Origin of the sequence: Aquimarina sp. AU119, from assembly GCF_900312735.1 — a bacterium.
Taxonomy (GTDB): domain Bacteria; phylum Bacteroidota; class Bacteroidia; order Flavobacteriales; family Flavobacteriaceae; genus Aquimarina; species Aquimarina algiphila.
The window spans coordinates 1-57,671 of the sequence record NZ_OMPF01000023.1 but is presented as its reverse complement, the minus strand read 5'-3'; the positions used below and the strand labels follow the sequence as shown (position 1 = coordinate 57,671).

Sequence of the window (57,671 nt, the reverse complement as noted above, 5' to 3'; positions counted from 1 at the left end):
GCTAGATTAGATATACAGGATTCTATGTCTGGATTAGATATAGGAACTCCAGAATTTGGTGCTGCAGGAGGTGCAGCTGTTCTTCCAGAAACAGAAGTGGATTTCACAAACCTCTCTTTTGATTTTTATGTCCCCGTATATAAAAATAGTATTGGTGTGTCTGCAGGTTATGGGACTACACTTGATGGAAGAAACTATAATAAAGAATCTGCAATCTCTTTTGGTTTAGTCTATACTGCAAGATAAATATCATATCTACACACATCATCTAATCATCGTCATAATCCATATGATGGTGATTAGATATTCATAGCACTACCATTCTTTGATGTTTATACTTTAAAAGTAAAAAAACTCGTATAGATAAAAAGGCTCACCTAGAGAAGAAAGCTACAGCTACCGTTAAACCTTAATGGTAAAACCGCACTTTATCGGTTAAATTTGTTTTTTGTGGATTTTTTTTATACTTTAAATTTTTACTTTCACATAATATTAACGCTTACAGTGTGCTAATTACGGGTTGATTTTCAGTCAGGCTAACCAATAACATAAATATTATGAACAACTTTACAAGCTTCAACAAGATGATTTTGATAGTATTTTTATTATCTGTTTCATCCATTACAGCCCAGACCATTATAAATGGTTTTTTTCCAAAAAAGAAGGATTTAACAATAGCCTCATCTTACTCCTATAAAAGTTATGACAACTTTTTTAGAGGAGAAACTGCTACCAAAAATAATCCTGCAAATATGGGTACAATATCATCCACGATCTATAGCGTTTATGGAGAATATGGAATTTTAGATTGGTTATCTACATCTGCGACCGTACCATATATATCTATTGAAAATGAAACAGGTGCCCTAGACCCGGTTCAGGGAACCAGTCAAGTTGAAGGTTTCCAGGATTTGAATGTCTTTCTTAAGGCTAAAGTTATCGATAAAAAATTCAACAATAATGCAAAAATTGCGCTGGGAGGTGCAACTGGTATCACTGTTCCTGTGGGAGGATATGAAGAAGCTGGGATTTTATCATTAGGTAGTGGTGCTACCGTTTTTGATGGTTGCGGATTTGTACAATTTACAACTCCGTCAAATCTATTTGTAGAGTTACAAGCAGTCTATAGCTTAAAAAACAATTCAGATTTTGAAGTTCCTAATGCTTTAATGTACAGTGCTAAACTTGGATATTACAATAAATGGTTTTATGCTCATGCCAAAATAGGTGTTCAAAATTCCTTAAGTGGATTTGACATAGGTTCTCAAGAATTTATAGCTGCCGGTGGTGCCAGAGCTTTACCCGAAACAGAAGTCGACTATACCAATCTTAATTTGGATCTATATGTTCCTGTATATAAAAATAACTTTGGGATTTCGACAGGATATGCTGTTAATATGGAAGGTAGAAATTATGATAGAGCATCTTCTTTTTCTGTAGGACTTGTTTATAAAGCTAATTAGAACATATAATATTACATTATAAAAACACGCTATCAAATCAGTATATTTGATAGCGTTTAATTTTATAAAAGATGTTTGTTATGAGTACAATACGAACTTCACTTATACCAAAACTATTTGGTTTTCTTATGCTAATAGTATCTATATCTTGCCAACAACAACCCAAAGAACAACACGTTCAAAAAACAGATACTATTCTAGATGATGTAGAATCAATAAAACATTCTGCAAGGGCTATTAAAGAACAGTTACTAAAAGATGGGTTTGAAATTTTTGATTATGTAGATGAGGAAAGTGGTGACACTGTGATTATGCAACAATATTTTATAGCCTTCCTAAAAAGAGGGCCTAATCGTTCTCAAAGTAAAGAAGAAGCAGATAGTCTACAAAAATTACATCTTGGACATTTAGGCAAAATGTATAAAGAAGGGTTTGCTGATATTTCTGGACCTTTTGGAGATGATGGTGATATTCGAGGTATTACTATTTATAATACTCCTACACAACAAATGGCAGATAGTCTTGCCAATATGGATCCAATGGTCAAATCAGGGCGTTTAATTATTGAAATACATCCCTGGTGGGCGGCAAAAGGTTTTCCTTTGAGGTAATGAAAAATTAAAAAAGAGTGAGATTCCTAATTAAATCTAAGAATCTTCACTCTCTATTATAGTATTTTATGTATTATCCAGCGAAAAAATAACTTTATTGCTTCACAAAACGTTTAGTATATTGTTTATTTCCATCAGTAAATTTCAAAAAATAAACTCCTTGTTTTAAACCTCCGACATCAATCGCAGATTTATTTTGATCGGTTATCGTAATGATTGTTTTTCCTACAACATCTATCACCGAATATGAAATTTCTTTTGATTGTGTTTCAAAAGAAACATTAAGTATATTTCTGGTCACTGGGTTTGGATAAATCGATACACTATTCGTTTGTTTAGCAGTAGATCCTCCAATAACCACAGTATAATCTTCTACTTCTCCATAATTAAATGATCCACATGAAGAAGGAACGGTATTATATCGCATAATAACTCTCATTCTTGTAGCTCCATTAGTAGCCGATGATGGTACTGTAAAACTTCCGCTGACTGAAGCATCCTGGGTTGATGACTGTGACCAAACTTGCTCTCCTGCATCTGCAAAATCACCATCCTGATTATAGTCTATCCATACGCGATAGGCTTCATTATATGTTGTTCCGGGCCACGTTGGGGTCACAGTAATCGTATTTGAACTTCCTTTAGATAAATTTGTGGATTCTGATGTAAAATCATTGTATCCCCCATTTCCGGCAGCAGAAGTTTTATCAATAGATCCTAGTTGAACTCTACTGATATATTCTTCTGTTGCATTATTTCCATTTGCAGAACAATACGTAACACCTCCACTTGTAGTTGTTACATTAACTGTATTACTAAAGCCAGAAATATTTCCTGCAGCATCTTTCGCTTTTATTTTAAACTGATATGCTGTACCCGATGTTAATCCTGCAATATTTGCTGACGTTCCTGTTACTGAAGTCGTAATCGAGTTACCTTGATATACATCATACCCAGTTACACCTATATTATCTGTAGAAGCATTCCATGATAATGATAATGTTGTGGCTGTTACATTAGATGCTGTCAATCCTGAAGGCGCAGATGGTGCTTGTGTATCTCCCCCACTACCAGGATTAAAACCGTTAACTATCTTTGTAGTACAGCCAGGAGCTAACCATTGACAGATGTTTGGATATGTAACTGATAAACGGCCATACCAATCTCCTCTGTCATTACCACAAGCAGCATATCCACCATGTAACTGACCAACAATCCTTTTGTTTTGATCAAAAAGAGCAGAACCAGATGATCCTCCTTCGGTAGTCCCGTCATTCCAATCTGTAACCTGCCAATGTGAGGTTCCTTGCCCTCCTAAATATCCAGAAATAGATGACGGGTCACTATCAAATGATATTTTCTTTACATCTCCGGCAGGGTGATGAATACCTGTGGTTTGAGTAGGAATACTTCCTGTAGCATCCCATCCTGAGTAATATACATTATAACTGGATGGTGGTGTAGAAGAAAGTCTTAATAATGCATAATCAGAACCAGAACCGCTATCCATCATCTGAGAACCAGATATAGATTGACTCGTTGAACCGTCAGAGCTACTACAACCAGGAGATTCATAATTAAATACAAAAACCCAGTTGGTCACATCACGACCAGCGGTACAATGATTCGCTGTTAAAAAATATGGCGTTTCATTATTTGCAGTATTATTGATTAAAGATCCTGAGCACCATCGGGTTCCGTTTCCTAATATTACTAATGCAACAGATCTAATTTGATCTCTCCATGGATCTCCTTCAGAGCAAACTACATTATTGTTACAAGACCCAGAACTACCAAAAGCCTTTGCCATTCCCATAATACCCCTATAGTCATGAGCGACTGTAGAAATATTTAAATCAGGAAGTCCCTTAATACGTGCCGGCTGAAAATATTCAACGATAAGTTTATCCCCTTTTACAGGAGCTAAACCTAATCTTTTTGAATTTTTATTATTTGCAGATGTAAAGGCTCCCCGAACATCTGATTTATCCTCATTATAGATAAATAACTTAGCTCCTTCAGGAATTTGAAAACTTGAAAATGTAAGGTTAAGTGACAAGGCCCCCTTTGATTCAATCTCAATTAACCAGTATCGATCACCTTTAGAATTAGTATACCATTTCCCAGAATTATTTGGATTTAGGTTTGTTTCATGAGGATAGGCAAAGCGCATTGGTACATCTTTACTCGACTCAAGTTCATCTTCTTTTAAAAGCTTTGCTATATCCAGCCCAGGTAATGTTACACTAGGAATTTGTCTAGATTTCGCAATATTTTCATTTGAGAACGCTGGTTCTCCTCCTTGACCTATTTGCGAATAGGCACTAATGCTTGAACATATAGCTATGCCAAGCAATACAATTGTTTTTCTCATTGGTTTTAAGAGTTAGGTTTGTGTAATAAATTAAAAATTAGCTGGTTAATTCATAAAATACACTACTTAAGGTAAGAAGATAATTGTTAAATATTTAACACATATTGCTTTTTAACACAAATTTTAGTACTAATTTTAATTTAATTAAGAAAAAAACAATAATTTATAATACTACAGATAAACACTATTCCTTGATTTCTATGCTCCTTTTCAATTCATTTCCTTTTTCATCCAAAACGGTAATGATATGCATTCCTGGATTAGCGAATACAGGCATTTCATGAAATTGTTTTGTAGCACCAATAAAATGATCATCGATATACCAGAATACTTGAGTTTCTGGATTAGTATGTGCAATTTTAAACACAACCTCATTTGTCTTACCATCAAAGCCTTTGGGAAGATACACGCTACTATTGGGTTTTGGAAAAATAAAATCCATTCGGTCCTGAGACTCTTTTGTACAATCAGATCTATATAACGGTAATGATTTATAATCCGCATTATTAGTCTTATAAAAGTACTCTTGTAAGGGAGGTAATACAAACCAGGGTGTATGAGTCATATTAGCTACGGGTTCACAAGAGGAATTTACTCTGTATTGTCTAGTTGCATCTAAATGAATTAATTGATGATAAGGACACGGATTCGTTCGATCTCCCGAAATTGGCACATACATTTCTTTAGTTGGGCAATTATTCCCTGCCAAAAACCCACTTTTAGAACAAACCTTTACTTGAACCAAATCATCATACGGAGTCAAAAACCACTTTGAATTGGGTAGCAGATTATACACATCAAATAACACTGGTGCAGCTGCATTTAGCCCTGTTAATTCAGGTCGTCCTTCTCCGTCGGCGTTACCAATCCAAACACCAACAACATACTTTTTGCTACTTCCTATCGCCCAAGCATCTCGATTACCAAAACTAGTTCCTGTTTTCCAGGCAATCTTTTTTGAGGAGTCATAAAATTCCCATGCTTCATCTCCCTCTGGCCTATTTACTTTTTTCATCGCCTCAAAAGTTAACCAGATACTTCCGGCACCAAATACAGATTTCTGTTGTGTTTTTTTACCAAAGTCAACCTTCTTTTCTGCTAAGATGATTGGTTCTGTAAATTCTTTGGTGAAATATTCACTAGAAGTATCCTGATAATGATTCAATGTTCCAGCAAAACCTGCATATGTTTTACATAAATCCCATAGGTTACCCTCGGCACCACCTACAATAAGAGATAATCCATAGTGATCTGCACTATACTTTAAATCCTTAATTTTAAAGGCATTCATTTCATCTCTGAATCGCTGCAATCCGTATTGTTGTAACAATCGAACTGCAGGAATATTTAATGACCGTGCCAATGCTCTATTGGCTGGGGCGGCACCGCTATAGCTTTCATCAAAATTCTTAGGGCTATACCCAGAAATTACAGTAGGTATATCTGAAACCAGTTGCTCTGGTAACAATTCACCCTTATCCATCATAGCTGCGTATAATAATGGTTTTAATGTACTTCCTGTACTTCGCCCTGCCTGAATAATATCTACGTCTTTCTGATGGGCTTTATCTGTAGAGGTATTACCCACATAGCTCAACACTTCTCTAGTATCAACATCCAATACCAAAACAGCCATATTATGTACTTCATTTTGTTTTAATACTTCGTAATGTTTTTGTACAACCTGATTAACTTGTTTTTGCAGTATTGGATCAATGGTTGTCTGGATTCGTTCTCCATTATATTTTTTTGCTAGTCTTTCTAATAAATGTTTAGCGGTTTGCGGTAGAAAATATGGTTTCTTAGGTAATTCTTCGCTTATGGATAGCTCATAGGTTAAAGAATCAATAGTACCTTCTTGCAATAGCGTATGTAATAATCGATTTCTCTTTTGTTGTAAACGAATTTGATTTTTTCCGGGATAGATTAATGAAGGGGCATTAGGCAAAACAGCCAATGTTGCACTTTCTGCCCATGATAATTGATGTGCTGGTAATCCAAAATACCTCCACGACGCCATATCAATTCCCACAACATTTCCTCCGAAAGGAGCGTGAGAAGCATATAGTTTTAGAATATTTTCTTTAGAAGTTCCTAATTCTAGACGCGTTGCCAATATTAACTCTTTTAACTTTTCAAAATAAGTACGTCTCTTACCTTTTCGAGCAAGTCGAATTACCTGTTGTGTAAGTGTACTTCCGCCTCGAACAACCCTACCTGCTCTAATATTCTCGCCAATAGCCTCAACCATGGCCACAGGATTAAACCCAAGGTGTAGGTAAAACTGTTGGTCTTCAAAAGCAATAATACATTTTTCGAATTTTATGGGAACACTATCGGTTTCGGGAAAACGCCATTGCCCATCATTAGCAATCTTGGCTCCTAGTAGTTCTCCATTTTTGGTTTCGATCACTGTTGCAGTTGGATCGCCAAATAAAGGTTTAGGTAATAAAAAATAATACCATACCAATACTACTCCCAGAAGAATGAAGCGTTTTGGATGTCTTTTTATATAGGTTTTTAATTTTTGAAGCAATATCAGTTTAGATTTTAAATTTAATCTTTAGAAATCACAAAATCTTCTAGTATCATTGCGTATCTATTATAATTTCTTTCAAAAAGAATTAAACTTCAATAGATTTTCCTTCAAAAGTCTTGCCTCCCGTACTATCAAAATAAAAATCAATTTGCCCAATATATACTCCACCCATACCACATTGATTCACTAACACTTTTTCTCCCAAAGCATTATCCACGATTGTAGGTTCAGGTAATAGTGTATGTGTATGGCCACCAATAATAAGGTCTATGTCTTTTGTTTTTTTTGCCAAATGCAAATCTGAAACTCTATTTGGATTACGTTTATAATCATATCCTATATGAGAAAGACATATAATAAGGTCGCAGTGTTCTTCTTCCTTTAAAATTCGGGACATATCCTGTGCTATTTCAATGGGGTCAAGGTATCCGGTTTCTTTATATAAATTCTTATTAACTAACCCCTCCAGCTCAACGCCTAATCCAAATACTCCAATACGAATTCCATCTCGAATCAGCACCTTATAAGGTTTTACAAGATCATTTAAAACCGTATTTGTAAAATCATAATTGGCAGAAACAAAATCAAAAGTAGCATTTGGTAGCTGGCTTAAAAATCCATCGATGCCGTTATCAAAATCATGATTTCCAATAGTAGCCAAATCATAGTCTAACTTAGACATTAATTTAAATTCTATTTCTCCTCCATAATAATTAAAATAGGGAGTTCCTTGAAATATATCTCCCGCATCTAACAAGATCGTATTGGGGTTTTGTTTTCGAACCTGCTCTATTACAGAAGCTCTTCTGGCAAATCCTCCTAAACCAGGGTATCTGGAGTGGTTATTTGGTAGTGGATCAATTTGACTATGTACGTCGTTACTATGCAGTACCGTAATCTTTTTTGATATCGGTTGGCTACAAGATGCTAAACTTAATCCTCCCAAACTGGCAAAAGCTGTTGCCGAAGCCATTTGCTGTATAAATCTTCTTCTATTTTGCATAATGCATTCTTTTATCCAGTTTTACCTGCAATGTATCTACTGATTTAAAATAATCTATCAGAGCATTTCTGAGTTTATAATCTATTTTATATAATTGGATTGGGTCTTTAAAGAAATTCATACTATCCCCTCCTTGCTGCAAATAATCTGTAGTAAGGACAATATAATTTTTCCCTTCTTGTAAAAGATGACCATTAATCGTTACCTCTTTACTTGTTTTTGCATCTTTTAGTATGCTTAATTGTATATTCGAGATTGGATGTGCCCTTTGTTTTTCTGCCAGATACGAAATTAATTCTTTTACTTTCTCATAAGATAATTCTACGGCTACTAGTTCATTTTCAAAAGGCATCAGCTCAAAAGCAGCCCTAGAGGTTACTGCTCCTTTAAGTATAGGTGCCCGCATACCACCATGATTGAACAACACAAAATCGATTTCTTTATGATATCTTTCTTTAAAAATAGGCTGTGCACGTTGTAATGAAATATCAGCCATAAGATTACCCAAAGTACTTTCTAACCCTCCATCATTTTTGGTAAAGGTAATTGTCGCAATACAAAGGGTAGAATCTAATGTTTTATTGAGGTGATTTCTAAACGGCTTTATAAATGAATCTATCGTTTTATCTGTAGCTATTGTAGAATCAATCTTTTTTTGCCTTGTCGAAACTTTACTAACCGTAATAGGTTCTTGTTTACAGGCAGAAATACTTGCTAAAAAGAAAAGACTGAGTATAGGTATATAAAACTTGGTATTCATTATCTTTTTGATGTTTTGACAATGGTACTAAAAAAAACAATACGTTAGGTTTATGGTTTGGTTAAAATAATGTCTCTTCAAAATGAAATCAACAAGAATTTGTAGAACTCTTTACAAAGGTTATGTTTTCTATGTATCACAGGAAACATCATCCCAATTCTGGTTTCTGTATTGTATTAACCAATTTAATGCATAATGTCTTTCATAAACAACTCCCGGATGCAGATTATCTAGTTCGATTCCATTGACCCTGGCATCAACACAAGTCCAATCTAATCTATAATATAAATCATTAGCATCTAGGATCTCTGTTTTCCCTCTAGAGGAATTAATGCCGTTAATAAAAATATTAGGGTCTTTTCCTTCTCCAATAGGATATTGCTCTGACGGAATATTATCCAAACTCGCCAAAGTATCAGGAAATCCAATTTCTTCTACAATTTCTAATGCCCACATCAGAACCCAAATACATTCGCATTTCCAGGTTTCATAACTTTTGGCTTCATCGGTCGGGTTATTTAAGAAACTTAGCTCTTTTTCAGTTACTTTTTCCAGAAGATCATAGTTTTTTAAATAATCGATAGCTTGTTCTCCGGTTATATTATTAAATGCAACCATATTAGTTGTTGCTAGTATGGCAACTCGTTCAGCGATCTCTTTTGGAGTTCGTAAAATTGTAGTATTCTCAGATGCTATACAGGGCAGATTACTGTTTAATTTAATCTGTCGTTCGTTTATAATAGACTCACTTTTAGATTTTCTGTTTTTTTGATCTTCTGTCACCTTTGTTTGTTCTTCATCAAAATAAGCAGCATTTATATTTACGTCTAGATGATCTATATCACAATTCCCATTAGTATCTAAAATTAGGTTTAAATCTTTATCCAAAAAATGTTGTGTTTCTGATCTACTAATATTGGTATCAGGTCGAATAAATAGTATCCCATCACAAGATTGACACATATTTTTGGTCAATATTTTTAATTCTTCATCCAGATTTCCTTCTGATAAAATCGGAAATTCACTATTTAGGGTCTGTATTTTTTGAAGTAATAGCTCTTTAACCTTTTCATTACTACTAGGTAAAGAATTTACAAAACCAGACATTCCTGATAAATTTTGCGTTAATGGGGAATCTATTTCAGAGATTTGATAAGAAGGTTGTGCTCTTTCCCGATACGAGATCTGAAATTCTTTTTTAGGTTTAAAAAGTCCTTCTTTAATAGATACATATATGATTTTTTGCCCATCTTGTTCTGAGACTGATACTTTTCCTTTTGGAAATACCTTTTGTATCTCTGGAACGATGTTATCAAAGTATAATTCATGAGAATATATCGTGCAGTAGTTGTCCATTTTTATATTATGATTGTTTTTATATTAATTCTCAATCCTAATTCATCCTAACTTTTATAATCGAGAATATTATATCATAAGAATCTTATTCTTTATCAGAATTTAGGGGTAAAATCATGTAAATTGATTGTTCTCCTTTGGTTATGTTTTTTGATAAAAATTCAAACGCTTCTCCTTCTTCGTCCTTCGGGTTCCAATCTACTCTACCCAAATTAAAATCGGTAAAGTATGCTTCCCAATTTTTATATTTTTCTCTTGCCAACGGAAGAATTTCTTTTATAATCTCAAGCACCTCATCTTTTGTTAAATAATTTGCAGCGTACCCCATACAAGCATTGTTTACAATTCTTGCATAATCCCATGATTTGTATTTATACTCTCTTGTTTTCAAATCTTCCAAAGTTTCAAGCAAAGTAGCTTTATTTGTAATCTCCCACATATTTCTAAACATACTCTTGATTCCTGATGCTTGTGATGATTCAAACGGAAATTCTAAAATCTCTTTGTAACCACTTACCAATTCTTCATTACTTGTATACCCTGCAGAACTCATCATTTCCTTCACCTCATCAATTCCACCGTATCCATTAAAAAAATAAATCCCTCCAAGCATAAAGCTACTTAACTGTTCGTCCTCTATTTTTTCTGCAGTCGAATTACAAGATGATACCATAACAAGCATAAACATTGCAGCCAAAACTTGTGTTGTCTTTTTTACCAATTTCATTGATTTTAATTTATTATTGTTTTTATTTATTTTGATACTGTACTCCTTTTTCTTCTGGGGTATTTAAATCAATCCAAAAGATTTGAGTTTCCTCATTATTTTCAATTTTTCCGTTTTCATTTTGATCCAGTTTTGCGAATACATACATGAAATCATTTGCAGGATCATATTCAGAACTCATCACCGAAAAATTCTTGGGAACTAATGGTTTTTTATTTTCTCCGTTTATGTCAAAATAATAAAAACGTCTAAGATCTTTTACATTTATAAATCCGTCTTTATTTGTATCCTCATCATATACTGAAATCATATGGAATTTTCGTGTAATTGGCACATCATTTAAAGTGTCTTTTGAAAATGCTGGGTAATATAACGTTTTAACTAAAACAGGTTTTTTAAAAAACTTATTCTCTATTTTGGTCTGATGATTATAATGAGAAACATTAACAAAATTATACCCATAAACGGCTTCAAATCCTGGCATATAATTGTGATTCCATTGATTCCCTTTACTTTCACCATATTCACTCCAATTGGTATGAAAACTATTTGATCCCGTAAATGGCTTTTTTGTTTTCTTAGTATAATTTACTTTATAAACAGGAGTCAATCTATGATTAGGATTAGCTGTTAATAGTACATTTCTTGGTCTGGTTTCAAATTTTAATGTATCTGTTTTTAATCCATCTATAGGCTTTCCTTCTTCATCCTCTGCAACCTCACTAACAGCAAATCCTTTGGATTCTAATTTCTTACCTTTCGAACAACTTAAAATTAGAAGAGCTAATCCTAAAATTAGTATTAATTTATTCTTTTGCATGTGTTTAATTTTTGCCAACTTATAGCATTAAAATGGTTGAATTAACACTCATAGTAATGCATAGACCATGTACCCCACTAAAGCTTCTATTTTACAACATCTACCCATTTTCCTTTACTTCGCACAACATAATCATTGTCGTACATCGCTTCACATTGAATGCCTGGCAGGTAATATTTCCCTAAATATGATGCATTAAGTAAGATAGTCATTGTTTTACTTTCTTTTGGCTTTAAATCAAAATAGAAATTCACCCGATCATCACGAATATCTGTATGTGTAACAGCATTTGCTTTAAACGATCCAAAATCGGTAAAACGAGTATTTACTACTTCCCATCCAGATGGAAAAATTTCGGTTAATGCAATATCCTTCACCTTAGAACCTGTTGTATTTGTAATTGTTACCTCTGCAACAAAATCGGTTCCCTGGGTCAGTAATATTGGGTTAATGATGTTTCCGTCCTTGGTTTTATAATCTACAATTGCTTTAAAGTTACTCTCAAGTACTTTCTCTTCTCCAACAGGCAAAATCCCACTTGTAGCTAATTGTACAAAAATAGTATTGTCTTTATTGTTTTTAAGTACTAATTTATTATCCTTTAAAATGGCAACTTCTCCAGAAGTTGCTAATGTTTTACCTGTATTAGCAGTAATTGATCTACCATTAAGAATATAATTTACATTCACACCTTTTCCTCCTACATATTTTGCATATTTTGCCATTCCCATTAATGCATATGAAGTTGTTTGTGTACTCATCCAATTTTTGGAAGACAACTCTTTGGCTAATTCTACTGCCACTTTCTGTGCTTTGGCTTTTTGATCTAATGTTACTAGCGTCTCTAAAGCCATTGCTCGATTACGATTTGTAGAACCATAAGTATAATGGTTATTCTTTCTTGGTTGGAAATCGATATTAGCAGAATTCAATAATTGAATTGCAGCATTCGACTGACCTATCAATCCATATCCCGCTGCTAATCTTAATTTGGCATCATTAGACAATCCCGATGTTTCTCTTAACCTATTCATAGAAGACAGATCTGGACTCCCTGCAAGAGCAAGTGTATATAATCTATAGGCTTGTGCCAAATCATTGTTACCACTTCTCCATCGTTTAGCCTGTTGCTGTTGATAATTAATCCAATTGCTTTTGAAACCAATAGGTAAGACATATCCTTGCTTATTTGCTTCTAATAAGAAGTGCCCTGCGTAGGTTGTTCCCCAATCATTAGGATTACTATAGCCAGGCCAATACGACATCCCACCACCAGGTTGAATAAAACGTTTCAATCTATAAATAGCTGCTTCTATATTTTTTTGGATTTTCTGCTTCTTTTCTGAGGATAAATTAAATACTTCTCCCAAATATAATTGTGGAAATGCTGCAGAAGTAGTTTGCTCTACACATCCATGTGGATACCGAATAAGATAGCTTAATCTACTTTCAAAATTCATTGGTGGTAATGATGATAGTTCTATGGTCGCACTATTACTCCCTTCAATTCCAAACGCAGCAAAACTAACTTCTTGTTCACTATTTGGTTCCAGAACAATTGAGGTTACCTCTGTTGTCATCGGATTTGGATTCACAATATTAATTGGCACCTTATATGAAGCTTTTTCTCCACCTCCACTGGCTACCACCTCAATATCTGTAATCGAAGCTCCTTCTAATACTTCGATATCAAAGTATGCCATTTTCTCATCGGGTTCTGGAAATGATAATTTCTGTTGTGTCTCGCCAATTACTTTAAACCCTTTATTTGGTTTTAAAGTAACGTTTACATTTTTCACTTTCTTTTCCATTGCAAAAACAGTAACCGGAATTGTCACTTTTTCACCCGGAGTAATTTTTCGAGGAATCGAAGTTAATACCATCAATGGTTTTCGAACCGGAGTAGTTTTATCAGCACTACCATACGCTGCATTACCTGCATCTGAAGCTACAATCATTGTACGCACGGATCCTATATATTTAGGGATTTTGATTTTATGCGCACGAGTTTCTCCTTTCTTTAATTCAAAAGGCCCTTCGAATACAACCATTGGTTTAAATCGATTTGCTTTTTTAGATTTACTTCCTCCTGCTTCGGCGTCACCACCAATACTAAATACTTGATTAATACTTCCGCCATAGGCCCCAATTACATCATCGTATACATCCCATGTTTTTACACCCAGCGCTTCACGTGCATAAAAACTAGTCCATGGATTTGGAGTTTTAAACCTTGTTAGATCCAATAATCCTTCATCTACAATTGCAATAGAATAGGTCATCGCTTTACCATTATTTTCTCCAACTTTGAGTGTAATTGTCTCTTCTGGCCTAAGCACATCTGGCATAGTTAGCTTAGGTTTTACCTTGGTATTTGGATTTTCGACAGAGATCGGCACTACGCCATATAATCGTATTGGTAAATCATTGGCAGTTGTGGCATGCGGTTGTAATAACGTAATATGAATATACACATTAGGCGTATGTAATTCTTCGATTGGAATTTCGAACTTGGTTTCTGTTTTTTGAGGAATCACCCATTGAGAAGATAATACTTCTGTGCCATTTTCTACAGTTACCAATGCTCTACCACCCTCACTTGATGGAAATGTTACTATTGCTTTCTCACCAACATTATAGGTGTTTTTATCTGTAGAAAACAAAAGCATAGTTGCTGCTGATGGGTCATTTTTTCTTGACTTCCCTGCCCAACCTGGCCAATCAATATACATTATTTTTCCTGTAGCATGACCTCCATTTGGATCTACAACCCTTACTAGGTATCTCCCCCATTCTGGATATTTTAATTCAAATTTGAAATTCGCTTTACCACTATTACTTGTTGTAACTTTTGTTTTGAATACTTCATTATGATATGAACCTCTGTTATACGAAGACAAATTATCTTCTGAAGAATCCCACCACCATCTCCAATCGACTTTATAGATAAAAACCTCAAGATCTTTTACTGCTTTAGGATTTCCTTTTTCATCTACTGAAACCACCTCAAAATTATGTTGGGTATCGGTGAGTAACATCCCACGAGCTTTATCTCCTTTAGGTGTATTTACTCCAATATACGTGCTATAAGGAGAGAAGTCTTTACTGATAACATCGGTACTAAAATCTCCTCCATTTTCATAAACTTTAGTAATAAAAGAAGCTTTTAACATCCCTGCTGCCTTATTTTCAAGTTTAGGGGTAAGGCTAAAGGAAGCTTTTCCTTCTCCAGAAATTTTTCCTTGAAACACTTCTTGTTCTTCTGTACCAAACCTTCGTGTTGGGTCATCAAAAACATAGCCCGGGAAGGTTTTAAATTTGGTTTGCGCAGGATTAAATCTTACATTAATATCAGTCTGTAAATTCTTTGCAATCGCACCATGCAACCATAGCACTTCTAGATTTCCTTTAATATTCTTATCAGCCACCAATACTTCATCATCGAATGTAGTTTTGATCTTAAGACGATTTGGTTTTATGGTCTCTATCTTAAGTATTTTACTAAAGCTGGCTCCACCAACCTTGACTTTTGCCTGCCAGTTCCCTGTAGGGGCTTCATCAGAAGTATTGACTATAAATTTATAGAAATTATTGGTTTCGTTTGTCTTTGTTTCCTGATGTGTTACTTTTCCGTAGGGGTCTCGCAATTCGAACTTTACAGGGTGTCCTTTTGGAAGTTTATTTGCATTATCATTAAGCATAAAAGATAAAAATAATGTATCTCCTGGGCGCCAAACACCTCGTTCTCCATAAATAAATCCTTTAATTCCTTTTTGAAGTCGTACTCCAGAAACATCAAATTTACTTACTGATAGTGCATTACCGTCATTTAATTTTACATAGGTTTGTTGTTTCCCTGATGTTACAATAGCAAAATATGCCGGGCGATCAGCATCAAATCCTGTCATTCCTTCTGCATCGGTTGTAGCCGATCCTATTTCTTGTTGCTGGTAATTATAGAAAACTACTTTGGCATTAGAAACCGGACTCGTGGTTACGATATCATTAACAGTAATCGCATAGGATTGATTTAATCCTTTCTTCACCACAACTCCTAAATTGGAAGCTAATATGTTCGCACTTATTTTTTTATCCCTAAAGTAAGAAGTGCTACATGGGTTCTCTCTTTCTTCCCAACTATAATCATAATAATCATCATAATAGTATTGAGAACTATCCCAAAAACTTGTTTCTTCTTCTTCATCATAATTATTGGTTAAATCTTTAATTGGTGTATCGTCTGCTCCTTCTCCTTCGCACTTGTATAGTGAATACGCTTTACGGTAATTAAGTTCTACCCTATAAATTGCTCCAGGGTCTGGAGAAATGAGTTCTTTTAAATCAATCGCAAACGCATTCCATTTACTAAGGTTTAACGAAGGGTTTTCTTTAAGGTTAATCAATTTCTTGGCGACTGGTCTTGCAACACTTCTCAAATTACTAGATCCATCAAGGTTATTGTTTTGTAAAAACTGAAGCATATTATTTTCAAATACTTTAACTACCTGCACTTCAACAGCACGAAGATTTATAGCTTCAAAATTAAACTTGAGGTTATCAGAAGTTGGTAAAATCACTCCACTTTGTAATAATCTTATCTCTGGATTTGGTTGTTGGAAAGATACATTTTCTGTATACTTATTTTTAAGTTTATAATTATCTGTACTTCGAATTCCTTCAAAAACAGTAACTTCTAATATTCCTTTAAGTTCAATTTTTGGGTATACTTTTAGAACATTTCCGTTTACAGTATATTTTAGATTTTTAGCCCCTGATATAGTAACCAGTCCATTAAAATTTTGATTTTTCTTAAGTGGATCAGAAAAATTAATCTCTACGTATTGATTATCCACATTTGCTACAGAAATGCTAATCACCGAGAAATTATTCTTTCCAGGTATTGATAACGTTGCTGAGCCTTCGGTCTCTATATTAAATGAGTCTCCTGACCATTTAATTTCTACCTCAGAGTCATCTTCAAAACGCTGAATACTATCAATTCTAAAACTAAACTGACGACTTTTATCTATTGATTCACTAAATTTTACAGCGACTTCCTTACCTTTTTGCATAGCAGTGACCAATTGCTTAGCAGTGTCAAACTTCATTTGATCACTAGAAGTAATTGTACCATCAATATATTGCCAATCTTTACTATAAGATTGTAAATTATCAGTGATTACAGAGAATTGCTGTTTTAATGTTTTTACGGTGAATACAAATTCTTCGTCTAAATCATCTTCAAAATCCTCTACTAACTCTTCTAAATCTAATGTAAATGTATATGCAGTATCTTCATCAAAACTTTCATCGGGTTGAAATGAAATTGTACGGTTGTTTACTGCAATTATTCTTCCATTAACTTTTGGGGATACTGATAGTAAATCCTTTGGTAATTCCTGATTATCACTCCATCCTTCTACCGGAGTTTGTAAGACAACATACACATTATCTAATACCGAAATAACTCCAGAAGATACATCTGAAATATAGTCCTGATATTTATTTAGCTCAGATGCATTTGCTTCAGCTATAGCTTGAGCGTCTTTTTTCTTACAAGAAAATACTAATGCTACAAAAAGTAGCATATAAAGAATTCGTAATGATTTCATATAGTTGATGTTTAGCTGATTAAAGGTAGTATAAATTTAATTCTATCCAATATTATCTTATTGTATATCCCTTGTTATGAATTTTAGTACCTATCAATATTTAAAAATATATTCTTTTTTAATTAGATCAACGATCTAATTTATATTCGTTTAGATTTTATCCATATTCGAGAATAATAAGACTATCTCCTCCTTCTCAGGATGAAGAATCTAATAACTTACATTTCTCTTACATCTATTTTCTTTTGAGCTGTTACTTTGCCAAATACACAAATGATTCATACAGAGATTAAGGTTTTAATCATAATCTATCTTTTCATATTATAATAGTACCGATTTTCGATCCAAGGAAGAGAATGTAGCATTACCTTGTTGCATTATCTTTTCTACTATTTCATTTCTTCCATTTGTACCATGGTCTGTAATATATTTTACTTCATCCGGGGTGATTAGTTTTACATTTACTAAAAGGATTGGTTCAATACTTAACTCTATTTGTTTAGGAATTCGATCACTTTGTAATCCCATAAGAACCCCTACACGACCATCTTCATTAACAAAATTATCTGGTACTTTTATATTATATAATTCTGTAGACAAGTATGTATACTGTTGAAACAGATTGATTAAATTTCCATTATCTGCTGCTAATAAGCCTGCTTGGTATAGCATATCAAACTGCCACGAATTTTTGACCGTATCTAGATTTTCCAGGTTTTCTGTTTCTACATACAATTCAAAACCTAATCCATTATATGCTTGATTTTTTTCATTGGTATCGTAATCACTATATGGATCACTTAATCCATCGGTTGCCAAAAATGTTGATCCAGGAGTATCTATTTTTATAAACGACTGTCTTAATGAAGGCCAGGTAGGCCCTCCCATAAAACTTGGATTTATTAAATGAGACAATACATCGCTTTCCAGATTTCCTATTTCTTTCCAGAAAGAATTGCGCTTCTCATAAGAAGCATCAAAATGTTTTTGATAATCCATGTTTTACTTTTTATTTTGAATTAGTTCTTGTACATTCTATGTGGTTTCCCCTCCACTTCACTACAAACATTTCTAAAAAACAAAAACACCATCCCCAAATATTGTTTTTATTTATCATTTAGAAAATACTACAATAGTTTGATAAAAGTAAAATGATTTTTGGTAGTACTACCCCCTGAAAATAGTGTTTTTTTTATTTGTTAAAAATACTTATTTCTAAAAAAACAAAAACCCCTCTTAACAGAGGGGTTTTTTATCTTTCTAATGTATAATCTATGTTATTATTGTTTATAGATTCCTAAAGTAAGTTCACCGGCAGCATTCATAGTAGCACGATACATTCCTGCAGTATTAAATTCCATAGCAATATTACCTTTATTATCTATGGCTACAATTCCTCCAGTGCCTCCCAGGTTTTTAAGTTTTTTTTGTATTACTATTTGAGCTGCTTCTTGAAGGGAAAGCTCTTTATATTCCATTAAAGCAGAAATATCGTGAGCAACCATCGCGCGAATAAAATATTCTCCCCATCCTGTACTTGATACAGCGCAAGTGGCATTATTTGCATATGTTCCAGCTCCTATAATTGGAGAATCACCTATACGATTCCATTTTTTATTGGTCATCCCGCCAGTTGAAGTTCCGGCAGCTAAATTTCCGTTTTTATCTAATGCCACACATCCTACAGTTCCAAATTTTGAGTCTTTGATATAAGGGTCGTAAAAAGCTGTTGTGGTATTGGCTTCCTTTGCTTTTTCCTTTTCTTTTACTCTTTCTAAAGATTTCATACGATCTTCTGTAAAAAAGTATGCTGGATCTACCATTTCAATATTTCTTTCTTTAGCAAATAACTCTGCTCCGCTTCCTGAAAGTAATACATGCGGGGAGTTAATCATAACTTCCCGAGCTAGATTTATAGGATTCTTAACTGTCTTTACTCCAGCTACTGCACCTGCATTTAGGGTACTTCCATCCATAATTGAAGCATCCAATTCATTAACTCCTTCACTATTAAAAACAGCACCTTTACCTGCATTAAAAAGAGGAGAATTCTCTAGAATATTTATTGTTTTTTCTACAGCTTCTAGGCTTGTTCCTCCATTTTTTAGAATCGTATGCCCCACTTTTATTGCTTCTTCTAACTTAGTTTTATATGCCAATTCTTTTTCGGGTGTCATATTCTTTTTCAAGATCGTTCCTGCTCCCCCATGAATAACAATTCCAAAACTATCTCCAGATTTTTGAAGTTCTTCTGTTGTAGTCTCAACAACTGGTACTTTGGCCGTTTCCTTGGACTGTTCTTTGCATGCCAGAAACAACACTAAGCTTAAAAATATGATTACTCTTTGCATAATTACTATGATTTGTGTTTACAATAATCTACTAAAGCGATCCTTCCTTGAAAGAATCTGAAGGTTAAATGTATGATATTTCCACCATTATCTTCTAGGCATATAGATTTATTTAACTCAAAATCATACGGTTGATGTACCCCTCCTTCGATCGCAATATTATCAGCATATAATGACAATACTTTATTTGATTTTACTACAGGTTTAATTCTTCCCGAAATTAAAGGGATTTCTCCTGACTTATTAAGAATTGTAGACCCTGATCCTTTTGTTTTTTCGATTGTGATTAATATATCTTCTTTAGGGTTTAAATCCTTAAACATAACACCTGGATATTCGGGATGTGCGATAAGCGCTGTATACAATTTACGCGTTCGAATAATAAAATGCGCAAGTCCTTTTTCATCAGTAAATCCTTCGAGGTATGTCAAATTATTAGCTACTAATACGATCTTTGCATTTTTAATGAGTTCTCCACTTTCGCTTTCTATTTTGATCGTAAATATGTAGGGTTTTGGATTAATCAAAGTAGAAATTTTGGACCATCTACTTTTTAAAAACGTTTGGTCTTTCTTTATTTTCTTTTCGATCAAACCAGCAAACTCATCTGGAGTTCTATCTGTAAGGTTTATATACCCCACTGTTTTTAAAATTCCCGGAATCTCTGTATCATCAAATCTTGCCGGAAGAATATACTCTCTACTTTCCTGAAATGCTCTTGCCTGCATCGAAACTCTTTCATGATTTGTCCATAGTTTTTGATTATAAAACCCTGAAATAAACAACACCGTATATTTTGCTCTATTTTGATAAATCTCTGATAAATATTCATAAAGATTTTTACCCCATAGGTTTGTTTCTTCAAACAGATCATAAAAGACCTTAATTCCTCTTATTTTTAAGCTATTAGCTACCTCTTCGACATATGCCCTATTCTCTCCAGCAAAAGAAAGCGCAACATCATATTCATAATTCTTGTTTTTCATCACTGACCACTTTTTCTTTTTAACCTAAAACTGACTTTATTCTTTTATTAAAAACCACTTATACAAAATTACTCTCTTTTGTTGGAATATTTCCATTTTTACTAGGAAATATTCCAACAAAAGTTTTACTTTTAAACCGTAAAAAAACTACACTCATGAAACCTAAAAAACATATAAAAGGCAGAGGTGCCCAGGAAAAAATCAACAATAGATTTCTTAAAAATCATCATGAAACAAGAGATGACTTTCTTAATTATTGTCTTGCACAAGGAGAAATAATAGATAAACCACAGACTACTTTTATTGAAACTTTTCCAAAAACTATTGTAAACAAAGTAACCAGTCCAGATGTGGGTATGATGTACTCTTTAAATCCTTATCAAGGTTGTGAACATGGTTGTGTATATTGTTATGCAAGAAATTCTCATGAATATTGGGGTTATGGAGCTGGTTTAGAATTTGAAAGTAAAATTTTGGTAAAGAAAAATGCTCCTGAATTGCTTGAGAAAAAACTTAAAAGTTCAACATGGAAAGCATACCCTATCTCACTTTCGGGAAACACAGATTGTTATCAACCCATCGAGAAGAAGCTTAAGATAACACGAAAATTACTTGAAGTTTTTTTAAAATACAGACATCCTGTTGGTATCATAACCAAAAACGCATTGATCCAAAGAGACTTGGATATTTTAACAGAATTAGCAAGACACAATCTTGTATCTGTATTTCTATCTATCACTTCCTTAAAAGAAGAAACCCGAAGAATTTTGGAACCCAGAACAGCCAGTATTAAGAAACGATTAGAAACTCTGGAACTCTTAAACACATCTGGAATTCCAACAAATGTAATGATGGCACCAATAATTCCATCCATTAATAGTCATGAAATATTACCACTCGCAAAGGAGATTTCTGAGCGAGGAGCAAAAAGTGTTGGATATACTATTGTAAGACTTAATGGTGCAATTGGGCAACTTTTTACCACCTGGTTAGAAAATACTCTCCCAGATCGTAAAGACAAAATTCTTCATCAAATTAAGGAGTGTCACGAAGGCAATTTAAATGACAGTGAATTTGGTAGAAGAATGAAAGGGTCTGGAAATATCGCTGATCAGATTCATCAACTATTCTCTTTAGCAAGAAAAAAATACTTTCCAGAGACACAAAAAGTGCATTTAAATTGTCACATGCATGAAGAGTATAAAAATGGACAATTACGATTATTCTAAAAGACTAGTTTCTCTATTTATATGACAATTAATTACAAAAACAATTTAAAAAAATATTTAACTTTATGATATTCTAATTAAATTAAAAAAGTGTAATTTTGGTTAACCAATTTAACGTAAAAATTACATAACCATCTTTCTAACTAACCCAAAACCTCTTAAAATGAAAAATCACCCCAACCCTCTTCTAGATTCTTTCTCAATTCTACGGATTGATTCTGTAGTTTTCTGAATTCTTGAATACAAATAGAAGTACTATCATCTGAATTGTAACCAAATTTCAGATTAAATATCATAAAGTACTTTAAGAAATTGTTGTACACTTTTTCATCCTAAAACACTGACCAAAAATGGTATAATGTCTTTTATTGATGATTTTGTGTTTGTATTATTATTTTTTCAAATCAGGTTCTCTATTCACAAGATTACCCCTGTGATACAATGAAAAAATACATGATTTTTAAATTCAACAACTTAACATAAATACAGTATTAAATCTTAAAACCTAAACTTATGAAACGTATTTTTACATTTCTCGTCATTTTATTGATGACAACATCTTTTTTTGCTCAATCCCAGAGCATTCAACCAAAACAACAAATTGCAGCGGCAAAACACTCAGGAAATTTTTTTAAAGAAGTCTCTTTGTTTCTTCTAAAGAATGAAAAATCTAATGCCTCTATTCCAAAAGAATTTAAAGATTTTTCAATTTTATCACTGAGCTCTTCTGCTATGAAAAGTTTTGAATCATCCCCTCCAGAGGCAATGAATCTTTCTTTACCTGGAAAAAAATCATCAATGCTTTTAGAATTAGTAAAAGTGGAAATTGCTACAGATGACTTTTCAATTGTAGAAATGCCTTCTGGAAAAGTTATTCAACCCAATATGAATATCGCACATTATCGTGGAATCGTAAAAAACAGTCCTAATTCAATTGCTGCCATTACCATCCAAGATGATCAAGTATCAGGAATAATTAGTCTTGATGGAGAAAGTGGTAATCTGGTACTTGGTAAACTAGACAATAGTAATCACCATATCCTATATGAAGATAAAGATATCAGTCATCTTAACGATTTTGTTTGTCAAACTGTAGATACACATACTGAAGAAATCCAAAAAAACGATTTTTCAAAACAAACTCCAGCAGCAAATCAAGTTAAATGTCCCGAAATATTTTTTGACATTGGCAATGATGTGGTAAGAGATAAAGGAGGAAGTCAGGCAGCCAGTAACTTTGTACAGGCTATGTTTAATCAAGTAGCTATATTGTATGCTAATGATGACATAAAAATAAAGCTTTCTGGCATTAAGGTTTGGACATCGTCCACTCCATTTAATGATTTAGATGGCTTTAGAAATTACAGAAATCGATATGGTTTTAACGGTGACCTTGCTCATTTTGTGACTTATAATTACTCTGGGGGAGTCGCTTGGGTAGATGCTCTTTGTGGTTCATATAAATATGGTTTATCGGGCATAAACCGCAGTTATCAAGATGTTCCAAGATATTCCTGGAATATCTCTACAATCGCGCATGAGTTAGGACATAATTTTGGGTCAAATCATACGCATTCTTGTGTATGGAATGGTAATAATACCGCAATTGATGGTTGTTACAATACCCAAGGAGGTTGCGGGCGCCCAGGAATTCCTTCGGATGGAGGAACAATCATGAGTTATTGCCACTTAACGAGTGTGGGAACAAACCTAAGAAAAGGTTTTGGATCTCAGCCCAGAAATGTAATTCGAAGAGCAATCAGCAGAGCGAGTTGTGTAGATACTTGTGAAGGCTCAGGAGGAGGAGGTGATGAAGTAAGCTGCGTAGGTATTAATGAATGGTCTGGTAATGTAACCTATGTAGCTGGAAATAAAGTAACCTACCAAGGTAGGCTATTTGAGAGAACAGCAAATAACGGTTGGAACGATTTAGGGAAATGTAGCTCGGATCCATGTTCTGTAGCCGTGCAATGGACCGAAAACACAATCTATTCACCTGGAGATGTTGTAATATATAATGGTAATGTATGGATAAGGACAGAAAATAACGATTGGGAATACGTAGATTGTGATAGCAACACCCTTGATCCGTGTTCTAGTGTAGATCCCTGGACAGAAGGTGTAAATTATCGCGTGGGTGATCAGGTTGTATTTGAAGGGAAAGTTTTTGAATGGAACGGAGCTAATTGGATTGAAATAGCAACTTGTGCAGGCACCCCTGCATCCGTACCCATAGTTTCAACTTCGCAGGCAGTAAAAGATTCTAATATCTTAGTTTATCCTAATCCGGCTAAAGATTTTATCACTTTTGAAATTGAGAATGTACATAGTAAAAATACGATCATTACTGTTAAGAATATACAGGGTAGGAATATTGTATCTAAAACTATCAATCAAACTTCTCCAATCGGAAATATAAAAGAAACTCTTAATATTCAGTCATTCAATAGCGGTATTTACTTTGTACAGATAATTAGCGGTGATGCAACACTCACCAAAAAGATTCATATCAAATAAACTCTTATAATCAATTTTTAGTGAGGGTATGTAATAAAAACACATACCCTTCTAATCAATTCTAAAAACAAAACCAATGACACAACTCAAAAAATTATCTCTACTTCAATGGAGATTACTTCTGGTTCTTTTCTTGTTAATCAACCCAATGAATTATACAGGTTCTGCTCAAGAATTATTTCAAATGATGCAAAACGAAAATAACCTCAGCATAAAAAAACTAGAACGCTTAGGAACCAAATACTACAAAAAAAATAAAAAAGGTAAAGGAAGTGGCTATAAATTGTATATGAGAAACTTATACTGGGCCAAACGAAATGCTGATGCTAACGGTCGTGTAATAAGTGATCGTCAAGTTGTGAATGAATATGATAGATTTTTGAAATCATGGAATCAAAACAATAGTCAAGCGGCAAGAAATGTACAAAGAAGCAGTAACTGGGAAGAATTAGGTCCTTTTAACTGGACCCGCACAAGAAGTTGGTCTCCAGGACTAGGAAGGATTACGGCCATAGCTGTAGAACCTACAAATCAAAAAATAATATACGCTGGATCTCCAGGAGGTGGCATCTGGAAATCTATAAATGCGGGTCAAAGTTGGAAACCTCTTGGTGACCGAATGACCAATATGTCCATTTGGGCTATAGCCATCGATCCAAATAATAGTAGTATTGTATATTTAGGAAACTCTGCTGGTCAGATTATGAAATCAACAAATGGAGGAGATTCATGGTCAGAAGTTTACAGAGTAAGTGGTACTCCAAGAAGAATTCTCATTCATCCAAACAGCACTCTCATATTTGTGGGTACTACAGAAGCATTATACAGATCGGTTAATTCAGGGAATTCTTTTAGTTCAGTATTAAATTCCAGAGCCGAGGATATTGAATTCAAGCCAGGGAATACTAATGTGGTTTATGCTTGCGGAAATAGTTTTTATCGATCGACTAACGGAGGTCGTTCTTTTAGTCGTATCACTAGTGGAATCTCCAGAACTGAGCGAATGAAAATGGCTGTAACTCCTGCAAATCCAGATATTGTATACTTAGTTCAAAAAAGACAAAGTAGTTTTGGATATTTATATAGATCAATAGACGGTGGATCAAGTTTTAGTACTCGTGCAAATTATAACAGTGTATCTACAAACCAGGTATATTTTACACAGGCATCTCGTGATATGGCCATTGCTGTATCAGATACCAATGCTAATGAAGTACATTTAGGAGGAATGAACTATTCAAGATCATTAGATGGCGGGTTAAGTTTTACAACACTAGCCGCTTGGAATGAACCCAATGACCGATCCTATGTACATGCAGATATAGAAGTTTTACAATATATAAAAGGCAATATATACATAGGTACAGATGGAGGTATTTTTAGAAGTAGAGATCGTGGAGCTAATACAACCGATTTAACACAAGGAGGATTAGCAGTAAGACAGTATTATCGTATTGGCGGCGCTGCTACAGATGCCAATATGATAGTAGGAGGAGCTCAAGATAATGGAACCAATATTATGAGAGGAGCAAACCGACAATTTAAAGAATGGCTAGGTGCCGATGGTATGGAATGTTTTATAGATCATAAAAATAGAAATATCGTATATGGAACCACTCAGTTTGGTTCTTTATATAAAAGTACAGATGGTGGAAATAGTATAGGAAACATTAGTAAACCTGGGAATTTCAGTGGAGAATGGGTAACACCTTTTATGATGGATCCTATTAATAACAACAATATTTACGTTGGATATAGAGATTTGTACCGAAGCAACAATGGTGGTAGTAGAGGTAGCTGGAGGAATTTAACAAGCAGTATAAATGTTGGTGGTAATCTTGATGAAATGGCAATCGCCGCTTCGGACAACAATTATATATACATAGCTCAAAAAGGTCGGGTATGGAGAACCAAAAATGGACAACGCAACAACCCAACCTGGACCGAAATAAGCAATTTTAGAGGTGATGTTAATTTTATTACTGTTGACCCTAATAATCCTGAACGAGTAGCTCTTGCTGCTACTGGGTCAAGAGTTTACCTATCAATAGATGCAGGAAGTACATGGACCAATATTAAAGGAAATCTCCCCAACATTTCTGCTCAATGTCTGGTTTTTGATGACACCGCAGCCAATGGGTTATATGTAGGTATGCAATCTGGAGTGTATTATACTAATGATAATCTTAGTTCCTGGGTTCCGTTTTCAACCAATTTGCCCGGAGTACAAACTACAGATTTAGAAATCCACTACCCTACACGAAAAATTCGTGTTGCAACGTATGGTAGAGGAATTTGGGAATCTGACCTTTATGATGAAAATAGTGAAGAAATAAATCCACCTACTGACCTGAGTATACAGGTAAGTGAAAAAGATGTCACATTGACGTGGAAAGATAATTCGACCAATGAAAATGGTTTTACAATTGAAAGAAGTGATGGAAATGCTTATGAAAGAATAGACTTTGTTGGGACAGGTATTCAAACGTATACGGACAAAGGTTTATCAAACGGCACGTACACTTATAGAGTTAGAGCATATGACAGTGATAGTTATTCAAGTTATTCTAATACTATTCAAGCAATTATAGAGGATATCGTAACTCCCCCGGATGTCATCGATAATTGCGAAGGTTGCACTGTTTATGACACCAATAGCGAGGAAATTAGTAATGCAGATCATTCAAAAGAAAAAGCTGCCGATGGAGATCCTAGTACATATTGGCATAGTAACTGGTATGATGATAATACTTCACATCCACATTTTATAGCTATCGATCTCGGTCAACAAAGAGATTTAGTCGGATTTTCTTATCAAGGAAGACAGACTGGTACAACTGGAATGGTAAAAGACTATATTATATTTGGTTGGGATGGTAATAGTTGGCAACAGTTATCAACAGGAACATTTCAAAAATCTACACTTAAACAAACTGTAGAATTTGACACTTTCAGATGTCGCTATATTTATTTTAGAGCACTCTCTGAAGTTGATGACAAAAGATGGGCATCGGTTGCAGAATTTACAGTAAGATACACTCCGTCACAAAATGCTGGCAGATTTGCTAGTAAAAAGATTTTAAATACTCCTCCTCCAGCTGTAGATCTTAGTGATTTTGATGGAATAAAAGTATTTCCTATTCCTTTTAACGATAAACTAACTATTAAAGGGATTACGTCTAAAAAAGCAGTTCGTTCTATACAGCTTATTGGCACAAATGGACGTACCCAACGAACTAAAACTGTAATAGATAAAGACATTATTACTATCGACACCCATAAGTTACTTAATGGTTTTTATGTTTTACATATAGAACAAAATGGAGTACAAAAAAGTATTAAGGTTTTCAAACAACAATGAATCTAACTGGTGAGAATATTTTATTTTTAAAGTTGTTCGGAAACAAAGACAAGGGTTTATGGATAAAACCCTTTAAAATATTGAATTTTTAGAAAAACATCATCTTCTCAAACCAAAGAAAGGGGTATTGTTAGATATTGAGCAATACCCCTTTTTATTAAAAAGCATCTATTGCTAAATTTTAATTACACATTGATTTATTTATAGAATTACTAAGGATTTATTCTGAATAATGCTAGTTATTATATTAAACTAAAGTTAATTAACTGTTAAATACAGTTAACTTCGATTGTATTACTTTTGGTTTTTTGTGTCAATTTCCTTCTTAAATTTTATTCCTTTTAGATGTCTTTCTTTTCTGTTCAACTCCTTGATCCTCAATAACGCAACAATGTTGCATTATTGAGGATCAAGATATACTTTGACTTATTTATAAGCAAATAACTCCCTAGAAACCAGCCGTTTGTTACGTTTTTACCGTATTTTTTTGTAAGAATTAATCTCTACTTTTGAACGACAAATTTTAATGAGAGCTCAACATTTTAATTTAAAACTAAAATTAAACTTTAACACAAAATTTGAAAAATAATGAAAACTCAACTAAAAATTTTAAGTGCTATAACGGTCTTTTCTTTTCTCTTTTATAGTTGTGAAAAAGATGAAAATGAGATTACTGAGATAGAAACAGGAATAGAAACTACTGACAATATAGGAGCAGATCAAGCAATACCTGGAGAGTATATTATAATTTACAAAGAGGATGAGTCTCTATTAGGTAAAAGTGCTGGTATGAAAGCTAAATCCATGCAAACGCTATCAAAATATGCGATAGCAGAGGATAATATAAAGCAAACTTATACTAATGCTATTCAAGGGTTTGCTGTTAAAAATCTATCTCAAAAACAAGCAGACATGCTTAAAAATGATCCTGAAGTAGCTTATATAGAACCTAATTATATTCATAAGTTGGATATAGATATGGGAAAACCTGTAAGCACGCTTCCTGCGACAGTACAAGGTAAAAATGCTACTAAGGATTCTCAACTTCCAAATGGAGATTTTTTACCCTGGGGTATAGAAAGAGTAGGAAGAGCTAACGGTAGTGGTAGAACCTGCTGGATTATCGATAGTGGTATAGCACCACATAGTGATCTAACTATTGATACTGGCCGAAGCAGAAGCTTTGTAGGTGGGTCATGGCAAGATCAAAATGGACATGGAACTCACGTAGCAGGAACAGTTGCTGCAAAAAATAATGGCTCTGGAGTTGTAGGTGTGGCTTTTGGGGCTACTGTAATTTCTGTTAGAGTACTAAATGCTGCAGGAAGTGGTGGTACCGCTGGTATTCTTGCTGGGGTAGACTATGTAGCAAATAATGCAAGAAATGGAGATACCTGGAACTATAGTGTAGGATTCCGTAATAGAGCTACTTCTCAGGCCATTGATAATGCCTTTAGAAATCTTGAAGCAAGAGCGATTGGAGCTATGGCAGCAGGAAATAGCAATGATGACACCCAATTTTACTCACCACAAAGATTACGTACGGGTAACTCTTGGTGTGTTGGTAACATGACTCGTTCAGGTGCAGCCGCAGGTACTTCAAACTTTGGAAGAAGTGTAGATCGTTGGGCTCCAGGTACCGCAGTATGGTCTACTTGGTTAAACGGTCAATTTAATAGAATCTCTGGTACGTCTATGGCATCACCACATGTAGCAGGTATACTATTACTAAGAGGTAACAGTACAGGAACAAATGGATCTGTAAGCAAAGGAGGATCAACTGCTCCTATTGCTACCCTTAATTAAAAATAGATAATTAAATATTTTGAATTTGTTAGAGGCTGGGTTGCACCCAGCCTCTTTTTTTCTATTCTATGTAAACATACTCTAGTTCATATACAATATTCTTGTGCTTTCACCTTGTTAAAAGAAATATCGATTCTTATAAAAGTTAATGATGTACAATAATATTCTTCTGATATAGCAATTATTTCATAATCAGAGTAATATAGTATTTTATACCGTTAGGGTTTAGACTTGCCCCTCCCATTCTTTATAAAACTGTTCTAAAAACCCTTCCATATATTGATGACGTTCATTAGCCAGTTTTTTACCGGCTTCAGTATTCATTCTATCCTTAAGCAGGAATAGTTTTTCATAAAAATGATTAATTGTTGGAGAGGTTGAAGACTTGTATTCTTCTTTCGTCATATTAAGGTTGGGAGAAATATCAGGGTCATATAGAACTCTGTTTTTAAACCCGCCATAATTAAAACATCTTGCAATTCCGATAGCACCTATGGCATCTAATCGATCTGCATCTTGAATAACATCCAGTTCTGGGGATTTAAATTTTTGATCTATGTTACCTCCTTTAAAGGAAATGTTTTCTATAATTTTGATTACATGAGTAACAACACTTTCTTCAACGCTGAGGCTTTCTAAAAAATCTGATGCGACTTTAGGCCCAACAGTTTCATCACCATCATGAAATTTTGAATCTGCAATATCGTGAAGCAATGCACCTAAGGATACCACAAAAAGATCTACATTTTCATCCTTAGCAATTAGCTTTGCATTATTATACACTCTTTGGATATGAAACCAGTCATGTCCTCCCTCTGCTCCAACAAGTTTTTCTTTTACAAAATCAATAGTTTTAGATACAATCTTATCTTCAATCATACCTATATCTACTATTTTACTATTGCAGGTTGTACCCACTTAAATTCAAAAATCTCATCAGGGATTACCAGTCGCTCACTAATTCGTTGCATTCTAGCAGGTAGTTTCATCACAAAATCCCGTGCTTTCTCGGCTTCATCGGTTAAATCTACCAGTTTATCAATTTCCCATTTATCAATTAAGCGTTGCATGATATCGATATAATCTTGAGAAGTATATACTCCTAAACGTTGAGCAGCATTTGAGAATTCTTCAAAGGCAGTACCTATAGCGTCTCCAGATTCTCTAAGAAAATGTGCAGGCATTACAATTTTATGCTTCATCATATGGCTAAAAGCAATCATCATCTGACTAGGGTCAACTTCAAAAATATTTTTTACAAACTCACTATATGCGTTATAATGACGCATCTCATCACCTGCGATAATTTTACACATTTTAGCTAGTGATTTATTTGAGTACTCCCTTGCCATTTTTGCCACTCGACTATGAGAAATATTGGTGGCTAACTCCTGAAAACTAGTGTATACAAAATTCTTATACGGATCTCTATCTGTACCAATATCAAATCCGTCATTAATTAAATGTTGAGTTGTTCTTTCTACCTCAATCATGTTTACTCTACCTGATAGGTATAAGTATTTATTCAGTGTATCTCCGTGGCGATTTTCTTCACTTGTCCAGTAACGTACCCAACGAGACCAGCCATTTCCTTTACCATCTTCATGCTGATTAATCCCTTCTACATCCATTAACCATGATTCATATGTAGGTAAAGCCTCTTCTGTAATAGTATCCCCTACAAGAACAACCCAAAAATCATAAGGAAGTTCTTTTGCCAACTCTCTTAATTCTTTTACTTCATCAAAAAACGTATCTTCATTCTGAGAATCGGGTAAGAAATCTGTTGGCTGCCACACCTTATCTATCGGAATCAAAAATTTATCTATAAAAGATTCTATTTTCTTCTCTAATAGTTGCATTACTTCTAGTCTAATATTATCTAAAGCCATTATAGTTGTATGTTACGTTCTAATTGCTAAAGTAACCCTTTCTTCAATTCTTTCGAGTAATATTTCGGGTTCTTTATCGATTGAAAGAGGTTCTTGCACCTCCAATGTCAAATGTACTCCAACGCCCATTGGAAAATTACCAAATCGAACTAGTTTCCAACTATTATTTATAGTTACAGGTACGACTAAAGCATAAGGTGCATTCTTAAACAAAATTTTTAATCCTGTAGGAGCAAATTCTTTTGGTTTTCCATCTCTACTTCTTGTGCCTTCAGGAAAAATTACTGCAGAAAATGTATGCTCAGCGATAAACCTTCCAAATTTAGATAAGGCCGGAATAGATTGTTTAGGATTTTTTCTATCGATTAAAACATGCCCTCCATGCCTTAGGTTAAACGATATACTCGGAATTCCTTTCCCTAATTCAATCTTGGAAATAAACTTTGGTCTGTGCTTTCTTAAATACCAAGATATCAGAGGAACATCAAACATACTTTGATGATTAGAAACAATGATCAAAGATTGATCCTTTGGCAATTTATGAATATTCTTAAAACTGATTCTTACTCCCAAAAAGTGTAGACATCGTAATAAACATAGATTCATGATATTTACTACCCCTCTGTGTCCCGATCTACCGCCCAGTTTTTTGCCAAGCCACTGCAGTGGTTGAAAAACTACTAATGTTAATCCAAAAGATAAATAGAAAATTATAGAAAGCGGATAACTAAGTATCCTTTTTACTGCCTCCATCCCTTCTGTTCAATTATTAAAATTTTGACTTGTGTAATTGTCTCGCAAGGTCTTACATTATTTCAAGTAAACCAATAGTTTTACTAAAATAAAAACCGCCTGTAACAACAAACGGTTTAGAACTCTTTTTTTAGCATATACGCTACTTACATTTTAGCAATGTTCGTTATATGCATCTTTAAGATTTTCTGCGATCATTTCTGCAGGTCGCCCTTCTATATGGTGACGCTCTAGCATATGAACTAACTCCCCGTTTCTAAATAAGGCCATAGAAGGAGATGATGGAGGAAACGGGATCATAAATCCACGTGCCTTATCCGTTGCTTCTCTGTCTACTCCTGCAAAAACGGTTACCAAATTGTCTGGTTTTTTATTATTATCTAAAGAAGCCTTTGCTCCCGGGCGTGCATTTGCCGCAGCGCAACCGCATACCGAATTAACAACTACCAACGTAGTTCCTTCTTTTGCTATTGCTGCTTCTACTGCTTCTCCTGTATGTAATTCTTCAAAACCAATATTGGTAAGATCTTCACGCATTGGTTTTACTAACTCTGGTGGATACATATTTCTGTTTTTTTTCGTACTACAATTTTATACAAAGGTACAAATTATGTACCATATAAAAGTAACTGACAAGTAGTCGTAGAAATATATCATCTCACAACATAATTCTATTTTATTTACAACGATCCCGTAACAAATATTGTATCTTATTGTCTAATATACTATAGAACAAAATATATTAAAAAATAATTTCAGTTATCTTTACAACCCAAAAAAAATTTGAATGATTAAATGGTTTGCTGCTATATTAGGAGCCGTGTTTTTTAGATTTCCGGGAGCAATTCTTGGTTTTATCCTAGGAAGCCTCTTGGATACTACCTCTGGTAAAAATGGCAGAGGGTTCAAAACTGTATTTTCACAACAGCAAAAAATTACTCCTGCAGATTTTGAACTTAATTTATTATCCCTTTCTTCAATTGTTATTAAAGCAGATGGCAAAGTAAATCAAACCGAGCTAGATTATGTTCGTCGATACTTTGTAAGTGCTTATGGAAAAGAACATGCAAATGCTACTTTTAGATCGTTTAATGAAATCATTAAAAGCAGGCAAATCTCTGCACAACGTATTTGCATGTATATTAATCAACACACCCGATACCCCTCTAGGCTACAAATTCTTCATTTTTTGTTCGGAATTGCAAATGCAGATGGTATAGTAAGTGATTCTGAAGCTAGTGAAATTGGCAAAATTGCAGGCTTTCTAAGAATCAATTTTAAAGATTTTGAAAGTATTAAAGCCATGTTTTTTAAAACTGGAGATCATGCATATAAGATTCTCGAAATTGAAAAATCGGCAACAGATGCCGAAGTAAAAAAAGCATTTAGAACAATGGCCAAAAAATATCATCCAGATAAAATACAGCATATGGATGAAATACACATCAAAGGTGCCGAAGATAAATTTAGAGAGGTACAAAAAGCCTATGACCAAATCAAAAAAGAACGAGGGATTGTTTAATTTCTTTGGTTTATACTCTGCATAGACATGAGTTTATCTTAAAATTCGTAGTATTCACAACATTTTTTCTACCATTCGCAAAATACACTATTAAAATTAGAGAGTATTGCTGTTCATTTAAGCATTATTTAATCAAAAAGAGATAGAATTATAATCAGTTCTAGACTCCTTTTTAAAAACCTTCATTCTATGAAAAAATTAATGCTATTGTTTATTTTAATCGGAAGTTTTAACAAAGGATTTTCAGTTTCCATTCCTTTTAGAACATCTGAAATTAAGAATTTGTCCATCCCTATTTCTGATGATCCTATCGGCGATATCAAGAACGTAGTTCAGGAACATCTAGATGGTTCTGCGACAAGAGATATTTCAAAAATGAGTTCAGTATTACATGATGATTTTAGAATTGTTGTAAATGATGCTAAAAAAGGAGTCACTGTATTAGATAGAGCAACCATGCTTAACTTCTATAAGCAGAAAAAATTTGGAGGAGAAGTAAAATTAATAGAGTTTATATCTATAGATGTGCAGGGTAACTTAAGCGCTATAGTCAAAGTAAAGGAGACCGGTAAAAAAGCCATATTCAATCTATACTTTTCTTTAATTAACACAAATGGAAACTGGAAAATCATTAATGAACTCGCTTATTTAGATTATTTAAAATAAATTAGAGAACATAAAGTGATCTTTTGAGATTTTTCTTTCAAAAGATGTGGTATCAAACTAATGAAAAGAAGATTCTATTTAAGTAAAGGAGAGATTATTCTATGCCTAATCGCAATGGCAATAATCTCTTCTATTATGCTTTATATTAAATCCGATTTAAATGGACAATCAATATCATTTTTTTGGATTCTATGTATAAAGACTACTACCTGGCTTTTTTGGGGGTGTTGGATTCCTTTTATTTTTTACCTCTCTCATAAAGTCCCAATTCATAAACACAATTATTATCTAGGGGTTTTATTACACTTACCAATCAGCATCATGATTGTTTGTTTCCATCTATTATTGTATGTGATAATCATCAAATTAAGTCCCATACCTGGTTTTCAGGAACAACCAATCGCTACTTTATTCATTGGTCTTTTGTTCTCTCAGTTTGAATGGTATTTTCTGACATATTGGGCATTAATGCTTGGGAGTTATGCCGTCGAATATTATCAAAAATTTAGAGAAAGTAATTTAAAGGCAGCTCAATTAGATTCCCGTCTTACAAAATCCCGACTAATGGCTCTTAAAATGCAGTTACATCCACATTTTCTTTTTAATACATTACATACAATTTCTTCTCTAGTAAGACAAGACGAAAAGAAAAAATCCATTTCGATGTTATCAGAAATGGGTGATTTATTAAGGATCGTATTAAGTCAAAATGAAGAACAATTCATAAAACTAACATCAGAACTTGAGTTCATCAAAAAGTATATCGCTTTAGAAGAGAAGAGATTTAAAAATAAAATGAACGTTCAAATAGAGGTTGGTGATGATTTATCTGAGACATTAATACCCTCTTTTTTATTACAACCTTTAATTGAAAATAGTATCTATCACGGATTATCAAAAAAGGTAGATGCGAGTATACTGAGTATTGATATTAAAAAAAAGGGAGATCAATTATGCATAGAAATGTATAATGATGGTCCCCCATTATCAGAAAACTTTAATGTCTTCAAAGTAGAAGGAATTGGATTAGCAAACACCATAGAACGGCTCAGTCAACTATATCAAGATCAGTACATTATTAAGTTTTTGAATATTAAAAATGGAGTGTTAGTCAAATTAAACATTCCATATCAAATCAAATAAATGCAAATAAAAGTAATCGCCATAGATGATGAACCCGAAGCTCTGGAAAATTTAAAGATTTTGCTTGATGAGCAAGATGATTATATATTAATTGATTCTTGCACTAATGGAAAAACAGCCATTGAGGCTATTATAGAACAAAAACCCGATTTGGTTTTTCTCGATATTCAAATGCCCGAGATATCCGGTTTTGATGTAATAAGCGCAGTACGCCCATACTTTGCCCCTGTTTATGTATTTATTACTGCCTATGATCAATACGCAATACATGCATTTGAAGTAAACGCTATTGACTATCTACTAAAACCTTTTGATGACGAACGTTTTTATGCAGCTCTTCATAAAGCAAAAAAACAGATTGAGCTCAAAACAAACGAAGACCTCAACTTCAAATTAGATGCATTACTTCAAAAAACGAATGCCAATAAAAAAGCAATGTATATCAAACGTATTTCTGTTAAGTTGGCTAATCGAGTTTATTTTTTAGAAATCGATAAAGTGATTTATTTAAAAGCAGAGAATCAATATATTAATGTATTTCTAAACAACGGCACTCAGCATTTGATCAGAGATACTCTTAATCGTCTTGAAAGTGAACTCAACCCAGAAATATTCTTTAGATGTCATCGTTCAAACATAGTCAACATTAATGAAATTAAGCAAATTGAACCTTTTTTTAGTGGGGATTATATAATGACGTTAAAAAATGGAGACAAATTGAAGTTATCAAAATCAAGAAAAGAAGGGCTAAAAAAATTAATGAATTGGTAATATATTAAAAGTACGGCTTCAAAAGATTTTATACATTTTGAATACTAAAACTGAAAAGTTTACAGAATCAGAAGAAATCTGATTTAAAAAACTCTACCCCATACCATTTTCAAAAATTTTCCTGCCGGAAGACTTGTTGTAATTTTAATATCTTCTAACAATGAAGTCTCTTCATCCAAAAACTTTAAAATCTTGATTACTTTATTCTTTTCAAATAATCTTGAAAACAAGGAAGCACCTATATGATTTTGTTGAAATAATAGATCGATAAACAATAAATCATAGTACCAAAACTTAGTTTTCCTACCAAATTTTGATAATTCTGTATTGTTTTTAAGGAATTTAGTAAGCTCGCGAACCTTTTTTGATGTCAAATTAAATGTATATCCTGTACTAGGTTTTGTCCACCCACCGGCAGTACCTATATGTATAATATTTTTAGAATTATGTTTTTCAAATTTATAACATGTCATCGGGATACATCCTTTTTCTTTTTCGGTGATTTCATATGAAATGATCCCTTTTTCTTCTAAGTACTTTATAATTTCATCTTCATATTCTTGTTCTTCCAAAAGATCTTCTGAAAACAAAGTATATTCAAACAATGCTTCAGTTTTAGAAATGGGTAATACATACATAAACCGAGTATTCTCTTTCTGAGCTACCGTAAAATCCATAAAAGTAGCAGTAGTACAATCAAATACAGGTTCTGAAGTTTTGACAAACCATCCCACAAAATGCTGGTTTAAAACTGGGTATTTTTTCTGACTCTCATATTCTCGCGATAGTAGTATACTATTAAAAACTTTATCTCCAAGGTAGATACTTTGATTTGTTTCAACTTTTACAATACTTCCTTCATCGGTTAAAGAAGTAATTTTTTCCTGAGTAATCGTGATATTTGGTTTTTGTTCTAAAGTTTCTAAAACAAAACTGTAAAAATCTTTACTTCTGATCAATTTATATTGATAAGGAGAAATATTTGTTTCAGACGAAAACGTTTCACTTCCGAAGTAAATTTTATTCCACTTTTTACTTATGATGGTATCCCAAATCCCTTCGCCTTGTTCCCAAAAACACCAGGTACGATCATTCTTATTCTTTATTTCTTTATCAATAAGTAGAATCTCCTTCTCATCAAAAAAAGGATCTAAGACCATATGATATGCCAGCATCAACCCTGAAGCACCTGAACCTGCAATGATGTAATCGTATTTTTGCATCTAAACAAATAAAAAGATGGTAAAAAAGACCAATATAGCGATAAAAATATGTAGTGAAATTTTGAAATGAAAAGCTTTTATAATTTTTTGTAAAAAAACATGTGCGACAAATCCTGTAAACAGCCAGCCAATATAATTTTGTAGCGGAATTACCCCACCTTCAAATTCCCAAAAATCAAATCGAGGGGCAGACATTTCGATACAAGTATCTAAGCCAACCATTAAAACAGCTCCAATTGCAGAAGTAATGAATAGGTTATCATGCACCTTTTGAGCTATAGCAGCAGAACTATAGGTTAAAATCACCCAATTTACACCAATGATTAAAGGCACTCCACAAATCTTATAGCCCAAGTTTTTTCCGTACTCATAGTTTCCAAAGATTAAATCATAATTCACACCTAGATACTCTGTAATCATTCCAATACCAAAAGGAATCATTAATGCTAAAATCAAAGTGCGATTGAAATTAGTATCCCAAAGGATCAAAAACAAATAAATTAAAAGGTGTAATGGCGTCAAAGGTAAAAACCAATCTTCATAACCTATTAGAATGCCTATAATTCCCGAAATATTAAATATCCAAATAATGGTTATTATGAAAAATTGTCTTTTTTTATCCGAATTCATTTGTGTTTATAATCTATTATCGTTTTGAATCAACTCTGAAACTATTTTTCCTGATAGTAAACATAACGGAATGCCTCCGCCAGGGTGTACACTTCCTCCACAGAAATATAGATTTCTAATACTTCGAGAAAAATTAGGATGTCTTAAAAAAGCTGCATACTTATTATTACTAGATGATCCATATAATGAACCTTGGTATGATTGCGTTTTACTTTCTATTGTTCTTGGGTCCAGAATTTCTTCAAATTCTATTAAATTTTTTATATCAACTCCCAGAATACGAGATATTTTTTTTGTTATATTTTCTCTTGATTTTGCAATAATATTATCCCAATCTTGCCCTTCATTACCTGGTACATTAATCATTACAAACCAGTTTTCGCAGCCTTGAGGAGCATCTTGACATTCGTTTTTGGAACTGATATTTATATATATTGTTGGGTCATCTGTGACCTGTTTTTTATCGAATATAAATTCGAATTCTTTTTTATAATCATTAGAAAAAAATATATTGTGTAAATCGAGTTCTGAACAAATCCTACGGATACCCCAGTAAAAAATTAATGCAGAGCTGGATCTTTGTTGTTTCAAAATTTTTCCTGGAGGTTTTTGATTAGGAAGAAGTTTACTATATGTTGATACAATATCCATATTAGAAATCACAACATCTGCCTTAATTTCTTTATCATTTACAAGAACACCTTCTACGTTATTATTCTTAACAATAATTTGCTCAACCTTTTCTCCAAAATGGAAACGCACTCCTAGATCTAATGCTAATCTATATAAACTTCTTGCAATACTGTACATTCCCCCTTTAGGAAAAAAAGTGCCATAATGTTGTTCTAAATGCGGAATCATCGACATAATTCCTGGAGTTCGATAAGGAGAAGATCCATTATAGGTAGCAAATCGATCAAAAAGTTGAATTAACTTGGGATCTTTAAACCTTTTTGTATTCACCTTATGCAATGAAGTATTAATCTCTAATGTGCTAATTCCTGCTATCGCTTTTAATGTATCTATGGATAGATAAGTTGATAATTTATGTAATGATTTTTCTAAAAACAGAGAAGTAGTCAGGTCATATTTCTTCTTGCTCTTTTCAAAATAATTAATAATATCAATAGCGTCAACATCAAAAGTCATTGCAGCTTTTTCAGCAAATTTTTCTTTATCGGCAAATGCTGTAAAACGAGTATTATCTTCATAAAAGTAATTACAAATAATTTCTTTCCTTTCGTACTCAAAATAATCTGATCTCTGTTTTTTAGAAACTGTAAAAAGCTCCTCTATCATTTGTGGCATAGTAAACAAAGATGGACCACAATCAAAACGATAACCATTTTCACTAATTTCAGTTAATTTACCTCCAGGGGTTTTGTTGATTTCAAAAACCTGAACATCAAAACCTTGATTTTTTAGACGTACTGCGGTTGCCAAACCAGCAATGCCAGAACCAATAATGAGAGCACTTTTTTTATTCATCATATGCCATAAATGGATATTCAAAATTGAACAATCTGCCGATATTTCATTGGATTTTAAAGCGTTTTTTGTATATATTTAACTTCTGTTATATCACAATGAAACCACTACTAACTCTTCTTTTATTCATTACTCCTCTTGTTTTGATTACAGCACAAGATTTAGCTCAATCCAATACACCTAAAATCATCACAAAACTTAATGTTGGAAATAGCATCAGTTTTAGTTCTAAAAGTATCAAGTTTATCAAAGTAATAGAGGATTCCCGATGCCCTACTGATATTAATTGTATCTGGCCTGGAGAAGTAAAAATAAGTATTGCCCTTTATGAAAAAGATGTTTTGTTAGAAGAACAGGAACTTATTTTTGGTCCTCAAAATATAAATCCAGATCATATTGTAGAAATACTAAACATTGAACAGAAAAGAATATATGGGTATAATATCAGTCCTTACCCTTCAGCAAATGATGCTATTAACCCTTCTGATTATCAATTAGAATTACTTATTAACTAAAGCATTACTTTCTAAATAAATCAACATCAGGTATATTCATTTCTGTAACCAAATTAATTCACTTACTATTTTAAAGTACGTTTTCAAACTTTTTGAAATATAGTTTCATTAAGTTTCCTTTTCTTTGCCTGATGATTTCCAATAAAACCAAAGCACACATAGCTTTATTGAGTGTAAATATGATTTATGGGGCAAACTATCTTATTGCCAAAGGGTTAATGCCAAATAAAATTGAAGCATCTGCATTGGTTTTTCTAAGAATTAGTGGAGCTGGCATTCTATTTTTTGTTTTAAAGTATTTTGTAAAAGAAAAAGTAGAAAGAAAAGATATAGCCCGTCTGGCACTATGTGGTTTATTAGGTGTTGCTACTAATCAGTTCTTTTCTATGAATGGATTGAGCCTTACTTCTCCTGTAGACGCTGCAATTATCATTACTGCAATGCCAATTTTTACTGTGATTATTAGTTATTTTTTACTTAAAGAACCTTTGACACTACAACGCATTCTAGGTATATCCATTGGCGGAGCTGGAGCGGTTCTATTAATTTATTTAGGTAATTCTGGTCTTGGAACAGGTTCTTTATTAGGAAATATCTTTGTTAGCATTAATGCACTGGCTTTTGCATTTTATTTAGTCATTGTAAAACCTCTTATGTCAAAATATAAACCGATTACCGTAATTGTATGGACTTTTTTGTTTGGCTTTATATTTATGTTCCCTTTTTGTATCCAAAAATTAATCCATACAGATTTTCAATCTTTTGATGCCTCTAGCTGGATCTCATTGACTTATGTAGTGATTGGCCCTACTTTTTTTGCCTATTTACTCAATATGTTTGCCTTACAATTTGTAAAACCTACCGTTTCCAGTAGTTATATTTATGTTCAACCCGCGGTTGCTATGATTCTTGTAGCTGTCGTATCATATTTTGTAGTAAACAGTCAATACCAGGGAGATATAACACTTCCTAAACTTTTATGTTGTGTTTTGATTTTTGTTGGTGTGTATTTAATTAGTAGCGGACCTCTAAAATGGATAAAAAAACTAAAAGATTAATGGCAGCCACACCCAGAACTCCCACAAGAGTTTGATGATTTTTTCTTTACAGAAGACAATGAAGGTTTCCAAAAGAACTTTTTAATTAAAAATCCTATTGCTCCTGCAAAAACTAAAATCACCGCTACATTTTGGATAAGAATATTCATAATACCTATAAAGTCGTATAAAGATACTGAAACTTATTTTTTTATTTTAAAATTTGGTACACAATCAATGCAATGCTATATGCTAAAGCACTCATCAATATAAGTTGAGCCATTGGCCATTTCCAACTATTAGTCTCGCGTTTTACAATAGCTAACGTACTCATACATTGCATTGCAAACGCATAAAATAATAATAAAGAGATTCCACTAGCCAAATTAAACAAGGGCCTACCCGTTACAGGGTGAACCTCTGCTGCCATTCTATTTTTTATGGTTTCTTCTTCATCACTCCCTACACTATAAATGGTTGCCAATGTTCCTACAAATACTTCTCTTGCGGCAAATGAGCTAATAATCCCTATTCCTATTTTCCAATCATACCCCAATGGTGCTACCACGGGTTCAATTGCCTTACCAGCATATCCAATAAAAGAATATTCGAGCTTATGTGATGCTATTTTTTGATCTAGTTCTTCCTGAGAAACATCAGGATATTGTGCTGTCACAATTTCTTCGGCTTTACTAAAATTTTCATTGGGTCCAAAACTAGCCAATACCCATAAAATAATTGAAATTGCCAAAATGATTTTTCCAGCTCCAAAAACAAAAGCCTTAGTTTTTTCAATTACATTAATAGCAACGTTTTTAAACAAAGGCACTTTATAGCCAGGCATTTCGATAACAAAATAAGATTTACTTTTTATCTTAAGCAACTTATTGAGCAACCAGGCAGACCCAACGGCAGACCCAAAACCAATAAAATATAAAAGCATTAAGGTAAGACTTTGATAACTGAATATCCAACCTACCTTTTCATCTGGAATAACCAATGCTATAATAATTAAATATACCGGTAATCTTGCCGAACACGTTGTAAAAGGAACAACAAGAATAGTAATTAATCGCTCTTTCCAATTCTCTATATTTCTAGTTGCCATTACTGCAGGAATTGCACACGCTGTCCCAGAAACTAATGGCACTACACTTTTACCACTTAATCCAAAGCGACGCATTACTCTATCCATAAGAAAAACTACACGACTCATGTAGCCACTTTCTTCTAAAATTGAAATAAAAAGAAATAAAAATGCAATCTGAGGAATAAAAATAACAATCCCCCCTAATCCCGGAATGATACCTTCTGTAATAAGATCTACAAATGGACCCGATGGTAATGTTGACTTTGCAGCTTCGCTAAGCCACGCAAAAGCTTCATCGATTAAATCCATTGGATATGAAGACCAATCATATATCGCTTGAAAGATCAACATTAATATCGCAAAGAAAATAAAATATCCCCAGAATTTATGAGTAAGCACTCTATCGAGTCTAGCTCGCATTCCGGTAGCAGCTTTTTCATCTATTGTAAGCCCTTGTTTAAGGACATTATTAATAAACTGATATCTTTTAATGGTTTCTTTTTGCTGTAGTCTTTTGAGTTCACTTTCTGATTTGATTTTAAAATCAGGAGCAATATCCAAGTCTTGTTTATCAAATTTCCTAAAGTTTACATCCTGAGTAATAACTAACCAAAGTTTATACAAGGATTGATTAGGAAATGCTTTTTGTAATCTGTCAAAATACTCTGGAGCAAAAGATAGGGCATTTAAGCAGGATGTTTTGGGTAATGTAGAGTATGATTCTATAAGTTTTTTAAGCTCATCAATTCCTTGACTTTTTCTGGCACTTACTAAAGCTATTTTGGTATTTAGTTCTTTTTCTAATAGCGGAATATCTAGTGAAATTCCTTTTCTACTCATTCGATCTGCCATATTAATCACCAAAATCGTAGGGATTTCAAGATCTTTAATTTGTGTGAACAGCAGTAAATTTCGTTTTAGATTTTCTACATCGCTTACTACAACAGCAACATCTGGAAAATCTTTATCCTTTTTATTTAGAAGGAGTTCTATAACTACATTTTCATCCAGAGAAGACGCATTTAGACTATAGGTTCCTGGTAAATCTAAAATATGAGCTTTTACACCTCGAGATAGTTTACATATTCCTTCTTTTTTCTCTACAGTAATACCAGGGTAATTACCTACTTGCTGATTAAGGCCAGTAAGCAAATTAAAAACAGATGTTTTTCCGGTATTTGGATTTCCAATAAGTGAAACTTTAATTTGCTTAGCCATAAAAAAGAATTGCTACTAAATAATTTGAACTTCTATCTGGGCTGCAATTTCTTTACGGATCGCAAGATGACTACCATTTATATTAAGATACATTGGGCATTGAAAAGGAGCTGTATGCAATAATTCGACCTCATTTCCTGGCAAGCATCCCATTTCTAATAATTTAAGTGGAATAACATCAGACATGATTTCTTTTATCAATGCACGTTGACCTCTTTTGAGAGTAGCAATTGTAGTCTTCAAATGTTTATTTAGATTAATTTTAAACAAGGCAAAAGTAATGTAAATAATCTTATTGAAAAAGCTAAATTTTTCAAAATACAATAATCCAAAAATATGAAGTGTATAATTTTACTTAGTTTCGTTTTTCAGAACAGCTATATCTTCAATCAGCTTATCAATATCTTCTGGATTGGTCCCGTCATAAAATCCACGAATTCGTTTCTTTTTATCTACAAGAACAAAATTTTCTGTATGCACCATATCATAAGCTCCTCCATCGCCATCTGATTTGGCTGCCAAATAAGATTTTCTAGCAAGATCATAGATCTGTTTTTTATCACCGGTAACCAAATTCCATTTTGCATCATTTACTCCTTTCTCTATAGCATATTTTTTTAATCTGGCTACACTATCAATCTGGGGTGTAACAGAATGAGAAAGCAGCAAAACCTCATTATCATCCTTTAATCGTTCTTGTATTTCTTTCATATGTCCTGTCATAATCGGACAAATGGTTTGGCAAGTTGTAAAGAAAAAATCGGCAACATAAATCTTATTCTCATAATTTTGTTGAGTGATCTCTTCTCCGTTTTGATTGGTAAGTTTAAAATCTGCAATTTTATGATACTTGCGAATATATTGCACTGTACTATCCACTAATTCTGCATTTACCATATCTGGTTCATACACAGGCAAAACCTTATTGGGCTTAAGAATAGAATAGATAATAGAAATTATAATAGCTGATAATACAAAAAGTACAACTGCAAAAAATTTATATTTAGAGAAAAACTGAAGCATTGCGAATTATTATGCTGCAAAATTACAAGGATTCTACTTTATTAAAACATTGTTTTTCATTAAAAAAATACTAAATATACCTAACTGCATAGCAGATTTTTTTTATATACCCTTCTAAAAGGTTACTTTTGCGTGATTTAATTTTGAAGAACGACCTATGAGTCCATTTTTTGTAAAAGCTATACAATTACTATTAAGTTTATCTATTCTAATCGTTTTACACGAATTAGGACACTTTATTCCTGCTAAACTATTTAAAACGAGAGTAGAGAAATTTTACTTATTCTTTGATGTAAAATTTTCATTATTCAAGAAAAAAATAGGGGAAACCGTATATGGTATTGGCTGGCTGCCTCTAGGAGGTTATGTAAAGATAGCTGGTATGATAGATGAGAGTATGGATAAAGAGCAAATGGCTGGTCCTCCTCAACCTTGGGAATTTAGATCTAAACCAGCTTGGCAACGATTGATTATTATGCTCGGTGGTGTTACTGTTAATATCATTCTTGGGTTTTTGATTTATATGGCAATAATATTCACTTGGGGAACTAATCATGTAGGTTTTGATGATATGCCAAATGGATTTGCCATCGAAGACTCATTTAAAAAAATGGGGTTTGAAGATGGGGATCGCATCATGAGTGTTAATGGCAAACCTCTTGAAGATGTTACCCAAATTAACCATCACTTATTCATGCGTGATGTAAAAAACATTAGTGTTTTACATCAAAACGGAAGTGAAGAAACTATTCAAATTCCTGAAAATATTGGTACTACAATGTTTGAATCTGGTGTATTAAGGCCTTTCTCCCCTATTAATAAGCCTATTGTAGATAGTACATATCTTGATGTTGCTGTTAAAGCAGGATTTAAAAAAGGAGATAAAATAACACAGGTAGAAGGAAAACCAATACAATATTGGCACGAGTTTAGAAAAACAATCCAAGAAAATAAAGGAAAAACAATCTCTATAGATTATTCAAGAAATGGTGAAACTCATACAACTTCGATAACTCCCAATGAAGATGGGCTCATAGGAATTGTTGTTAGGAATGGATATAAAATTCAGGAAAAACAATATTCTTTTGGAGCGAGTATTACCAAAGGTTTTGATTTTGGATACTGGACATTGCACGATTATATTGCTCAATTTAAATATGTTTTTACAAAAAAGGGAGCTAGTCAGGTAGGAGGATTTGGAGCCATAGGAAATCTATTCCCAGACGCATGGAACTGGAGAGCTTTTTGGGGCACAACTGCTTTTATTTCGATTATATTAGCCTTTATGAACATTTTACCTATTCCTGCATTAGATGGTGGTCATGTAATGTTTTTATTGTATGAAATTATTGCGGGTAGAAAACCAAATGACAAATTTATGGAGTATGCTCAACTAGCAGGGTTTATTCTATTAATTGCATTATTATTATTTGCTAACGGTAATGACATTTATAGGGCAATTTTTAAATAATACCCATTCATCAAAAAAATAGAACTTTCAACAAAGCTTCTATAATTTGATTCTATAAAAATTAAAAAAAGCTATTTCCTATAAAATGGAAATAGCTTTTTTGCATCACTTTGTTTTCTAACGACTAAGAGTATCCGATAGCCCCATCATCCCAACTAAGAACACTGCTACTGTTTAATCTTGCAAAGTTAATTCCACCCCACAGTTCTACCCAGAAACCACCATTTGCATTTTTGGTTTCATTAAAATTCAATTCTTGTACTCCAAAATCTTTTACATCTTTCATAAAATTTATTTTTATTATTAAACATTATTTTTTCTGAAAAATCACATTGCGCACTATCATTTCTCATGGTGCTAAAGTAGAATGGCAATGTCTCAAATCCCGGGATTGCTATTTAAAATTTAATTTAACGTGTGCCTGTATCATAAATTATCTTAACTACACCTTCATTTTTTAACAGCGTCTCAGCATTTGAGATCAACCAGCATTAGATTTACACCAGTTATCCGCAAAGCGGTAAACGTAGTAAGATAATATAAACAGTAAATCAATTAAAAGATGAAAAATTCAACAAATGTAACCGAGTTAACAAGTGTAGAAGTTAAGCATATTAACGGTGGAACAGAACCATATACAACAAGTGTATATGATGATGGATCTCAAAATGGTTGTACAAAACCGGGGCACTTTCCTATTCCTTACCCTACAACACCTATTTTATACTAAGAGATTTTATTTCCTAAAAAAACAAGAGGTAGGCAATCTTTAATTAGGAGATATGATCTTATATAAACCTTCGGCTAAAAATAATTAGTCGGAGGTTTTTGAATTGTAATCATTCTTGAACAAAATGCCATTTTTACATGATGATATCCCTTATTTTATCCAATAGAGGAAAAATAATTCTAAAAAATCGAAAAAATCTTTTCGAGATATAAAAAATAGTATATATTTGCACTCGCAAAAAGAGAAAAACGCTCTATATTTGCAAAAATAAATTCCTCCTTAGCTCAGTTGGTTAGAGCATTTGACTGTTAATCAAAGGGTCCTTGGTTCGAGCCCAAGAGGGGGAGCAAAAGTCCGGCAGCAATGTTGGACTTTTTTGTTTTTAAACCCTATTATTATTGGATTTCTGTACTTCTTAAATAATCCATCTATAATCTAAATTTATTTTCTTATCTAAACAAAAAAGAGACCAATTAGATCCCCTAGCTGGCACAAGTTTGCAACTTGTGCCTTTATAATATGCATCTCATCCTGAAAAAGTTTAAATATTTACTAATATCCTGACAAACTTTGAGGGCACCAGAAACATTCTGGCGGCAGCGGGGAAGAGCAGGTTTAAACATTATAAAAAATTAACCAATCTGTTTCGTAACAACGGATAAGTATTTTGCTTCACTATCTAAATAATTTTGTTCCAAATTTTCTAGAAAACCATTCAAGTTTTTGTATTCTTTTTCTAGAGTAAATTCATCTGTTCCTAAGCCGTCATAACCATTCCAATGAATATGCTCATCATAAACCCAAATTTCATTTTCATTATATATTGAAATATCCATTGATAAAGTATGGATTTGGTTGTTTATAAGATTAGGTAATTCACAACTAAAATAAATCTCAAGTGCCGGTTTCTTTAATTGAACATCAATAAAATATATCCTATAACTATAGTCTGTAGATTTGAAATAATCTTTGCTATGGATGTAATTATTTAATTTTAAAAGATGGCTATCAATGATTGCTATATTTTTTAAAAAACCTAAAGTATAATCTATATTTTTTTCCATTAAATTTATTGTTTGGGAAATTTTCCTGATCGCGCGGATTTGCAACCGTGCTAATATTATCTATAAGCAAATGTAAAACTAACTAGTTTCGTTTTTAGGAATTGACAAATTTTATTAAAACCCAAATTAATCAAAAAAGACAGTCACTAGAATGCGACTGCCTTTTTATTATCTGTATAACTGTTACTGCTTACTCATACTTGACACGGATTACAAATCCTAGCTATCTGGTTTAGAAACAATCCTCTTTTAAAATTTAAAAAACCAGCCACAAATTAATGTAACTGATCTTTACTTTTATTTATTACTCATACCCAGCACAGAAAACATTTCTGCGCTATCATATCCGAGCGATCGGGTTTCTAACCATTAGTTATTTCGATATTCACTACAGAATCGCTTTCAAATTTAATTGTCATTGTTCCTGTATTTATTCCTTTTCCTGTAACACCTAACTGGTAATAATATTTATTATTTGTTTCAGAGTCAGGTTTGCCAAGTAAATTCAAGATATAACCTTTACTAACACCTTCTAATTCATATTTACTTAATAAATCTTTATGCATTAACCACCTTGTATTCGGTGTTGTTTCTGTTTCTTCCCAATTCTTCCACTCGGTAGAATTAAAATCTTTTTGCTTACCACAACCAACTGCAAAAAGCAGTATAGCTACAAATGACAATATTTTAACTCGGTTCATAATTCTAATTTTTCTTTTCTTTTTCTAAGGATTTTCTATCAGCACTATTCATACCGTATCGATTTAACGTTTTTAGAGTCTTTATGGCTGTATTATATTGCTCCTGTGTTATTTTTGTTCTTGATATAGTGATATTTCCATCTTTATCAGTAGTAGCTGTAAAAAGGCCTTCATTTAATTGAACACCCAATGCTGCAACTGTTGCTTCATATTCAGTAGCTCCTTCTCCTAAATCCGTTCCAATTTGACGCCCTATCTCATTATTTAAGAAGTCTACAACACTATCAGCTCCTGAAAGATTATCTGGCGCAGGTTGTGTAAAATCTACAAAAGCAGTTGCACCCATTTCTACTCCTTCGTGTGCATTCCCAATATTATTAGCAGCTTCTTCTCCGTAATTACTGGTAATTGTAGCAATCCAAGTTGCGTGCCTCAATGCGTTTCTTTCAGAACCTTCTCCTACTGATAGATTACCATTAGATGCTGCGTGTCGTGCTATTCTTCCTGTTACAGAAGATATATTTGTTCCTCCCCGTTCAACAGAACCTACATTACTTGTAGCAATTGGGTGTCTAGCAACAACTGTAGCAGTAGCTGCATTCATTTGCAAACCAGTTGGGTGGTTATTTCTAATTACTGGCTTTCCATAAACTCTATTTGGTGTATGTATAGATAACCTTTCGGCACCCTCTAATTCAATTCCGTCAATAACTCTATTCTCAGAAAAGTTGTATTGCGACTGGTAAGCATACTCTTGAGCTAAAGGGTCAATATTATGAAATCTCGCTAAAGTAGGATTGTAAAAACGATATTTAAATTCTAACCAGTTTAAATCAAGGTCTTCGTGAAGTTCTTGCCCTTGGAAAGTTTTATGGTTATTCTCTGTACCAATAATCACATTATTATATCCTTTGTGTTCGAGCCCAAAAGGATAATAATTCGATTCTTCGATGATTTCTACATTTCCTGTAGCATCATTTTTGGTATAACTTAAACGTACATTATTAAGATGATCTTTGTATTGGTATACATATCGATACCCCTCGACTCCGCTCAGGGTGACAGTCGGTGTTGCATATCCTTCAGGCGTAGACATATACTGTAATTGGTCATTCTTATAGATATAATTCCCAACATACTCCGTTTCTGTTAAAGAACTTCCATCATTCACAATCTTTTTCATTTTTGATCCTGTGGCATTGTAAATATAAGTAATATTTCCTGTTCCTTGTCCATTGGAAATAGAAACTGTTTTGGGTAGATTCAAATGGTTATACGTAATCCCTGTAATATCTTTGTTACGATCTATGACCATATTACCATTGTCATCATAGGTAAAATCATCATTGGTATTGGTACCATCCTTAAATCCAAATGAAGTATTTCCTGTATCTGCAACTTTTAGGAGTCTGTTTCCTGCATCATAGGTATATCCTAAATTATCCATCATTCCAAAATGCTCTAATTTTGTAGGATCTATATTTTCTACAATAGCTCCTGTTCTTTGTAAGGATAGAATATTCCCCATTTTGTCATAGGAGATATTACTTAAGTTGTACCTACCATCATTACTAATACCACTTGTGATTCTATTTAGAGCATCATACGTATAATTATAGCTTCTAGTTACATTATCATTAGCCGTTTGCCATGATGTTGTAGCGATATTACCATTGTATAAGGGATTTATTCCTGTGTTATACTCTAGAGCAAAACCAAACAAATCTCCATTGGCTGTTGTGCCCTCGTTTATGGTTTTTAGCCAACCTCTTATGTTATAGGTGTAATCTACGGTTTGTAACCCTTCGACTACGCTCAGGGTTCCATCGCCTGCACTGAGCGGAGTCGAAGTGCCACCCACGTTCTTTTGTTTCAGTTGTCCAAGGGCATCATAGACATTACTTACAATCTGCTCGGTATCCTGGGTATTGATCTGTTGGGTTTGAGTAAGGAGTCTCCCCATATGATCATAGGTAAACTTATCTACTGTTACTATAGGAGCATTACTTCCTTTAGTATGTGTGGTTTTGGTTTCTTCTACTTTACCCACAAAATCCAGTTTGCTTTCTATAACATCGGTTGTGTTTAGATATGTATTCTTGCTCGCTACATATATGGGCCTAGATTTATCATCATAATAGGTTACAGTAGTAATCCAATCATTGGTGTCTAATATCCTCACTTTGCTTCCTGTAGGTAAAGATTTGATATTGGTATCAATCGTTTTTCCGTATACAGTTCCCGGATTTGTTAATCCATCTACGTCAAAGGTGTAATCATCATAGTAATTAATGGTAAGTACTTTATAAATACTTATCGGATATGCATCTTTGGTATAATATACCGGTGTACCTGCAATGGTAATTGGGCTTGTTGTTTTGGTTTCGTAAGTTTCATAAGTAGATGAACTGGTTTTGTTGCGTAGCAAAGCCTCTGTACTTCCATTCTCTATAAGACCTGTATACGCTACTCTACCAAAAGCATCATATTTAGTGAACAACCATCTACTTTTTGCTCTTAGATTTGCATCCTGGGTAAGTACGGGTTGATCTAATGTGTTGTAAATAATATACTCCCATCCTTTTCCCGGGATTTTCTTTTCTATTAATCTATTTCTGTGATCGTATGTGTATTGGTAACACAATTCGGAAAGCTCTGTGGTACTTACTCCATCTGCGGTGTTCACTTTTGGTGGAATCACATAGGTAAGATTACCATAGCGATCATAGACATAATAGGCATCATGTGCTTGACCCCCTCCGGCTGCGCCACCTCCACCTGAAGAGGTGGAGGAGTTATTGTAGGTTCTCTTCAGGATTACTCTACCTTGTTTGTCTTTATATTCTTTGGTCGTATGTAAATCTCCATCTGCGGGTGTCCAATTCTCGTCTTTGGTGATGGTTACCACTAATTGATTGGGAGCATAATGATTGTTTTGTACCAGTTCTGGCTTTTCGGTATCACCTCCTGTAAAGGTTACAGTAAAATTCACTACTTCGTTAACTATATTAGTACCCCAGTCAAATTTGATCGTATGATCGGTATCGCTGTTGGGATCAGCTTTCCATGCTTTTCATGGGGCACCTTGTTCTGTAACTCTATTTAGAGGAGAAGCCTCAAACACACTTTCACTATAAGCATTAACATCTCCCAGATTGGTCGTGATCCCTGGAAAGTCATCTGGATACGTATTCTTATAATACGCATTGATATCAATATTGACATCTACGGTTTTATAACTCCCCACGGTATTGTTCGCCTCAAAAGGAAGATATTGCTTGGCTTGTCTACCATAGGCGTCATACTGCATATGGGTAACGATATCTTTACCATCGGGAGAGGCTTTAATCGCTCTTTGTTGTATGGGTCTTCCCAGACCATCATAGTAGGTAACACTCTCGATGGTGTTATCTACATCATTGGCATTGGCACAACTCACATTTTCCATATCAGCTATCGTTACTGCAGTTTGAGGAACCGTGGTATGGACATAATTCTTATCGGATAATACTACCTGGGCCTGTATCTGCAATCCCATAAGTAGTCCTATGATACTATATATAATTTTATTGTTTATCATCTTACTTGTACTATAATTTGTTTTCCTGTTACAATAATAGAAGATGCCAGTTTCATTTTTCGGGACTGGGAAAATTTTATGTCATTTTTTTTGAATCCGAAAACAGGTGTCAGAAGTTCTATGCTTTTAGGCTCTCGAACCTCAGGTTTCTGACACTTGATTATTTTGTAACAAGTTCTGGAAACATGACTGATGAAATTATAATGGAGTATATCAAGAATCAAAATTTAGAGTGAGAAGATGGTAATTTCGAGATTGGCGGATCTTAAGCCGACTTAAAGTCGGTTTCCAAATCTACCGGCTTCAAGCCGATAGTAATTTTATTTTTTTACTACTTTATCGAGTTGTAATTTAGTCTTACTTCCATCGATATTTGTATACAATAATTCAATAAAACCATATTCAGTATTAAAAAGTGAAGTTAATTTGGTTTCACCTAGCCTACTTGTTGCTGTGGCATCAATAGTATAACACTCTAATGTACCAAAAACCGTATGTATCTTCTTTTTATCCGTTATTTCATAAACATACTTATTTTCAATTCCTCCCTTCCAGGTTAACCATCTTTTGTCTGCCCAAGAATCTCCTATCTCCAAATTCCATTTCCATGTATTTCCAACTTCAAAAGGAGTTTGTATGTACGGAAATGGATTTAACTCAAGAATCCTAAAATATTTATCCCTTGGTGGATGCATCCATACGTTTTTTTCATTTTCTATAATACCCGAAATTGAATTAAAAGCTGATAATTCACCCTTTGTTACGTAGCTATATTGAGCAACTGTTTGATTATAATCTGGATCGTATTGTATCATAGCTTTCAACCCCTCTTTTATCTCAATTTTAACCTCTTGAATGGTGTTTTCATCTATTGAGTCAGCAGAAACAAACTTCCAGGAATGCCTCCAGTCGCCTATTGATGGATCTTCTTTAAAATAGTATTTGCTATTATTTTTTGTAATATGTTCATAAGAATATATAAATGATGTGTTTTTTGTGTAGATAGTATTGTTATCTGTATACCTAGTAAGTTTAACATTTGTAGCATCAAATACTTCAACAAATACACCTTCTTCCTTAACAAGTTTATAATCCTTATGATTTTTTTCAAAATCTGATTTACAACTTGTCATTACAATGGTTAAGATGAATAATCTTAATACTATTTTCATGACTAGTTTTTTTATTTCTTAATTAGTTTTTATAAGGGTCGTATGTGCAACTTTCTTCAAAATAATACGTTTTACCATCTCGTTTTAAAGGGATACGAGCGTCATTACAAACATATCTAAATTCGCAATCCTTACAAACTTCTATTTTGTCTTTGGGTATATCCCAATATTCCTGAAACGTTTGATTTGAAATAATTGATAGTAAAGATTTTGTTCCTACGTTACCAAAAACTTTATCGGTAAAAGGTGATTGTTGGATATCTCCATTCGGGTTGATCTAATAATGAAATCACTTTAATGACTTCTTTATCTATTTGAAGTCTTTACTCATATTCGACACGGATTACAACCTTAAATCCGCTATTGGGTTTCAACACTATTTAGAGATTGACATGTTTTAACCCTGTAACTTCCTTCTTCTGACTCTTTTCACTCTTCACTTTAAACTTTTATCTTTTCACTCCTAACCTCAAGATTACAAATCCAATAATAATAGGTGATCAGTAACTATATCCCTTTTTGTGACACGATGGTTGTTAAGAAATTCTCTTACATTTTGTTCCTTGGATTTACCTTCTAAGCTTTCTTGCAAATTTTTTCTAGTCAGTTTTCTCAATTCTAAAGGAGCGTATACAGTTTTATAATAGTATGTTCTAAAAATTGGCCAATCAGGTAAAAATCGATTATTCTCTTGATAAACTTGTAACCATTTATTTGATCCTATAAATTCACATGGGTTACCATTAGGAAGAAAAGTAAAGTGAAAAGGATCAATCCAATCTACCTTTTCTATATCAGATAAAATAATTTGTTTGAGATTCTCGGTATTTATAGGACTTGAAGCATAATATAATACTACTTCCATTTTTTGCAGAATGTCAAAAGCCTCAAGTTTGTTAAGACCTGAAAAATGTTTTATCACCTTACGTATGATATGATACTCTTTACTCATTTATTTATTCTTTTTGCATTACAAGAATACAATATCAGCGTACCATTTTCCGGAACGCAATTTTTTTTTGAATAAAATAGTACCATAAAAAACCAATATTGATTGGTTTTAAATCTTTTGCAAAAATATTGTGTTTATTTTATAATGTGTTGTGATTCGTTATACTCAAAGCCTAGAAAGAAGAAAAACGAAAAAAGGACAACCGTAATAAACAACAGCCATAACATGGTAGCTGGTGTAACGGGTCTCAATTCATCTAAAATGTCTTTTAAAAAAGTAGTCATAGTATATTATTTGATAGCAGTTTTTATTCGTTTCATATAAAAAAGGGATGTGAAATTCACATCCCTTTTATTATTCTCAATCCATATTAATGGATTAAATTATAATAAGTATAACCAGCATGGAATGCTACAATAGGTAAAGTCAATAGACCGAACCCACCACTAATATTTGTTAGTTCATTATTACTTAATTCTTCAATTTTATGATTTTTCATTTTTTGAAATTTTAAAATTGAGTTTTCAAATCTTTTACAAGATAAATAATTGTTATTTTAAACTATGTTGTGCCTCGCTATATTGAAATCCTAAGTAAAAGAAAAATATAAAAAGTAAAATACTAATAACAACCAGCCATATAATTTTAGCAGGGGTAATTGTACCTATTGCTTCTGAAAGATTTTTAAGAAAACTCATAATTTATAATATTTTTATTTTAATAAAAACTACTGTGCAGCAGCGTATTGGTATCCGGCATTAAAAAAGAAAGATCCAATAGCAACAGTAAGTGCTAATGCTGGAATAAGACCACCGCCATTAGTGTTAGTTAATTCTTCCGTATTAAGTTCCTGTAAATTTAATTTTTTTGTATTCATTTTGAAAATTTTTAATAATTAATAATTTGATTTTAATTTCTTAAACCTGATTTCGTCAAATCATTTTTAAACTCTGTTTGTTGTCGCAACAACGATAAAAAGAACTGCGCCATTCCTTTTATGCTACAATACTACAAACTCTCCGTACCATTTTCTGGTACGCTGTTGTAAATATGGTATTTTTTAAATATGTTCCGCCATAGGTTGATATGGCTTCTCTTTGGCTTAACTCTCTAGTTACAAATCCAAAACTAAACTTTACTTCTTTTTCATAAACAAAACTCTGCATACCATGATTATACTCTACAGGAGCATTTAAATCTCTCATGGTATCAATAAGTCGGTAAACATTGGTTCTAGAAATCCCTAACCTTGCTGCCAATGCTCCTGGTGATCCCGTTGCCTGTAAGCGAACGAGTTGATCAATTCTTTCTATAAGTTCTATTTGTTTAATAATAACTTTCATATCCCTTTACTTTTATGATGTGTTAATACTTATGATGCGGTCGGGTGTCCGAAATCTGATGCTTGATGTTTTTTAATTTATTAACACCTGACTTCTAAATTCTTACACTTTTTAACTTCTTCCCACCTTTACATTTTATATTTTTCAGTTTTACATTTCTTACTTCTACCCCTGACTTCTTTCTACACTTTTCATTATTCGTTTTACGTTTTTCACTTTTCACAACTAATTCCATTACTTCTAGCTTTTGACTTCCAAATTCTTAAAACTGTCTTCGTCAGTATCTGTCCTGAGCTTGTCGAAGTGCTCAGACTTACAACAGCTACATTTTCACTTTTCACTCTTCACTTATCATTTCCAGCAACTGACTTCAGTCTTCTGACTTTTTTACACTTCAAACTTCTAACACCCGACTTCTAACACCTGACTCCATATTTCTGACTTTTTGTGGCATTTGTTTTTGCCATAGTTCATAGTACTTTTCCTTTTGAGCATATAATACTTTATGGTTTCCTTCTTCGATTACTTCCCCTTTTTCTATGACCACTATTTTATCGGCATTGACTACGGTACTAAGTCTATGAGCGATAATGATGATGGTTTTATCCTGATCTCGTAGGCTTTGCACAGCTCTTTGAATGTAGTTTTCTGATGTGCTATCTAGTGAAGATGTAGCTTCGTCTAATACCAGAACTTCTGGATTTTTATATAATGCTCTGGCGATGGCGATACGTTGCTTTTGTCCTCCTGATAAAGTAGCACCGTTTTCTCCCAAATAGGTGGCAAAACTATTAGGTAAATTTTCTATAAACTCTAAAATTCCGATGGCTTTGCAGACGTCCATAACCCGTTCCATATCAGGTGCAAACTCTCCTACAGCAATATTTTCGATAACATTACCTGCAAAAAGATCTATCTTTTGAGGAACTACACTTACTACATCTCTTAAACTACTATTCTCAATATGTTTTAAATCCTGATCACCAATAGATATTTGTCCTTTTTGGATTGGGTAAATATTTTGTAGTAAAGACATTAAAGTAGATTTTCCAGAACCACTTTCTCCAATAATTGCTGTGATTTTCCCCTTCGGAATATTAAGACTGAAATCTTTAAAAACCTCTACTCTGGATCCATATCTAAATCCTACGTGAGTAAAGTTAATATCACCAACATTCTCTTTTGTGAAGGTTATTTTTTGTGCATCTTCTTCACGCTCCAGATCCATAATCTCAAACAAACGATCAGCTGCGATGAGTGCATTCTGAATTTGTTTGTTAGCACTAATTAACCCAGCAACCGGACTGGTGAAATATCCAATAATCGCATAAAATGCCATGAGTTCTCCAGCGGTAATTTCTTTTTCGATCACAAAATATGAACCACTCCATAATAAAATAATAGTAAACAATTGTGCTATTGTCCCTGTACTCGAAGCTGAAAATACTGTGTTTAAAGCAGATTTATATCCTGTTTTTAATAACCCGATAAAGCGCGTCTCGGTTTTAATATTAGCAAAGTCTTCCAGACCAAATCTCTTGATTGTTCCTACAGAATTTAAAGACTCTACCAGTTGACTCTCCAGATCAGCAGATTTTTCCATGATACCCCGTTCGGTACGTTTATTTAGTTTATTTGTGATGATGTATATGATCGCATACACCGGGATAATGGCCAGCATGATTAATGCTAGTTTCCAATAATAGGTAAACATCAGTCCGAAGGAAAACACAAGAATTAGTACATTAACGGTTAGATTTAAGGCTACTCCATTAATAAAAGCTCTAATTTTTACAGCATCATTAATCCTGGATATAATTTCTCCCACTCTCATAGTATCAAAGAATTGTTGAGGGAGTTTTAGTAAGTGTTTGTAGTACCCCAGAATCAGACGTGAATCAATTTGCTGGCCAGTTTTGATTAGAAAAACATCTTTGTATGCTCCAACGATTAATTGTAAAATTAATAACACAATCATCGTAATCCCCAACAGATTGAGTAACTTGGTACTCGTACCCATGAATACGTGGTCGGTGAGTTTTTGAATATAGATGGAAGTCGAAAATCCAAGTAATGTATAGATAATAGCTCCTACAAAAGCCTGTATAAGTACTCCTTTGTGAGGTTTGAGTAAAAACCAAAAGCGTTTAAAAACAGATACTTTTTCATTAC

The 57,671-nt window shown here is 33.4% G+C and carries 49 protein-coding genes and 1 tRNA gene (1 of these 50 running past the window's edge); 16 read left to right on the top strand and 34 right to left on the bottom strand.

The genetic code is table 11. The features are described 5' to 3' along the window. The 3 genes from DK442_RS21205 to DK442_RS21195 form a co-directional block, all read left to right on the top strand. Window positions 1-246, top strand: the final stretch of a protein-coding gene (locus tag DK442_RS21205) for a hypothetical protein (RefSeq protein WP_109437922.1). The gene continues 660 nt to the left of window position 1, outside the view; 246 of the gene's 906 nt are visible here — the last part of the coding sequence; its start codon lies off the left edge, out of view; its stop codon occupies window positions 244-246. A gap of 338 nt (window positions 247-584) precedes the next feature. Continuing rightward, a complete protein-coding gene (locus tag DK442_RS21200) occupies window positions 585-1,463 on the top strand; it encodes a hypothetical protein (RefSeq protein WP_109437921.1) in 879 nt (292 codons plus the stop codon). A gap of 80 nt (window positions 1,464-1,543) precedes the next feature. Then, window positions 1,544-2,074: a YciI family protein gene (locus tag DK442_RS21195; protein ID WP_370444674.1), complete on the top strand. Its 531-nt coding sequence runs from the start codon at window positions 1,544-1,546 to the stop codon at window positions 2,072-2,074. 94 nt (window positions 2,075-2,168) lie between these two features. Here DK442_RS21195 and DK442_RS21190 read toward each other — a convergent pair whose 3' ends face one another. From DK442_RS21190 to DK442_RS21140, 11 genes are all read right to left on the bottom strand, one after another. Beyond that, on the bottom strand, window positions 2,169-4,448 hold the full coding sequence (locus DK442_RS21190; protein WP_109437919.1) for a GEVED domain-containing protein: 2,280 nt from the start codon (window positions 4,446-4,448) through the stop codon (window positions 2,169-2,171). Between the two features lie 184 nt (window positions 4,449-4,632). Beyond that, on the bottom strand, window positions 4,633-6,984 hold the full coding sequence (pbpC, locus tag DK442_RS21185; protein WP_109437918.1) for a penicillin-binding protein 1C: 2,352 nt from the start codon (window positions 6,982-6,984) through the stop codon (window positions 4,633-4,635). A gap of 88 nt (window positions 6,985-7,072) precedes the next feature. Then, window positions 7,073-7,990, bottom strand: a complete 918-nt coding sequence (locus tag DK442_RS21180; protein ID WP_109437917.1) for a bifunctional UDP-sugar hydrolase/5'-nucleotidase — start codon at window positions 7,988-7,990, stop codon at window positions 7,073-7,075. Further along, a complete protein-coding gene (locus tag DK442_RS21175; protein WP_109437916.1) occupies window positions 7,980-8,750 on the bottom strand; it encodes a 5'-nucleotidase C-terminal domain-containing protein in 771 nt (256 codons plus the stop codon). Before DK442_RS21175 ends, DK442_RS21180 begins: the two co-directional genes overlap by 11 nt. A gap of 129 nt (window positions 8,751-8,879) precedes the next feature. Further along, window positions 8,880-10,106 (bottom strand): DUF4272 domain-containing protein, encoded by a 1,227-nt coding sequence (locus DK442_RS21170; RefSeq protein ID WP_109437915.1) that lies wholly within the window; start codon window positions 10,104-10,106, stop codon window positions 8,880-8,882. Window positions 10,107-10,191: 85 nt separating this feature from the next. Beyond that, entirely contained in the window at window positions 10,192-10,833 is a 642-nt protein-coding gene (locus DK442_RS21165) for a DUF1266 domain-containing protein (RefSeq protein WP_109437914.1), read from the bottom strand. Window positions 10,834-10,855: 22 nt separating this feature from the next. Next, window positions 10,856-11,653, bottom strand: a complete 798-nt coding sequence (locus DK442_RS21160; protein ID WP_109437913.1) for an EF-hand domain-containing protein — start codon at window positions 11,651-11,653, stop codon at window positions 10,856-10,858. Between the two features lie 86 nt (window positions 11,654-11,739). Beyond that, the gene (locus DK442_RS21155; protein WP_109437912.1) at window positions 11,740-17,265 is read right to left on the bottom strand and encodes an alpha-2-macroglobulin; all 5,526 of its coding nucleotides are present in this window, start codon (window positions 17,263-17,265) and stop codon (window positions 11,740-11,742) included. Window positions 17,266-17,586: 321 nt separating this feature from the next. Then, the gene (locus tag DK442_RS21150; protein WP_109437911.1) at window positions 17,587-18,264 is read right to left on the bottom strand and encodes a suppressor of fused domain protein; all 678 of its coding nucleotides are present in this window, start codon (window positions 18,262-18,264) and stop codon (window positions 17,587-17,589) included. A 281-nt stretch (window positions 18,265-18,545) separates the two neighbouring features. Then, window positions 18,546-19,616 carry an isoaspartyl peptidase/L-asparaginase family protein gene (locus DK442_RS21145; RefSeq protein WP_109437910.1) on the bottom strand — a complete coding sequence of 357 codons (1,071 nt, stop codon included), beginning with the start codon at window positions 19,614-19,616 and terminating at the stop codon, window positions 18,546-18,548. A gap of 5 nt (window positions 19,617-19,621) precedes the next feature. Next, window positions 19,622-20,602, bottom strand: a complete 981-nt coding sequence (locus DK442_RS21140) for a toll/interleukin-1 receptor domain-containing protein (RefSeq protein WP_109437909.1) — start codon at window positions 20,600-20,602, stop codon at window positions 19,622-19,624. 155 nt (window positions 20,603-20,757) lie between these two features. Between DK442_RS21140 and DK442_RS21135 the strand changes: the two genes are divergently transcribed. The 4 genes from DK442_RS21135 to DK442_RS21120 all read left to right on the top strand — a co-directional run bounded on the left by DK442_RS21135 (window position 20,758) and on the right by DK442_RS21120 (window position 29,515). Then, window positions 20,758-21,831 carry a PA0069 family radical SAM protein gene (locus tag DK442_RS21135; protein ID WP_109437908.1) on the top strand — a complete coding sequence of 358 codons (1,074 nt, stop codon included), beginning with the start codon at window positions 20,758-20,760 and terminating at the stop codon, window positions 21,829-21,831. Window positions 21,832-22,344: 513 nt separating this feature from the next. Beyond that, window positions 22,345-24,348, top strand: a complete 2,004-nt coding sequence (locus DK442_RS21130) for a M12 family metallo-peptidase (protein WP_109437907.1) — start codon at window positions 22,345-22,347, stop codon at window positions 24,346-24,348. A gap of 76 nt (window positions 24,349-24,424) precedes the next feature. After that, window positions 24,425-27,709, top strand: coding sequence for a discoidin domain-containing protein (locus DK442_RS21125; protein WP_109437906.1), 3,285 nt, complete (start codon window positions 24,425-24,427; stop codon window positions 27,707-27,709). Between the two features lie 588 nt (window positions 27,710-28,297). Continuing rightward, a complete protein-coding gene (locus tag DK442_RS21120; RefSeq protein ID WP_109437905.1) occupies window positions 28,298-29,515 on the top strand; it encodes a S8 family serine peptidase in 1,218 nt (405 codons plus the stop codon). 225 nt (window positions 29,516-29,740) lie between these two features. Here the strand turns inward: DK442_RS21120 and DK442_RS21115 are convergent, their stop codons facing one another. From DK442_RS21115 to DK442_RS21100, 4 genes are all read right to left on the bottom strand, one after another. Then, complete coding sequence (locus DK442_RS21115; RefSeq protein WP_109437961.1) at window positions 29,741-30,394, bottom strand: HD domain-containing protein; 654 nt, start codon at window positions 30,392-30,394, stop codon at window positions 29,741-29,743. Between the two features lie 11 nt (window positions 30,395-30,405). After that, window positions 30,406-31,407, bottom strand: coding sequence for an acyl-ACP desaturase (locus tag DK442_RS21110; RefSeq protein ID WP_109437904.1), 1,002 nt, complete (start codon window positions 31,405-31,407; stop codon window positions 30,406-30,408). A gap of 12 nt (window positions 31,408-31,419) precedes the next feature. Next, the gene (locus DK442_RS21105; RefSeq protein ID WP_109437903.1) at window positions 31,420-32,160 is read right to left on the bottom strand and encodes a 1-acyl-sn-glycerol-3-phosphate acyltransferase; all 741 of its coding nucleotides are present in this window, start codon (window positions 32,158-32,160) and stop codon (window positions 31,420-31,422) included. 153 nt (window positions 32,161-32,313) lie between these two features. Beyond that, window positions 32,314-32,724 carry a BrxA/BrxB family bacilliredoxin gene (locus DK442_RS21100; RefSeq protein ID WP_109437902.1) on the bottom strand — a complete coding sequence of 137 codons (411 nt, stop codon included), beginning with the start codon at window positions 32,722-32,724 and terminating at the stop codon, window positions 32,314-32,316. Window positions 32,725-32,947: 223 nt separating this feature from the next. Here DK442_RS21100 and DK442_RS21095 point away from each other — a divergent pair, with 223 nt between their 5' ends. The 4 genes from DK442_RS21095 (at window position 32,948) to DK442_RS21080 (ending at window position 36,262) form a co-directional block, all read left to right on the top strand. Beyond that, window positions 32,948-33,682 (top strand): TerB family tellurite resistance protein, encoded by a 735-nt coding sequence (locus tag DK442_RS21095; protein ID WP_109437901.1) that lies wholly within the window; start codon window positions 32,948-32,950, stop codon window positions 33,680-33,682. Window positions 33,683-33,871: 189 nt separating this feature from the next. Then, a complete protein-coding gene (locus DK442_RS21090; protein ID WP_109437900.1) occupies window positions 33,872-34,348 on the top strand; it encodes a nuclear transport factor 2 family protein in 477 nt (158 codons plus the stop codon). 321 nt (window positions 34,349-34,669) lie between these two features. After that, on the top strand, window positions 34,670-35,491 hold the full coding sequence (locus DK442_RS21085; protein ID WP_160114281.1) for a sensor histidine kinase: 822 nt from the start codon (window positions 34,670-34,672) through the stop codon (window positions 35,489-35,491). Further along, window positions 35,492-36,262, top strand: coding sequence for a LytTR family DNA-binding domain-containing protein (locus DK442_RS21080; protein WP_109437898.1), 771 nt, complete (start codon window positions 35,492-35,494; stop codon window positions 36,260-36,262). 83 nt (window positions 36,263-36,345) lie between these two features. Here DK442_RS21080 and DK442_RS21075 read toward each other — a convergent pair whose 3' ends face one another. Genes DK442_RS21075 through crtD form a run of 3 tightly spaced genes read right to left on the bottom strand, consistent with a single transcriptional unit; the run spans window position 36,346 to window position 39,606 of the window. After that, window positions 36,346-37,485: a lycopene cyclase family protein gene (locus tag DK442_RS21075; protein WP_109437897.1), complete on the bottom strand. Its 1,140-nt coding sequence runs from the start codon at window positions 37,483-37,485 to the stop codon at window positions 36,346-36,348. After that, the gene (locus DK442_RS21070; RefSeq protein WP_109437896.1) at window positions 37,486-38,115 is read right to left on the bottom strand and encodes a carotenoid biosynthesis protein; all 630 of its coding nucleotides are present in this window, start codon (window positions 38,113-38,115) and stop codon (window positions 37,486-37,488) included. Between the two features lie 6 nt (window positions 38,116-38,121). Further along, entirely contained in the window at window positions 38,122-39,606 is a 1,485-nt protein-coding gene (gene crtD / locus DK442_RS21065) for a 1-hydroxycarotenoid 3,4-desaturase CrtD (protein WP_338120333.1), read from the bottom strand. Between the two features lie 95 nt (window positions 39,607-39,701). On the opposite strand from crtD, the gene DK442_RS21060 reads away from it, so the two are divergent. Both DK442_RS21060 and DK442_RS21055 read left to right on the top strand, forming a co-directional pair. Then, entirely contained in the window at window positions 39,702-40,118 is a 417-nt protein-coding gene (locus tag DK442_RS21060; RefSeq protein ID WP_109437894.1) for a hypothetical protein, read from the top strand. 131 nt (window positions 40,119-40,249) lie between these two features. Then, window positions 40,250-41,176: a DMT family transporter gene (locus DK442_RS21055; RefSeq protein WP_109437893.1), complete on the top strand. Its 927-nt coding sequence runs from the start codon at window positions 40,250-40,252 to the stop codon at window positions 41,174-41,176. Here DK442_RS21055 and DK442_RS28530 read toward each other — a convergent pair. The 4 genes from DK442_RS28530 to DK442_RS21040 all read right to left on the bottom strand — a co-directional run bounded on the left by DK442_RS28530 (window position 41,173) and on the right by DK442_RS21040 (window position 44,486). Continuing rightward, window positions 41,173-41,325 carry a hypothetical protein gene (locus tag DK442_RS28530; RefSeq protein ID WP_200825155.1) on the bottom strand — a complete coding sequence of 51 codons (153 nt, stop codon included), beginning with the start codon at window positions 41,323-41,325 and terminating at the stop codon, window positions 41,173-41,175. The genes DK442_RS21055 and DK442_RS28530 overlap by 4 nt on opposite strands. Before the next feature lie 41 nt (window positions 41,326-41,366). Further along, window positions 41,367-43,463 carry a ferrous iron transport protein B gene (gene feoB / locus DK442_RS21050; protein ID WP_109437892.1) on the bottom strand — a complete coding sequence of 699 codons (2,097 nt, stop codon included), beginning with the start codon at window positions 43,461-43,463 and terminating at the stop codon, window positions 41,367-41,369. A 15-nt stretch (window positions 43,464-43,478) separates the two neighbouring features. Then, window positions 43,479-43,706 (bottom strand): FeoA family protein, encoded by a 228-nt coding sequence (locus DK442_RS21045; RefSeq protein ID WP_109437960.1) that lies wholly within the window; start codon window positions 43,704-43,706, stop codon window positions 43,479-43,481. A gap of 108 nt (window positions 43,707-43,814) precedes the next feature. Then, window positions 43,815-44,486 carry an SCO family protein gene (locus tag DK442_RS21040; protein ID WP_109437891.1) on the bottom strand — a complete coding sequence of 224 codons (672 nt, stop codon included), beginning with the start codon at window positions 44,484-44,486 and terminating at the stop codon, window positions 43,815-43,817. A gap of 157 nt (window positions 44,487-44,643) precedes the next feature. Between DK442_RS21040 and rseP the strand changes: the two genes are divergently transcribed. Further along, the gene (gene rseP / locus DK442_RS21035; protein ID WP_109437890.1) at window positions 44,644-45,957 is read left to right on the top strand and encodes an RIP metalloprotease RseP; all 1,314 of its coding nucleotides are present in this window, start codon (window positions 44,644-44,646) and stop codon (window positions 45,955-45,957) included. A gap of 124 nt (window positions 45,958-46,081) precedes the next feature. On the opposite strand, the gene DK442_RS28325 is transcribed toward rseP, so the two are convergent. Then, window positions 46,082-46,243: a hypothetical protein gene (locus DK442_RS28325; RefSeq protein WP_160114280.1), complete on the bottom strand. Its 162-nt coding sequence runs from the start codon at window positions 46,241-46,243 to the stop codon at window positions 46,082-46,084. A 276-nt stretch (window positions 46,244-46,519) separates the two neighbouring features. On the opposite strand from DK442_RS28325, the gene DK442_RS28320 reads away from it, so the two are divergent. Both DK442_RS28320 and DK442_RS21030 read left to right on the top strand, forming a co-directional pair. Then, complete coding sequence (locus DK442_RS28320) at window positions 46,520-46,687, top strand: hypothetical protein (RefSeq protein ID WP_160114279.1); 168 nt, start codon at window positions 46,520-46,522, stop codon at window positions 46,685-46,687. A 273-nt stretch (window positions 46,688-46,960) separates the two neighbouring features. Further along, a tRNA-Asn gene (locus DK442_RS21030) sits at window positions 46,961-47,034 on the top strand. Window positions 47,035-47,319: 285 nt separating this feature from the next. Here the strand turns inward: DK442_RS21030 and DK442_RS21025 are convergent. The 11 genes from DK442_RS21025 to DK442_RS20975 all read right to left on the bottom strand — a co-directional run. Then, a complete protein-coding gene (locus tag DK442_RS21025) occupies window positions 47,320-47,751 on the bottom strand; it encodes a hypothetical protein (protein WP_109437889.1) in 432 nt (143 codons plus the stop codon). Window positions 47,752-48,113: 362 nt separating this feature from the next. After that, window positions 48,114-48,452 (bottom strand): hypothetical protein, encoded by a 339-nt coding sequence (locus DK442_RS21020; RefSeq protein WP_109437888.1) that lies wholly within the window; start codon window positions 48,450-48,452, stop codon window positions 48,114-48,116. Between the two features lie 4 nt (window positions 48,453-48,456). Then, window positions 48,457-51,444 carry an RHS repeat-associated core domain-containing protein gene (locus DK442_RS28675; RefSeq protein WP_109437887.1) on the bottom strand — a complete coding sequence of 996 codons (2,988 nt, stop codon included), beginning with the start codon at window positions 51,442-51,444 and terminating at the stop codon, window positions 48,457-48,459. Between the two features lie 81 nt (window positions 51,445-51,525). Next, complete coding sequence (locus DK442_RS21010; RefSeq protein ID WP_109437886.1) at window positions 51,526-52,032, bottom strand: DUF6443 domain-containing protein; 507 nt, start codon at window positions 52,030-52,032, stop codon at window positions 51,526-51,528. 320 nt (window positions 52,033-52,352) lie between these two features. Then, window positions 52,353-53,204: a hypothetical protein gene (locus DK442_RS21000; protein WP_109437885.1), complete on the bottom strand. Its 852-nt coding sequence runs from the start codon at window positions 53,202-53,204 to the stop codon at window positions 52,353-52,355. Between the two features lie 22 nt (window positions 53,205-53,226). After that, window positions 53,227-53,481 (bottom strand): SPASM domain-containing protein, encoded by a 255-nt coding sequence (locus tag DK442_RS28875; RefSeq protein ID WP_109437959.1) that lies wholly within the window; start codon window positions 53,479-53,481, stop codon window positions 53,227-53,229. A 198-nt stretch (window positions 53,482-53,679) separates the two neighbouring features. Then, window positions 53,680-54,156: a hypothetical protein gene (locus DK442_RS20990; protein WP_109437884.1), complete on the bottom strand. Its 477-nt coding sequence runs from the start codon at window positions 54,154-54,156 to the stop codon at window positions 53,680-53,682. A gap of 370 nt (window positions 54,157-54,526) precedes the next feature. After that, window positions 54,527-54,655, bottom strand: a complete 129-nt coding sequence (locus DK442_RS20985; protein ID WP_109437883.1) for a bacteriocin — start codon at window positions 54,653-54,655, stop codon at window positions 54,527-54,529. 228 nt (window positions 54,656-54,883) lie between these two features. Further along, a complete protein-coding gene (locus tag DK442_RS28315) occupies window positions 54,884-55,033 on the bottom strand; it encodes a hypothetical protein (RefSeq protein WP_160114278.1) in 150 nt (49 codons plus the stop codon). A 118-nt stretch (window positions 55,034-55,151) separates the two neighbouring features. Next, window positions 55,152-55,499: an HTH domain-containing protein gene (locus DK442_RS20980; RefSeq protein ID WP_109437882.1), complete on the bottom strand. Its 348-nt coding sequence runs from the start codon at window positions 55,497-55,499 to the stop codon at window positions 55,152-55,154. Window positions 55,500-55,893: 394 nt separating this feature from the next. Beyond that, the coding region (locus DK442_RS20975; protein ID WP_109437881.1) for a peptidase domain-containing ABC transporter at window positions 55,894-57,671 on the bottom strand (1,778 nt) is incomplete at its 5' end.

Bases quoted from the DNA above. Each gene is read 5' to 3' on its own strand.
- DK442_RS21200 (WP_109437921.1), top strand. From the start codon at position 585: ATGATTTTGATAGTATTTTTATTATCTGTTTCATCCATTACAGCCCAG.
- DK442_RS21195 (WP_370444674.1), top strand. From the start codon at position 1,544: ATGAGTACAATACGAACTTCACTTATACCAAAACTATTTGGTTTTCTT.
- DK442_RS21190 (WP_109437919.1), bottom strand. From the start codon at position 4,448: ATGAGAAAAACAATTGTATTGCTTGGCATAGCTATATGTTCAAGCATT.
- DK442_RS21180 (WP_109437917.1), bottom strand. From the start codon at position 7,990: ATGCAAAATAGAAGAAGATTTATACAGCAAATGGCTTCGGCAACAGCT.
- DK442_RS21175 (WP_109437916.1), bottom strand. From the start codon at position 8,750: ATGAATACCAAGTTTTATATACCTATACTCAGTCTTTTCTTTTTAGCA.
- DK442_RS21170 (WP_109437915.1), bottom strand. From the start codon at position 10,106: ATGGACAACTACTGCACGATATATTCTCATGAATTATACTTTGATAAC.
- DK442_RS21165 (WP_109437914.1), bottom strand. From the start codon at position 10,833: ATGAAATTGGTAAAAAAGACAACACAAGTTTTGGCTGCAATGTTTATG.
- DK442_RS21160 (WP_109437913.1), bottom strand. From the start codon at position 11,653: ATGCAAAAGAATAAATTAATACTAATTTTAGGATTAGCTCTTCTAATT.
- DK442_RS21155 (WP_109437912.1), bottom strand. From the start codon at position 17,265: ATGAAATCATTACGAATTCTTTATATGCTACTTTTTGTAGCATTAGTA.
- DK442_RS21150 (WP_109437911.1), bottom strand. From the start codon at position 18,264: ATGGATTATCAAAAACATTTTGATGCTTCTTATGAGAAGCGCAATTCT.
- DK442_RS21145 (WP_109437910.1), bottom strand. From the start codon at position 19,616: ATGCAAAGAGTAATCATATTTTTAAGCTTAGTGTTGTTTCTGGCATGC.
- DK442_RS21140 (WP_109437909.1), bottom strand. From the start codon at position 20,602: ATGAAAAACAAGAATTATGAATATGATGTTGCGCTTTCTTTTGCTGGA.
- DK442_RS21135 (WP_109437908.1), top strand. From the start codon at position 20,758: ATGAAACCTAAAAAACATATAAAAGGCAGAGGTGCCCAGGAAAAAATC.
- DK442_RS21130 (WP_109437907.1), top strand. From the start codon at position 22,345: ATGAAACGTATTTTTACATTTCTCGTCATTTTATTGATGACAACATCT.
- DK442_RS21125 (WP_109437906.1), top strand. From the start codon at position 24,425: ATGACACAACTCAAAAAATTATCTCTACTTCAATGGAGATTACTTCTG.
- DK442_RS21120 (WP_109437905.1), top strand. From the start codon at position 28,298: ATGAAAACTCAACTAAAAATTTTAAGTGCTATAACGGTCTTTTCTTTT.
- DK442_RS21115 (WP_109437961.1), bottom strand. From the start codon at position 30,394: ATGATTGAAGATAAGATTGTATCTAAAACTATTGATTTTGTAAAAGAA.
- DK442_RS21110 (WP_109437904.1), bottom strand. From the start codon at position 31,407: ATGGCTTTAGATAATATTAGACTAGAAGTAATGCAACTATTAGAGAAG.
- DK442_RS21105 (WP_109437903.1), bottom strand. From the start codon at position 32,160: ATGGAGGCAGTAAAAAGGATACTTAGTTATCCGCTTTCTATAATTTTC.
- DK442_RS21100 (WP_109437902.1), bottom strand. From the start codon at position 32,724: ATGTATCCACCAGAGTTAGTAAAACCAATGCGTGAAGATCTTACCAAT.
- DK442_RS21095 (WP_109437901.1), top strand. From the start codon at position 32,948: ATGATTAAATGGTTTGCTGCTATATTAGGAGCCGTGTTTTTTAGATTT.
- DK442_RS21090 (WP_109437900.1), top strand. From the start codon at position 33,872: ATGAAAAAATTAATGCTATTGTTTATTTTAATCGGAAGTTTTAACAAA.
- DK442_RS21085 (WP_160114281.1), top strand. From the start codon at position 34,670: ATGATTGTTTGTTTCCATCTATTATTGTATGTGATAATCATCAAATTA.
- DK442_RS21080 (WP_109437898.1), top strand. From the start codon at position 35,492: ATGCAAATAAAAGTAATCGCCATAGATGATGAACCCGAAGCTCTGGAA.
- DK442_RS21075 (WP_109437897.1), bottom strand. From the start codon at position 37,485: ATGCAAAAATACGATTACATCATTGCAGGTTCAGGTGCTTCAGGGTTG.
- DK442_RS21070 (WP_109437896.1), bottom strand. From the start codon at position 38,115: ATGAATTCGGATAAAAAAAGACAATTTTTCATAATAACCATTATTTGG.
- crtD (WP_338120333.1), bottom strand. From the start codon at position 39,606: ATGATGAATAAAAAAAGTGCTCTCATTATTGGTTCTGGCATTGCTGGT.
- DK442_RS21060 (WP_109437894.1), top strand. From the start codon at position 39,702: ATGAAACCACTACTAACTCTTCTTTTATTCATTACTCCTCTTGTTTTG.
- DK442_RS21055 (WP_109437893.1), top strand. From the start codon at position 40,250: ATGATTTCCAATAAAACCAAAGCACACATAGCTTTATTGAGTGTAAAT.
- DK442_RS28530 (WP_200825155.1), bottom strand. From the start codon at position 41,325: ATGAATATTCTTATCCAAAATGTAGCGGTGATTTTAGTTTTTGCAGGA.
- feoB (WP_109437892.1), bottom strand. From the start codon at position 43,463: ATGGCTAAGCAAATTAAAGTTTCACTTATTGGAAATCCAAATACCGGA.
- DK442_RS21040 (WP_109437891.1), bottom strand. From the start codon at position 44,486: ATGCTTCAGTTTTTCTCTAAATATAAATTTTTTGCAGTTGTACTTTTT.
- rseP (WP_109437890.1), top strand. From the start codon at position 44,644: ATGAGTCCATTTTTTGTAAAAGCTATACAATTACTATTAAGTTTATCT.
- DK442_RS28325 (WP_160114280.1), bottom strand. From the start codon at position 46,243: ATGAAAGATGTAAAAGATTTTGGAGTACAAGAATTGAATTTTAATGAA.
- DK442_RS28320 (WP_160114279.1), top strand. From the start codon at position 46,520: ATGAAAAATTCAACAAATGTAACCGAGTTAACAAGTGTAGAAGTTAAG.
- DK442_RS21025 (WP_109437889.1), bottom strand. From the start codon at position 47,751: ATGGAAAAAAATATAGATTATACTTTAGGTTTTTTAAAAAATATAGCA.
- DK442_RS21020 (WP_109437888.1), bottom strand. From the start codon at position 48,452: ATGAACCGAGTTAAAATATTGTCATTTGTAGCTATACTGCTTTTTGCA.
- DK442_RS21010 (WP_109437886.1), bottom strand. From the start codon at position 52,032: ATGATAAACAATAAAATTATATATAGTATCATAGGACTACTTATGGGA.
- DK442_RS21000 (WP_109437885.1), bottom strand. From the start codon at position 53,204: ATGAAAATAGTATTAAGATTATTCATCTTAACCATTGTAATGACAAGT.
- DK442_RS20990 (WP_109437884.1), bottom strand. From the start codon at position 54,156: ATGAGTAAAGAGTATCATATCATACGTAAGGTGATAAAACATTTTTCA.
- DK442_RS20985 (WP_109437883.1), bottom strand. From the start codon at position 54,655: ATGAAAAATCATAAAATTGAAGAATTAAGTAATAATGAACTAACAAAT.
- DK442_RS28315 (WP_160114278.1), bottom strand. From the start codon at position 55,033: ATGAATACAAAAAAATTAAATTTACAGGAACTTAATACGGAAGAATTA.
- DK442_RS20980 (WP_109437882.1), bottom strand. From the start codon at position 55,499: ATGAAAGTTATTATTAAACAAATAGAACTTATAGAAAGAATTGATCAA.